49 protein-coding genes and 3 tRNA genes (2 of these 52 only partly in view) are annotated in these 57,671 nt (G+C 66.7%); 11 read left to right on the forward strand and 41 right to left on the reverse strand.

What is annotated here, in order from left to right:
* The 4 genes from ACVCL9_RS08555 to rapA all read left to right on the forward strand — a co-directional run.
* Positions 1-1,649: the 3' portion of a M13 family metallopeptidase gene (locus tag ACVCL9_RS08555; RefSeq protein ID WP_447098420.1), read on the forward strand. 478 nt of this gene lie to the left of the window's left edge; 1,649 of the gene's 2,127 nt are visible here — the last part of the coding sequence; the start codon falls outside the window, past its left edge; the stop codon is at positions 1,647-1,649.
* A gap of 281 nt (positions 1,650-1,930) precedes the next feature.
* Complete coding sequence (locus ACVCL9_RS08560) at positions 1,931-4,267, forward strand: catecholate siderophore receptor Fiu (RefSeq protein ID WP_447098419.1); 2,337 nt, start codon at positions 1,931-1,933, stop codon at positions 4,265-4,267.
* A gap of 37 nt (positions 4,268-4,304) precedes the next feature.
* Complete coding sequence (locus ACVCL9_RS08565) at positions 4,305-4,985, forward strand: Fe2+-dependent dioxygenase (RefSeq protein ID WP_447098418.1); 681 nt, start codon at positions 4,305-4,307, stop codon at positions 4,983-4,985.
* 70 nt (positions 4,986-5,055) lie between these two features.
* A complete protein-coding gene (gene rapA / locus ACVCL9_RS08570; protein WP_447098417.1) occupies positions 5,056-7,896 on the forward strand; it encodes an RNA polymerase-associated protein RapA in 2,841 nt (946 codons plus the stop codon).
* Positions 7,897-7,965: 69 nt separating this feature from the next.
* Here rapA and ACVCL9_RS08575 read toward each other — a convergent pair whose 3' ends face one another.
* The 4 genes from ACVCL9_RS08575 to ACVCL9_RS08590 form a co-directional block, all read right to left on the reverse strand.
* Positions 7,966-8,616 carry a rhomboid family intramembrane serine protease gene (locus ACVCL9_RS08575; protein WP_447098416.1) on the reverse strand — a complete coding sequence of 217 codons (651 nt, stop codon included), beginning with the start codon at positions 8,614-8,616 and terminating at the stop codon, positions 7,966-7,968.
* Between the two features lie 153 nt (positions 8,617-8,769).
* Positions 8,770-9,477, reverse strand: coding sequence for a C40 family peptidase (locus ACVCL9_RS08580; protein ID WP_395119614.1), 708 nt, complete (start codon positions 9,475-9,477; stop codon positions 8,770-8,772).
* A 182-nt stretch (positions 9,478-9,659) separates the two neighbouring features.
* The gene (locus ACVCL9_RS08585; protein ID WP_447098415.1) at positions 9,660-10,394 is read right to left on the reverse strand and encodes a YggS family pyridoxal phosphate-dependent enzyme; all 735 of its coding nucleotides are present in this window, start codon (positions 10,392-10,394) and stop codon (positions 9,660-9,662) included.
* A 112-nt stretch (positions 10,395-10,506) separates the two neighbouring features.
* Entirely contained in the window at positions 10,507-11,922 is a 1,416-nt protein-coding gene (locus tag ACVCL9_RS08590; RefSeq protein ID WP_447098414.1) for a M20 family metallopeptidase, read from the reverse strand.
* A 219-nt stretch (positions 11,923-12,141) separates the two neighbouring features.
* Here ACVCL9_RS08590 and ACVCL9_RS08595 point away from each other — a divergent pair, with 219 nt between their 5' ends.
* The 3 genes from ACVCL9_RS08595 to ACVCL9_RS08605 all read left to right on the forward strand — a co-directional run bounded on the left by ACVCL9_RS08595 (position 12,142) and on the right by ACVCL9_RS08605 (position 13,594).
* Positions 12,142-12,480, forward strand: a complete 339-nt coding sequence (locus tag ACVCL9_RS08595) for a ComEA family DNA-binding protein (protein WP_447098413.1) — start codon at positions 12,142-12,144, stop codon at positions 12,478-12,480.
* Positions 12,481-12,562: 82 nt separating this feature from the next.
* On the forward strand, positions 12,563-13,042 hold the full coding sequence (locus ACVCL9_RS08600) for an SET domain-containing protein-lysine N-methyltransferase (protein ID WP_447098412.1): 480 nt from the start codon (positions 12,563-12,565) through the stop codon (positions 13,040-13,042).
* Positions 13,043-13,054: 12 nt separating this feature from the next.
* Complete coding sequence (locus ACVCL9_RS08605; RefSeq protein WP_447098411.1) at positions 13,055-13,594, forward strand: GNAT family N-acetyltransferase; 540 nt, start codon at positions 13,055-13,057, stop codon at positions 13,592-13,594.
* A 7-nt stretch (positions 13,595-13,601) separates the two neighbouring features.
* On the opposite strand, the gene ACVCL9_RS08610 is transcribed toward ACVCL9_RS08605, so the two are convergent.
* From ACVCL9_RS08610 to uvrB, 13 genes are all read right to left on the reverse strand, one after another.
* Complete coding sequence (locus ACVCL9_RS08610) at positions 13,602-15,224, reverse strand: sulfite reductase subunit alpha (RefSeq protein WP_447098410.1); 1,623 nt, start codon at positions 15,222-15,224, stop codon at positions 13,602-13,604.
* 291 nt (positions 15,225-15,515) lie between these two features.
* A complete protein-coding gene (locus ACVCL9_RS08615) occupies positions 15,516-16,529 on the reverse strand; it encodes a hypothetical protein (protein WP_395119621.1) in 1,014 nt (337 codons plus the stop codon).
* A gap of 170 nt (positions 16,530-16,699) precedes the next feature.
* On the reverse strand, positions 16,700-17,692 hold the full coding sequence (locus ACVCL9_RS08620) for a hypothetical protein (protein ID WP_395119622.1): 993 nt from the start codon (positions 17,690-17,692) through the stop codon (positions 16,700-16,702).
* Between the two features lie 120 nt (positions 17,693-17,812).
* The gene (tssH, locus tag ACVCL9_RS08625; RefSeq protein ID WP_447098409.1) at positions 17,813-20,557 is read right to left on the reverse strand and encodes a type VI secretion system ATPase TssH; all 2,745 of its coding nucleotides are present in this window, start codon (positions 20,555-20,557) and stop codon (positions 17,813-17,815) included.
* A 69-nt stretch (positions 20,558-20,626) separates the two neighbouring features.
* Positions 20,627-21,649, reverse strand: a complete 1,023-nt coding sequence (tssG, locus tag ACVCL9_RS08630; protein WP_324899059.1) for a type VI secretion system baseplate subunit TssG — start codon at positions 21,647-21,649, stop codon at positions 20,627-20,629.
* A complete protein-coding gene (tssF, locus tag ACVCL9_RS08635; protein WP_324899057.1) occupies positions 21,613-23,496 on the reverse strand; it encodes a type VI secretion system baseplate subunit TssF in 1,884 nt (627 codons plus the stop codon). The genes tssG and tssF overlap by 37 nt, the downstream gene beginning before the upstream one ends.
* A gap of 6 nt (positions 23,497-23,502) precedes the next feature.
* Entirely contained in the window at positions 23,503-24,006 is a 504-nt protein-coding gene (gene tssE / locus ACVCL9_RS08640; protein WP_324899055.1) for a type VI secretion system baseplate subunit TssE, read from the reverse strand.
* A 19-nt stretch (positions 24,007-24,025) separates the two neighbouring features.
* The gene (locus ACVCL9_RS08645) at positions 24,026-24,814 is read right to left on the reverse strand and encodes a type VI secretion system accessory protein TagJ (RefSeq protein WP_324899053.1); all 789 of its coding nucleotides are present in this window, start codon (positions 24,812-24,814) and stop codon (positions 24,026-24,028) included.
* 206 nt (positions 24,815-25,020) lie between these two features.
* A complete protein-coding gene (locus ACVCL9_RS08650) occupies positions 25,021-25,515 on the reverse strand; it encodes an Hcp family type VI secretion system effector (protein ID WP_324899050.1) in 495 nt (164 codons plus the stop codon).
* 123 nt (positions 25,516-25,638) lie between these two features.
* A complete protein-coding gene (tssC, locus tag ACVCL9_RS08655; protein WP_324899048.1) occupies positions 25,639-27,132 on the reverse strand; it encodes a type VI secretion system contractile sheath large subunit in 1,494 nt (497 codons plus the stop codon).
* A gap of 6 nt (positions 27,133-27,138) precedes the next feature.
* On the reverse strand, positions 27,139-27,660 hold the full coding sequence (gene tssB, locus ACVCL9_RS08660; protein ID WP_324899045.1) for a type VI secretion system contractile sheath small subunit: 522 nt from the start codon (positions 27,658-27,660) through the stop codon (positions 27,139-27,141).
* A gap of 762 nt (positions 27,661-28,422) precedes the next feature.
* A tRNA-Val gene (locus ACVCL9_RS08665) sits at positions 28,423-28,497 on the reverse strand.
* Positions 28,498-28,572: 75 nt separating this feature from the next.
* A complete protein-coding gene (uvrB, locus tag ACVCL9_RS08670) occupies positions 28,573-30,594 on the reverse strand; it encodes an excinuclease ABC subunit UvrB (RefSeq protein WP_447098408.1) in 2,022 nt (673 codons plus the stop codon).
* 151 nt (positions 30,595-30,745) lie between these two features.
* Here uvrB and ACVCL9_RS08675 point away from each other — a divergent pair, with 151 nt between their 5' ends.
* Entirely contained in the window at positions 30,746-31,294 is a 549-nt protein-coding gene (locus tag ACVCL9_RS08675; protein ID WP_447098407.1) for a GspH/FimT family pseudopilin, read from the forward strand.
* Between the two features lie 9 nt (positions 31,295-31,303).
* On the opposite strand, the gene ACVCL9_RS08680 is transcribed toward ACVCL9_RS08675, so the two are convergent.
* From ACVCL9_RS08680 to ACVCL9_RS08720, 9 genes are all read right to left on the reverse strand, one after another.
* Positions 31,304-31,618, reverse strand: coding sequence for a non-heme iron oxygenase ferredoxin subunit (locus tag ACVCL9_RS08680; protein ID WP_395119690.1), 315 nt, complete (start codon positions 31,616-31,618; stop codon positions 31,304-31,306).
* Positions 31,615-32,166, reverse strand: a complete 552-nt coding sequence (locus ACVCL9_RS08685; protein ID WP_395119691.1) for a GNAT family N-acetyltransferase — start codon at positions 32,164-32,166, stop codon at positions 31,615-31,617. Before ACVCL9_RS08685 ends, ACVCL9_RS08680 begins: the two co-directional genes overlap by 4 nt.
* A 67-nt stretch (positions 32,167-32,233) precedes the next feature.
* On the reverse strand, positions 32,234-33,169 hold the full coding sequence (panE, locus tag ACVCL9_RS08690) for a 2-dehydropantoate 2-reductase (protein ID WP_447098406.1): 936 nt from the start codon (positions 33,167-33,169) through the stop codon (positions 32,234-32,236).
* Between the two features lies 1 nt (position 33,170).
* On the reverse strand, positions 33,171-34,085 hold the full coding sequence (locus ACVCL9_RS08695; RefSeq protein WP_447098405.1) for an acyltransferase: 915 nt from the start codon (positions 34,083-34,085) through the stop codon (positions 33,171-33,173).
* A gap of 71 nt (positions 34,086-34,156) precedes the next feature.
* The gene (locus ACVCL9_RS08700; RefSeq protein WP_395119694.1) at positions 34,157-35,401 is read right to left on the reverse strand and encodes an aminotransferase class V-fold PLP-dependent enzyme; all 1,245 of its coding nucleotides are present in this window, start codon (positions 35,399-35,401) and stop codon (positions 34,157-34,159) included.
* Positions 35,402-35,532: 131 nt separating this feature from the next.
* A complete protein-coding gene (gene sufD, locus ACVCL9_RS08705) occupies positions 35,533-36,831 on the reverse strand; it encodes a Fe-S cluster assembly protein SufD (protein ID WP_447098404.1) in 1,299 nt (432 codons plus the stop codon).
* Positions 36,828-37,607, reverse strand: coding sequence for a Fe-S cluster assembly ATPase SufC (gene sufC / locus ACVCL9_RS08710; RefSeq protein WP_395119696.1), 780 nt, complete (start codon positions 37,605-37,607; stop codon positions 36,828-36,830). Before sufC ends, sufD begins: the two co-directional genes overlap by 4 nt.
* Before the next feature lie 139 nt (positions 37,608-37,746).
* Positions 37,747-39,213: a Fe-S cluster assembly protein SufB gene (gene sufB / locus ACVCL9_RS08715; RefSeq protein ID WP_447098403.1), complete on the reverse strand. Its 1,467-nt coding sequence runs from the start codon at positions 39,211-39,213 to the stop codon at positions 37,747-37,749.
* A 5-nt stretch (positions 39,214-39,218) separates the two neighbouring features.
* Positions 39,219-39,677: an SUF system Fe-S cluster assembly regulator gene (locus ACVCL9_RS08720; protein WP_395119698.1), complete on the reverse strand. Its 459-nt coding sequence runs from the start codon at positions 39,675-39,677 to the stop codon at positions 39,219-39,221.
* A 232-nt stretch (positions 39,678-39,909) separates the two neighbouring features.
* On the opposite strand from ACVCL9_RS08720, the gene ACVCL9_RS08725 reads away from it, so the two are divergent.
* Complete coding sequence (locus tag ACVCL9_RS08725) at positions 39,910-40,917, forward strand: aminoglycoside phosphotransferase family protein (RefSeq protein ID WP_447098402.1); 1,008 nt, start codon at positions 39,910-39,912, stop codon at positions 40,915-40,917.
* The gene (murU, locus tag ACVCL9_RS08730) at positions 40,914-41,663 is read left to right on the forward strand and encodes an N-acetylmuramate alpha-1-phosphate uridylyltransferase MurU (protein WP_447098401.1); all 750 of its coding nucleotides are present in this window, start codon (positions 40,914-40,916) and stop codon (positions 41,661-41,663) included. The genes ACVCL9_RS08725 and murU overlap by 4 nt, the downstream gene beginning before the upstream one ends.
* On the opposite strand, the gene motB is transcribed toward murU, so the two are convergent.
* The 15 genes from motB to ACVCL9_RS08805 form a co-directional block, all read right to left on the reverse strand.
* Positions 41,633-42,700 carry a flagellar motor protein MotB gene (motB, locus tag ACVCL9_RS08735; protein ID WP_447098400.1) on the reverse strand — a complete coding sequence of 356 codons (1,068 nt, stop codon included), beginning with the start codon at positions 42,698-42,700 and terminating at the stop codon, positions 41,633-41,635. The genes murU and motB overlap by 31 nt on opposite strands.
* Entirely contained in the window at positions 42,697-43,566 is an 870-nt protein-coding gene (motA, locus tag ACVCL9_RS08740) for a flagellar motor stator protein MotA (protein WP_447098399.1), read from the reverse strand. The genes motB and motA overlap by 4 nt, the downstream gene beginning before the upstream one ends.
* Positions 43,567-43,729: 163 nt before the next feature.
* Positions 43,730-44,692 (reverse strand): protein translocase subunit SecF, encoded by a 963-nt coding sequence (gene secF, locus ACVCL9_RS08745; RefSeq protein ID WP_395119703.1) that lies wholly within the window; start codon positions 44,690-44,692, stop codon positions 43,730-43,732.
* Positions 44,693-44,812: 120 nt separating this feature from the next.
* Positions 44,813-46,696 carry a protein translocase subunit SecD gene (gene secD, locus ACVCL9_RS08750; RefSeq protein ID WP_395119704.1) on the reverse strand — a complete coding sequence of 628 codons (1,884 nt, stop codon included), beginning with the start codon at positions 46,694-46,696 and terminating at the stop codon, positions 44,813-44,815.
* 158 nt (positions 46,697-46,854) lie between these two features.
* Positions 46,855-47,181: a preprotein translocase subunit YajC gene (gene yajC, locus ACVCL9_RS08755; protein WP_395119705.1), complete on the reverse strand. Its 327-nt coding sequence runs from the start codon at positions 47,179-47,181 to the stop codon at positions 46,855-46,857.
* A gap of 200 nt (positions 47,182-47,381) precedes the next feature.
* The gene (gene tgt, locus ACVCL9_RS08760) at positions 47,382-48,509 is read right to left on the reverse strand and encodes a tRNA guanosine(34) transglycosylase Tgt (RefSeq protein WP_447098398.1); all 1,128 of its coding nucleotides are present in this window, start codon (positions 48,507-48,509) and stop codon (positions 47,382-47,384) included.
* Positions 48,510-48,604: 95 nt separating this feature from the next.
* Entirely contained in the window at positions 48,605-49,636 is a 1,032-nt protein-coding gene (gene queA / locus ACVCL9_RS08765) for a tRNA preQ1(34) S-adenosylmethionine ribosyltransferase-isomerase QueA (protein ID WP_395121219.1), read from the reverse strand.
* A 96-nt stretch (positions 49,637-49,732) separates the two neighbouring features.
* Positions 49,733-50,953 (reverse strand): RtcB family protein, encoded by a 1,221-nt coding sequence (locus ACVCL9_RS08770; RefSeq protein WP_447098397.1) that lies wholly within the window; start codon positions 50,951-50,953, stop codon positions 49,733-49,735.
* Between the two features lie 54 nt (positions 50,954-51,007).
* Complete coding sequence (locus tag ACVCL9_RS08775; RefSeq protein WP_447098396.1) at positions 51,008-52,132, reverse strand: slipin family protein; 1,125 nt, start codon at positions 52,130-52,132, stop codon at positions 51,008-51,010.
* A gap of 396 nt (positions 52,133-52,528) precedes the next feature.
* A tRNA-Thr gene (locus ACVCL9_RS08780) sits at positions 52,529-52,601 on the reverse strand.
* A tRNA-OTHER gene (locus tag ACVCL9_RS08785) sits at positions 52,602-52,672 on the reverse strand. It abuts the tRNA gene before it with no gap.
* Positions 52,673-53,298: 626 nt separating this feature from the next.
* The gene (locus ACVCL9_RS08790; RefSeq protein WP_395119709.1) at positions 53,299-53,904 is read right to left on the reverse strand and encodes a response regulator transcription factor; all 606 of its coding nucleotides are present in this window, start codon (positions 53,902-53,904) and stop codon (positions 53,299-53,301) included.
* Positions 53,905-53,967: 63 nt separating this feature from the next.
* Positions 53,968-55,200: a sensor histidine kinase gene (locus ACVCL9_RS08795; protein WP_447098395.1), complete on the reverse strand. Its 1,233-nt coding sequence runs from the start codon at positions 55,198-55,200 to the stop codon at positions 53,968-53,970.
* 15 nt (positions 55,201-55,215) lie between these two features.
* Positions 55,216-55,995: an ABC transporter permease gene (locus ACVCL9_RS08800; RefSeq protein ID WP_447098394.1), complete on the reverse strand. Its 780-nt coding sequence runs from the start codon at positions 55,993-55,995 to the stop codon at positions 55,216-55,218.
* Position 55,996: 1 nt separating this feature from the next.
* The gene (locus tag ACVCL9_RS08805; protein WP_447098393.1) at positions 55,997-56,926 is read right to left on the reverse strand and encodes an ABC transporter ATP-binding protein; all 930 of its coding nucleotides are present in this window, start codon (positions 56,924-56,926) and stop codon (positions 55,997-55,999) included.
* Between the two features lie 293 nt (positions 56,927-57,219).
* Here ACVCL9_RS08805 and ACVCL9_RS08810 point away from each other — a divergent pair, with 293 nt between their 5' ends.
* Positions 57,220-57,671, forward strand: the beginning of a protein-coding gene (locus tag ACVCL9_RS08810) for an aminotransferase class III-fold pyridoxal phosphate-dependent enzyme (RefSeq protein WP_447098392.1). Its footprint extends 1,045 nt past the window's final position; only the first 452 of its 1,497 coding nucleotides appear in the window; its start codon is at positions 57,220-57,222; its stop codon lies off the right edge, out of view.

Raw genomic sequence — 57,671 nt, forward strand, 5'->3', positions numbered from 1 at the left:
TGAAGTCGAACAAGGACATCCCTGCCTGGCTCAACCAGTCCTTCGCCAAGGGCGACAGCGCGGTGTTCCGCTTCGGCGCGCGCGCCGACTACAAGAACGCCAGCATGCAGATCGCCTATGCGGTGCAGGGCGGCCTGGGCCTGCCCACGCCGGACTACTACACCGATGCCAAGTACAAGGACGTGCGCGCCGAGTACGTGAAATACCTGGCCAAGCTGTTCGAGCTCACCGGCACGCCGGCCAAGGACGCGGCCAACCAGGCCGACCTGGCCATGAAGTTCGAGACCGAGCTGGCCAGGCACTCCATCCCGCGGGTGGAGATGCGCAAGCCGGAGAACCAGTACCACTTCGTCACCGTGGCCGAGGCGAACAAGGTCACTCCGCATTTCGACTGGAACGATTTCTTCAAGGCGCAGGGCGTCACCATCGACAAGGGCTTCTCGCTTTCGCAGCCGAAGTTCTTCGCCGAAATGGACAAGCTGCTGGCCAGCGCGCCATTGGCCCAGTGGAAGGCCTATCTGACCGCCCACACGATCTCCGGCGCGGCCGACGTGTTGTCCGAGCCGTTCGTCGACGCCCGTTTCGATTTCTACGACAAGACCCTGCGCGGCCAGCCCGAGCAGAAACCGCAGTGGAAGCGCTCGCTGAGCGCGGTCAACGACGCCATGGGGCAGGCGCTGGGCCAGTTGTACGTGGCCAAGTATTTCCCGCCGGAAGCCAAGCAGCGCGCCGAGGAACTGGTCACCAACATCCGCAACGCGCTGAAGGCGCGCATCCAGAACCTCGACTGGATGAGCGACGAAACCAAGGCCAAGGCGATCGCCAAGTGGGAAACCTTCCTGCCCAAGATCGGCTACCCCGAAAAGTGGCGCAGCTGGGACGGCCTGAAGATCACCGCGGACAACTACTTCGCCAACATGGAGGCGGCGCAGCAGTTCGACCATGACTACGACATCGCCAAGATCGGCCAGCCGACCGACCGCCAGGAATGGTTCATGACGCCGCAGACGGTCAACGCGTACTACAACCCCACCGACAACACGATCAACTTCCCGGCCGCGATCCTGCAGCCGCCGTTCTTCTATGCCAAGGGCGACGACGCGATCAACTACGGCGGCATCGGCGCGGTGATCGGCCACGAGGCCAGCCACGGCTTCGACGACCAGGGCAGCCAGTTCGACGGCAGCGGCAACCTGGACAACTGGTGGACGGACGCCGACAAGAAGCAGTTCGACGAGCGCGCGCAGAAGCTGGTCGACCAGTTCGACAACTACGCGCCGCTGCCCGACCACCCGGACCTGCACGTCAACGGCAAGCTGACCCTGGGGGAGAACATCGCCGACCTGGGTGGCCTCAACATCGCCTACGACGCGCTGCAGACCGCGCTGAAGAATCAGCCGGCCGAGGCCACGCAGAAGATCGACGGCTACACCGAGGATCAGCGCTTCTTCCTCAACTGGGCGCGCGTGTGGCGTGGCAGCATCCGCGACAAGGCGCAGATGGTCTACCTCAACGCCGATCCGCATTCGCCGATGAAGTTCCGCGCGATCGGCGCGCCGTCCAACATGCCGGCGTTCGCCCAGGCGTTCCAGTGCAAGACCGGCGACGCGATGGTTCGCCCGGCCGACAAGCAGGTGAAGATCTGGTAACCGCCGCCGCGGCGGCAGGCGCAACGCCTCGCCGCCGCAGCCGAACATCGACAAGCAGGAAACACGAGGCCCCGCACGCTGCTGCGGGGCCTCTTGCTGTGTGATGCCTGTCGTTGGCGAATGGGCCTTGTTGCCTCGGTGAGTTATTGCAAATCATTCTCATTGGCAATATCGTGTGCGCCTTCACGGCCACCGCCGTCACTCCATTCGATCGACGGCGATGGCTGTCGCGCGTGCGGGACGGGGACCGGCCTGATTCCACACGACGCACAGGACCCCGCATGAGCCCGATCAAGAGCAGGAAACACCCCACCCGCCGCGCCCTCCCCGCGATGGCGCCCGGGTTGCTGACCACCGCCCTCCTCGGCAGCCTGGCCCTCGCCCCCGCGCATGCCGCCACGCCCGCCGACGCGGCTGCCGCGGACGCCCCGCTGGTCGCGCAGGCGCGCAACCTGCCGCGCGTGCAGGTGCGAGGCAGCGCCGGCGTCGACTACCGCATCGACGAGCTCTCATCGCACAAGTTCACCCAGCCGCTGCTGGACACCACGCAGACCATCAGCGTCATCGGCCGCGACCTGATCCAGCAGCAAGGCGCCACCACGCTTTCCGAGGCGTTGCGCAACAGCCCCGGCGTGGGCACCTTCTACGCTGGCGAAAACGGCGCCACCAGCACCGGCGACACGATGTACATGCGCGGCTTCGACAGCTCAGGCAGCATCTTCGTCGACGGCGTGCGTGACCTCGGCTCGGTCTCGCGCGACGTGTTCAACATCGAGCAGATCGAAGTCACCAAGGGCCCGGACGGCACCGAATACGGCCGCACCGCGCCGACCGGCGCGATCAACATGGTCAGCAAGCGCCCGCAGCTGGACAACGCCATCTCCGGCTCGCTGGGTTACGGCAGCGCCAGCCAGCAACGTGCCACCGCGGACTGGAACCAGGCGATCGGCGAAGACGCTGCCTTCCGCCTCAACGTGATGGGCCAGGACAGCGGCGTGCCGGGGCGCGACCGGGTGCAGAACAACCGCTGGGGCGTGGCGCCGTCGCTGGGCCTCGGCCTGGGCAGCGCCACCCGGATCTATCTCGACTACCTGCACGTGAAGCACGACAACGTGCCCGATGGCGGCGTCTCCACCATCGGCCTGCCCGGCTACGCCAGTCCCGATCCGACGCGGCCGTTCCTGTCCGACGCCGCTGCGGTTGACCCGCACAACTTCTACGGCACCCGGCAGGACCACGACGACGTGCAGGTCGACATGTTCACCGCGATCGTCGAACACGATTTCTCCGACCACCTCGCCGTGCACGACACCTTGCGCTGGGGCCGCACGCACCAGGATTACTTGCTCACCTCGTTCACGGCCACCGCGGCGCACCTGTCGACGCCGGACCCGGATGACCCCTCGACCTGGACGGTGGCGCGCAGCAACCCGACCTTCAAGCACCAGACCAACCGCATCCTCACCAACCAGACCAACCTCACCGCCAGCTTCGACACCGGCGCGGTCGGCCACGACCTCAGCGCCGGCATCGAGCTCAGCCGCGAGCAAGCCGCGACGCAGGGCATTGCCCCGCTCTCCGGCAGCACCTGGCCCCCGGCGAACCTGTACCGGCCCGACCCCGACCAGGGCGGCCTGGCCTACGCCCGCAACGGCGCCCACGGCAACGGCAAGACCGATACCGTCGCGGCCTACCTGTTCGACACGCTCAAATTCGGCGAGCGCTGGCAACTCAACGCCGGCGCGCGGCTGGACCATTACCGCACGCGGTTTGTCAGCACCGACGTCTGCGGCGGCCGGCGCGGCCCGGCCTGCGGCAGTCACCCGGCCGGCACGGTGCTGCCCAGCGTGGACGCGCGCCTCTCCGACAACCTGCCCAATTACAAACTCGGCGTGCTGTTCAAGCCCGTCGCCGCCGGCAGCATCTACGCCAACTTCGCCATGTCGCAGGAGCCACCGGGCGGCAACACGCTTACCCTCAGCAACGCGTCGAACAGTGCCGACAATCCCGACCTCGACCCCCAGCGCGCGCGCACCGTCGAGCTGGGCACGAAGTGGAGCGTGCTGGGCGACAGGCTGCTGCTGACCGGTGCGCTGTACCGCACCACGGTCAGCAACGACCTGGTGCAGGACCCGACCGATGGCCTGTACTACCAGGTCGGCAGGAAGCGCGTGCAAGGCGTGGAGATCGGCGCGGTCGGCAGGATCACCGACCGCTGGGCGGTGAGCACCGGCTATACCCGCATGGACGCCAAGGTCATCCGCGGCAGCGCGGTGACCAGCGACGGCTCCGCCGACCTGCCGTACACGCCGACCAGCGCGTTCACCGCGTGGACCACATACCGGCTGCCGTTCAACCTCACCCTCGGCGGCGGCGCACGCCATGCCGGCGGGATGAAGCGCGGCAGCGACGGCGCGGTCGGCACGCCGACCTTCACCCGCGGCTACTGGGTATTCGACGCGATGGCCAGCTTCGAGGTGAACACGCACCTCGACCTGCAGCTCAATGTCTACAATGTCTTCGACAAGCACTACATCGCGGCGATCAACAAGAGCGGCTACCGCTACACGCCGGCCATGCCGCGCTCGGCGATGCTCACCGCGCAGTTGCGCTTTTGACCCGCCGACCCACGCCATCACTTCCCGCGGGTGACCCATGCTGCTGCACATTCCCGGTGTACTGAGCGCCGAACAGATCAGGCGGATGCGCGAGTCGCTCGACGCGGCGCCGTGGGTCGACGGCCGCGAAACGGTGGGTGCGCAGGGCGCGCGGGTCAAGCACAACCAGCAACTGCCTGACGCCTCGCCGCTGCGTCGGCAACTGGGCGAAACGGTGCTGGCGGCGCTGGCCGCGCAACCGCTGTTCCACGCCGCCACGCTGCCGCTGCGCATCCTGCCGCCACGCTTCAACCGCTATGCCGACGGCGGCCAGTACGGCTTCCACGTCGACGGCGCGGTGATGGCCCTCCCCGATGGCGGCGGGCAAATGCGCAGCGACGTCTCGTGCACGCTGTTCCTCGGCGAACCGGACGAGTACGAGGGCGGCGAACTGATCGTCAGCGACACCTACGGCGAGCACGAGGTGAAACTGCCGGCCGGCGACCTGATCGTCTACCCGTCCAGCAGCCTGCACCGGGTGGCCCCGGTGACTCGCGGCGCGCGGGTGGCCTCGTTCTTCTGGGTGCAAAGCCTGGTGCGTGACGACAGCCAGCGCCGGCTGCTGTTCGAGCTGGACACCTCGATCCAGGCATTGACCCGCACCGGCGCCGACCACGCTGCCGTGCTGCAACTCACCGGCGTCTACCACAACCTGCTGCGGCAGTGGTCCGCCACCTGATCGTCGCAGCGGTTCCCTCGGCGCGGCGCACGGCGGATAATCGTCGACCCCCGACGCCGATGGCTGCACGATGTTCGTACCCGGTCAACGCTGGATCTCCTCCGCCGAACCCGAGCTTGGCCTCGGCACCGTGCTGCGCGTCGAAGGACGCGGCGTGCAGGTGCTGTTCGCCAAGGCCGGCGTGCTGCGCCCTTACGCGATCGACTCGGCGCCGCTGCTGCGCGCCGAGTTCCGCGCCGGCCAGCGCGTCGCCGGCAAGGGCATCGCGTTCCTGGTCGAGCGCGTCGAGATCAAGGACGAGCTGCTGATCTACCGCGGCGAAGGCCGCGAACTGCACGAAGGCCAGCTCGACGACGAACAGAGCGTGAGCCAGGCCGACGACCGCCTGATCGGTGGGCGCACCGACAGCGTGGCGCAGTTCGAGCTGCGCCTGGAGGGTCTGAAGCGGCGCGCCGAGGCGCGCCGTTCGCCGATGTGGGGTCTGGGTGCCGCGCGCATCGGACTGGTGCCGCACCAACTGCGCGTGGCCGGCATCGCCTCGGCACGCCGCCCGCCGCGCGTGCTGCTGGCCGACGAAGTGGGACTGGGCAAGACCATCGAGGCGGGCATGATCGTCGCGCGCCAGCTCGCCACCGGCCGCGCCTCGCGCGTGCTGCTGCTGTTGCCCGACACGCTGGTTTACCAGTGGTTCGTCGAGATGCTGCGCCGCTTCAACCTCAGCTTCGCGATCTACGACGAGGAACGCTGCGAGGCCCTGGAGCAATCCGGCGACGCCGGCAACCCGTTCGAGGACGAGCAACTGGTGATCGCCGACTTCGGCTTCCTGGAAAGCTCGCCGAAATACACGCAGCAACTGCTGGACGCGCCGTGGGACCTGCTGGTGGTGGACGAAGCGCATCACCTGGCCTGGTCGCCGGAAGCCGCCAGTCCGCGCTACACGATGGTGGAGCAACTGGCCGCGGCGATCCCCGGCGTCATCCTTCTCACCGCCACCCCGGAACAGCTCGGACGCAGCGGCCACTTCGCCCGCCTGCGCCTGCTCGATCCGCAGCGCTACCACGATCTGGACGGCTATCTGGCCGAGGCCGACACCTATCAGGCGCTATCGAAGATCGCCGACCGCCTGCTCGACGGCCAGCCGTTGGATGCCGGCCAGCACGCCGCGCTCACCGAGGCCTTCCACGGCGATGCGACGCTCACCGCACTGCTGGCCGATTCCACCAGGCCGGCCCATGCGCGCGAACTGCTGGCCGCGCTGATCGACCGCCATGGCACCGGTCGCGTGATGTTCCGCAACAACCGCGCCGGCGTCGGCGGCTTTCCCAAACGCCTGCCCGAATGGCACCTGCTGGACGCCGACACGGTCGACGACAGCACACGGCAGGCGCTGCTGGCCGAGTTCCACGCCGACATCCAGCAGCCGCCGGCGCTGATCGAGGTCGACTACGCCACCGACCCGCGCATCGATACCCTGATCGCCCTGCTGGAGAAACATCCGCAGGACAAGTTCCTGCTGATCTGCCGCAGCCAGGCCAAGGTGCTGGCGCTGGAAGAAGCGCTGCGCACGAAGAGCGGCGTCGGCGTGGCGCGTTTCCACGAAGGTCTCAGCATCGTGCAGCGCGACCGCAACGCCGCCTATTTCGCCCAGCCCGACGGCGCGCGTTTGCTGCTGTGCTCGGAGATCGGTTCGGAAGGCCGCAACTTCCAGTTTGCGCACCGGCTGGTGCTGTGGGATCTGCCGCTGGATCCGGACCTGCTCGAACAGCGCATCGGTCGGCTCGACCGCATCGGCCAGAAGCACGACATCGCCATCCACATCCTCGCCGTGGCCGACAGCGCCCAGCACGTGCTGGCGCGCTGGTACGACGAAGGCGTCGACGCGTTCCGCCTCAGCCCGGCCGACGGCCGCGAACTGCTGCGCCGCTACGGCGAGCCGCTGACCCGCCTGGCGGACGAGCACGCCCGCGACGACGACAACCGCGATCAGGAACTCGACGCCCTGCTCGCCGAAACCCGCGCCAGCCACGAGCAGATGGCGGCACTCATCCGCGGCGGCCGCGACCACCTGCTGGAACTCGCTTCCAGCCGCGACCCGCACGCCGACGAATTGCAGCAGGCCTTCCGCCGCGACGATCATGATCCGGGCCGCGACGCCTTCGTGCAGCGCCTGCTGGAGGCATTCGGCATCCACGCCGAGGAGCTCGGCGCGCAAGTGCTGCTGCTCGACCCGCAATACCTGTCCACCGACGCCCTGCCCGGCTTCGCCGAAGGCCCGCAGTCGGTCACGTTCTCGCGCGAAGTGGCGCTGTCGCGCGAGGAGCTGCCGCTGCTGCGGCTGGACCTCCCGCTGGTAGCCGGTGCGCTGGATCTGGCGCTGTCCGGCGAACAGGGCAATGCCGCCTTCATGGTCGACGACGTGCTGGCTCCGCGGACCGCACTGCTGCAGGCGGTTTACGTGCTCGAATGCGTGGCCGATCGCCGGCTCGACGCCGAGCGTTTCCTGCCGCCCTCGCCGCTGGTGGTGACCGTGGACACCCGCCTGGTCGAACGCGCCGACTTCACGCCCAGCGACACGGCGCTGCGCAAGGCCAACGACCGCCACATCGAAGTGGCACGCTACCGCAAGTTCCTCGGCAAGCTGGTGCCGCCGATGCTGGAACGCGCCGAAGCGCTGGCCAGTACGCGCGCGCAAGCGCACATCGACGACGCCGTGACCGCCGCCACCGAATCGCTGGACAACGAACTCTCGCGGCTGCTCGCCCTGCGCACAGTGAACCCATCGATCAGCGACACCGAAATCGCCGCCGTCACCGACGAGCGCCACGCCCTGCTCGGTGCACTGCCGCAAGCGCGGCTGCGACTGGACGCCGTGCGTTTCGTCGTCAGCGCCGACTTCCTCGCCCTGCGCTGACCCGCCTGCGACGCCGGGCGGGCACCGCCAGCCCGGCGCGTCCGCCTTTGCGATCCCCGATTCCCGGATCTACAGCATCAGCCGCCGCTTCGGCTTGATCGGCAGCTTGCCTCGCCAGTACTGGATCAGCACGATGCCGCCGACCATGCCGCCGAGATGGGCGAAATGGGCCACGCCGGCTTGGGTGCCGGTCACGCCCAGCACCAGCTCCACCGCCGCATAGCCGATCACGAAGATCCATGCGGGGATCGGCACCGGCAGGAAGATCAGCATCATCTTCTCGTGCGGATACAGCATGCCGAAGGCCAGCAACAGGCCGAAAATCGCGCCCGACGCGCCCAGCGTGGGATAGAAGCCATGGGTGAACCAGTGCACCACGATCAGCTGGGCCACCGCCGCCACGACTGCGCAGACAAAGTAGTAGATGATGAAATTGCGCGCGCCGAAGGTGCGCTCGATGGTGCCGCCGAACATGAACAGCGCGAACATGTTGAACGCGATGTGGGTCAGGCCGCCGTGCATGAAGGCGTAGGTCACCAGCTGCCACGGGCGAAAGCCGATCGAGGCCAGGCCCTGCGTGGTCTGGAACACCTGGTCGGCCCCCCACGGCCACAGCGCGAAATACTGCAGGAAGACCTCGCCGAAGAACTGTTGCAGCAGGTAGACGACGATGTTGGCGATCAGCAGGTTGCGCGTGACCGGCGGCAGATCAAGAGGCATCAGGCGGTTCCGGGGAAAGGGGCTCGACCCCAAGCGTAACGGCGCGCGCGCCCGGCCGCCATGCAGGTGATGTCGCGGGGGTCCGATCGGCCCATGGCGCCGGCCATAAAAAAGCCGCCTTGCGGCGGCTGCAGAACGCACCTGTGCAGGTACTCAACCCTTGTTGTTGGCAGCCAGCGCCATCGCCTCCGGCCGCTTGGCACCGGCGAAACGCTTGGCCCAGTAACCGTCGTCCAGGCTGGAGATTTCCACCGACTTGCCGGCGCTCGGCGAATGGATGAAACGTCCGCCGGAAATGTAGATGCCCACATGCGAGATGCGGTGACGGCCATGGGTGCGGAAGAACACCAGGTCGCCCGGCTTGATGTCGGCGCGATTGATCTTGACCCCGGCCAGGAACTGGCTGGCGGAGGTGCTCGGCAACTGCAGGCCGATCGCGTGCGAGAACACGTAGCGCACGAAGCCGCTGCAATCGAAACCGGTGGCCGGATTGCGGCCGCCGCGCACGTAGCGGATGTCGCGCAGACCCATCGCCGCGGCCAGCAATGCCTTGCGCAGGTCGGTGATGTTCTGCGTGGCGACGCGGGCTTCCGGAGTCCGGGCAGTCGTGATCGCCGGCTCGGCCGCAGCCGCCTGCGTGTCCGCCGCCTGGGGCAGCAGGTCGCTGGCGTTGTCGGGCAGTACCGACTGGCTCAGGCGAACGGCCGGGCTGAAGCTGGGGAGCGGCTGCAGCAGCGGCGCGGCCACGCTAACGGAAGCCGATGCGCTGAAGGCAGTGTCGAGATTAGCGGCGCGAAGGGTTCCGGAAAACAGCAGCGCAGGCACAAGCGCAGCAAGCACGATCAATCGCTGGGTTGGCATGCAGGAAAATCCCGGATATTCACGGAGTTGGCCATCACCGCAAAGCGGCAACGACGTGACTGAGCCGTGAAAATACCAAGCCAGGGCCCCTCGTATGTTGGATTGAGGTTAAGTGAACCCTGCCGTTTCGGTATTTCGGGACGCACCGCACATTTGACACAAGTTACTGATAATAAAATGGTTTACTTGCCATCTGACGACTCGGGCCAGTAGTGCGAGTCCGGATAGGGTCGCCGGCCGAAGATCGCGGTGCCGATCCGCACCTCGGTCGCTCCCTCGGCGATGGCGAGCGGAAAATCACCGCTCATGCCCATGGAAAGTTTTGGCAAATCATGCCCTTGCAAAACCGCCTGGTCGCGCAGCTCGCGCAACCGACGAAAGCAGCCGCGCACCTCGACCGGATCGGTGGAGTGGATCGCCAGGGTCATCAGCCCGCCTACGCGCAAGGTGGCGTAGCCGCGCAGGGTGTCGAGGAAGCCGGGCAGCTGTTCAGGCGTCAGTCCGTATTTGCTGGGCTCGGTGGAGGTCTTCACCTGCACCAGCACGTCGATCGCCCGACCCTCGTGCTGCAGGCGGCGATCCAGCGCCTCGGCCAGTTCCAGGCGATCCAGCGACTGCACTTCGCTGGCCAGCCGCGCCACGTCTTTTGCCTTGTTGGTCTGCAGGTGGCCGATCATCACCCAAGCGATGCCGCAGTCGACCAGCAGCGGTGCCTTGTCGCGGATCTCCTGCACCTTGTTCTCGCCGAAGCGGCGCATGCCCAGCGCCACGCCCTCGCGGATCAGCTCCGGACCGAAGGTCTTGCTGACCGGCAGGATGGATACCTCGGCCGGGTCGCGGCCGGCGGCCCGGCAGGCCTCGTCCACCCGGCGCCGGATATCGGACCAGTTGGCGGCGAGGTGGGAATGGGTGGTCATCTTGCAGACTCCGCGGGAGAAAAAGGAGTGAGAAATGAGGAGTGAGAGATGAGCGGACGCGTGCGATGCGGCTATCTCTCACTCCTCACTACTCACTACTCACTCCTCGCCCTCAGCCTTGCGCGAAGTGCTTCGCCACCACCTCGGCCACCACCATGCTGACCTTCTTGCCGGTGGGGATGTGCAGGAACTCGTTCGGGCCGTGCGCGTTGGAATGCGGACCGAGCACGCCGGTGATCAGGAACTGCGCCTTGGGGAATTTCTCGCCCAGCATGCCCATGAACGGGATGCTGCCGCCTTCGCCCATGTAGGTGGCCGGCGCGCCGAAGTAGTGCTGCGAGGCATCGCTGACCGCCTGCTCCAGCCACGGCGACAGTGCGGGCGCGTTCCAGCCCGAGCCGTCCTTTTCCAGGGTGAACGTGACCTTGGCGCCGTACGGCGGGTCCTTCTCCAGCAACTGCTTGACGAACTCGCCGGCCTTGGCGCCGTTGAGCGTGGGCGGCACGCGCAGGCTCAGCTTCACCGCGGTGAACGGGCGCAGCACGTTGCCGGCGCTTTCCAGCGGCGGAATGCCGCCGATGCCGGTCACCGCCAGCTGCGGGCGCCAGGTGCGGTTGAGCACCAGCTCGGCAAGGTTCTTGGTGACCGGCTGCATGCCCTCGGCCCACGGGAACTTGCTGTAGATGTCCTCGCCCAGCACCTCGGCCGACAGTTTGGCCTGGTCGATGCGCTGCTGCGGAATGTCGACGTACAGCTCCTTCGGCTTGATCGTGCCGGTGGCCGGGTCCTCCAGCCGCGACAGCAGCTCGCGCAGGATGCGGAAGCTCGACGGCACCACGCCGGACGCATCGCCCGAATGCACGCCCTCTTCCAGCACCTGCACGGTGAGGTTGCCGCCGGTCATGCCGCGCAGGGACGTGGTCAGCCACAGCTGGTCGTAGTTGCCGCAGCCCGAATCCAGGCACACCACCAGCGACGGGCTGCCGATGCGCTCGGCGAGGTGATCGACGTAAAACGGCAGGTCGTAGCTGCCCGATTCCTCGCAGGCCTCGATCATCACCACGCAGCGCGCATGCGGAATGCCCTGCTCGTGCAGCGCCAGCAGCGCGGCCAGCGAGCCGAAAATCGCATAGCCGTCGTCGGCGCCGCCACGGCCGTACAGCTTGTCGCCCTTGAGCACCGGCGTCCACGGACCGAGACCATCAGCCCAGCCGGTCATCTCCGGCTGCTTGTCCAGGTGGCCGTACAGCATGACGGTGTCGTCGCCCTGGCCGGGAACTTCGATGTAGATGAGCGGCGTGCGCCCTTCCAGCCGCACCACTTCCAGCGAGGCACCCGGCAACTGGCTGAGCTTGGAGCGCGCCCAGGTTTCCATCAGCTTCACGGCCGCATCCATGTAGCCGTGCGCCACCCAGTCCTTGTCGAACATCGGCGACTTGTTGGGAATGCGGATGTATTCGACCAGTTGCGGCACGATCTCCGCATCCCACAAATCGCTGACGAAACGGGACAGGCGGCTGGTATCCATGGGCAACTCCAACGTGGCGAACAATCGCTCATTGTAGCAGCGCACCCGCAGCGGCACCGACGTCGCGGGCGGCCGTCGCCCACACGAGCGGGGGCGCAAGCCGCACGTCGGGGCAACCCGGGGTCCGGCTGCGCGGCCATGCGGTGGCGCGCATGGTGAGGGCGCGGCGTCGACCGCCGCGATCCACCCGCCAACCCGCCATTTCACGGAGGAAAGACCATGTTCCACAAGCTCGCCGCCATCACCCTCGCGCTGGGCCTCGCCGCCCCGGGGCTGCTGTTCGCCGCCACGCCGGTCAACATCAACAAGGCCGATGCCAAGGTCATCGCCAAATCGCTCGACGGGATCGGCGCGACCCGCGCCGAGGCCATCGTGGCCTGGCGCGAGGCGCACGGCCCGTTCAAGAAGGCCGACGACCTGAAACATGTCAAGGGCATCGGCAAGGCCACGATCGAGCGCAACCGCAGCGCGATCCTGTTCGCCGACGACGGCGCCGCCGGCAGCGACACCGCCGCCGTACCCAAGCCGCGACGCGGCAAGGCGGCCGCCAGCGAGTAATCCCGGCGGCGACGGGCGCAAGCGGTGCGCGCCCTGCACCGCTTGCGCTACACTCGCGCGCCGCATCCGCCGCCGCGCCGACATGATCCTCCCGCGTTACCACATTGCCGCCTCCGCCATCGCCGGTGCCGGCAAGGGTCTGTTCCTCGACGAGGCGGTGGCCGCGGGCCGCATCCTTACAGCACCTGACGGCATCGAACAGACCTACCGGCAGGCCGACATCGAGGCCTCCGACGCGCTGCGCAGCTTGTGGCACGCCAGCGCACGCTGGTTCGAGGACCGCTACACGCTGTCGCCGGAATGGCCCGACGAGTGCTTCATCAACCACAGCTTCACGCCGAACGGACTGTGGCACCTGGGTTTCGTGTTCGCCCTGGCGGACCTGCCCGCCGGCAGCGAAATCACCGTGGATTACCGCCACCTGCTGCCTCCCGGCCAGGCCGAGGACTTTGTCGATGCGGCCACGGGTGAGACAATAACGGGGTTGTCCTGGCAAGAGAGCCTCGTCAGCAGTACCCGCGCCCTGGCCGAACTGCTGGCTCCCGCTCGATCCGGGTCGTGATGGTTGATGGTGATGGTTGAGATTCCTACCCTTGAGACGCCGCGGTTGCGCCTGACCGCGTTGAGCGAACGACACTTCAACGACTACGCCGCGATGCTGGCCGATCCGGACAGCACCCGCTGGGTGGGCGACGGCCAACCGTTGGACCGCACCAACGCCTGGCGCTCGCTGGCGATGCTGTTGGGCCACTGGCAGTTGCGGGGTTTCGGCATGTGGGCGCTGGAGCTGAAGGAGACCGGCGAGTTCGTCGGCCGCGCCGGCCTGATGTATCCGGACGGCTGGCCGGACCTGGAGCTTGGCTGGATGCTCAAGCCGACGCATCGCCACCAGGGCTATGCCACCGAGGCGGGCAATGCGACGCTGGATTTCGCCTGGACCCAGTTGCGCGCGCCGCGCGTGATCAGCCTGGTGCGCATCGGCAACGAGGCCTCCGACCGGCTGGCCGAGCGGCTCGGCGGCGAACACATCGAGAACATCGACTTCTACGGCAGCAACAGCCACGTGTTCGCCTACTACCCGCCGCATCGCGAACGCCACCGCGCCTACGCCTGAGCGGACGTCAGTAGACGTCGCGGCGATAACGCCCCTGCTCACGCAACTGCGCGACCTGTCCCGCCCCCAGCACGTCGCACAACGCCGCATCGACGCCGGGGGCCAGCCCGTCGAGGCTGCCGCAGACGTAGATCGCCGCCCCCTCGTCGACCCAGCGCCGCAGCTCGTCGCCGGCTTCGCGCAGACGCTGCTGCACATGGATGCGCTCGCCCTGGTCGCGCGACCAGGCAAAATCGGCGCGCTCGATGGCGCCTTCGCCGATCCAGCGCTCGATGTCTTCCCGGTGGAGGAAGTCGTGCGCACGATGACGCTCGCCGAACAGCAGCCAGTTGCGCGTCCGGCCGACGGCGATGCGCTGCTTGAGCAGGGCGCGCAAGGCGGCCAGGCCCGTGCCATTGCCGATCAGCACCAACGGGCGCGCATCGCGAGGCGCATGGAAGTTGACGTTGCTGCGCACGCGCAGCGCGATCTCCGCGCCGATCGGCGCGTGCTCGGTAAGCCAGCCCGAGCCCAACCCGGGATAGCCGCCACGCGCACGCATCCGGCGCACGATCAACTGCAGCGTGCCGTCCCGCGGCAGCGAGGCGATCGAGTACGCGCGATGCGGCAGCTGTTGCAATATCGCGGCGACGCCTTCCTCGTCCAGGCCGTCGACCTCGCCCGGCTCGGGCAGGCGACAGCGCGCCAGCAAGGTCGCCAATGGCAGCCGCTCCTGGTGCCCGAACGGCACCACGACGCGGCCATCCAGCCCCCGCGCCGCCAGCCATGCCGCCACCGCTTCGGCGGCATGGCAAGGACCGATCTCGGCCAGGTCGCCGGCCTGCCAATCGGCACGACCTTCCAGCGGCTTCATCGCCAGATGGAAGCAGGGTTCACCCACGCTGCCCGGATTGAGCAGGCGGCGCTCGACCAGTTGCCAGCGCTGGTATTTCGGCGCCTGCCAGTCCGGCAGATCAGGCGCGCCGCCGAGCATGGCCAGGTGATGCTGCCAGTGGCGCAGGCTGGCGTCGTCCTCGCTGTCCACCTCCACCGGATCGAACAGCGCCTGCGCGCCGCTGGCCTGCAGCCAGCGCTGGAGCTGGCGGCCGAAGCCGCAGAAGTCCTCGTAGTCGCTGTCGCCCAGGGCCAGCAGGCCGTAATGCAGGCCGGCCAGTGACGCCGGCTGTTGCATCAGCTTTCGGCTGAACCTCTGTGCCATGTCCGGTGGCTCGCCATCGCCGGTGGTGCTGACCACGAACAGCACGCGGCCGGCCTGGCGCAGGTCGTCCAGCGCCAGATCGCCGATGCCGATCATGCGAGTGGGCAGACCGGCCAGTTGCAGGCTCTGCGCGGTCTGCCGCGCCAGTTGTTCGGCGAAACCGGTCTGGCTGGCGTACACCACGCGCAACATCGCGTCCGCGGGCCGAGCCTCGATGCTGCGGATGTCGCCCGCATCGCGCGTGGCGGGCGACTCTGAGGCCGCCATGTCCTTCACGGCGACCGGCCGGCGTGGCGCGGCATGGCGCCGAAAGCGCAACAGGCCGAACAGATCCAGCGCCGAAATGATCCAGTGCCACGGGTACAACTGGCGCGTGCAGAAGGTACCGCGCTGCAGCTGTGCGTTACCGACGGAGGAGGTGGGTTGATTCATGGCGATCCGTGTTCCGCGCGCCAGCCCTTCCCGCGGCAACTTGCGTGGGCGCGAAAGACGGAACCGGCGCGGTGCCGGGCAAATGATCCGGTCGCATCATTAGACAGTAAACAAGAATCAATCGCAATACGGAACGTCAGGGAACGCAGCATTCCCCATGGGCGAAATGGCTGCCCCGACCGATGAGCAATGCACCACGGACGCGGCGCCACACACGCCGGCGCTATCGTCCGGCGAGGTACAAACGGGTAACGCGCGCGCCCCTCGCAACCGCCGTGCCCGCGCCGGCAGTCAGCTCAACCCGATCTGCTTCATCGCCTTGCTCTTGATGCCTGCGAAGAAACCCTTCTTCGCATGCGTCCCCTTGTTGCTGCTCAGCCCCTCCAGCTGCAGGCGGGAACCCATGATGTTCTTGTTGGCGATCTTCAGCAGCGGGTCCATCTGCTTCTTCTTCATCAGCTCGACCTTGTCCATCCAGCCCGGCAGGCCGATGTCGGCGACGAACATGTTGGCGACCGCCGAGGTGTCGGCGCAGGTGAGCAGGTAGCAGCCGAGGATCGGGCACTCGCCGAACACCGTGAGATCCAGCGTGTTGGGCGCCGCCAACCGCTTGTTGCCGGCACGCATGTCCTTGATGTCCAGGCCCAGCGAGAACAGCTGGAGGCCCAGGCTGGCCAGCGTGTTGGCCACGCCGATCGCCGCGGTAGTGGCCGTGCCGAAGTCGGCGAACAGACCGCCGATCTTCGCTCCCGTCGCCACCGTCTGCTGGCCCAGTTTCACCGAGTGCTGGGCCAGGTCGCGCTTGATGATCGCCTGGATCGCTTCGGCCGCCGCACTCGGATCACCCATGCGGAAGCCATTCTTGTATTCGTCGCTCTTGTAGAGGTTGTAGCCGTCCTGCGCCACCGCCTTGCCCGCCTTGGCCAGCTTCACCGTGCTGGTGACCACGCCGAGGTAGGGCGTCACCTCCGACACCAGTTCGTGCAGCACCTCGCCGCCGATCGCCTCGATCACGTCGTGGATGTTCTCCACGTCGGCGCATTCCACCATGAAGTTCTCGAACGCCTCCTTCATGCCCGGCACGCTGGCGACCTTGCTTGCCGTGCTGCCGCCCTTGGCAAGCTTGTCGACGCCCGACTTCAGCTTCTTGCCGGACGACAGCAGCGACTTGCCCGACGACAGCATGCTGGCACTGCCGAACTTGAGCTTGGTGCCCCCGAACATGTTGACGACGAGCTGGCGGCGCGCCTTGGCGAGCTCGCCCATGGCGATGAATTCGGCGCGGCTCAAAGGTGTGGAAGGCATGATCGCTGTCCCCTCAAGTAATGTCTCATGACTCGTGGCGCCCCGTGCTTCTCCGTGCCCATCGAACAGGCGGAGATGCCACCGGCATCAAAAAAAAAAGCGCGAACCCGGCCCCGCGATTGCTTATTCAACAAGCCGAACCTGATCCCGTTACTGACCACAGAACCAAACTAGATCAACCCTCCACGATAGAGCTCCGTATTCACCGCCACGCCACCCGTAGCCCCATACCGATTCGTGATGACCAGTTGAGACCCGCTGAAGTCGTAAATGAGCTTTCCATAATTGGAGGTCTGATTTCTGTCGGGAAACAGATTCATCATCCATTGCGCGCGTACCGGTGAATATGGAATATAACGAAGCGCAAAACGCTCCACCTCGTTGGTGGGAGCGGCATTAGGATTGTTTGCAAACTTCATCATTACGTTGTTTCCAAAGTCCGCGTTGCTCATTTTCAGTCTCTGGAGCAGCGCCGCCTTTTCAATCTCAATCTGCTGCTTTTGCGGGCTGTTCTGCAACGCTGCCACCTCCTGCTTCTTGTCGACGTACAGCACTTGATCCTCGTTTTCGCATGTGTGCTTGAGGTCGCCATCGTTGGAAACCGCCCCGGTCCAAGCCACCATCCGAATGTTTCTTGCGCCACACAATTCGCGGAAGAACTTGTAAGCAAAGCTGCTGGCCAACTCGCCGGAGGGAATCATGCCTTCATGATTCAGACGGACGTTCCTACAACGCGCGCCGTAGCACATCACGAGGCTGATTCTGTATTTCTCGTCTCGTATTGGCATGAGAAGCTTGGCCAGGCGCCCGAGTTGCTTGAACGTACAGACAGAACCCCCGCTTGTGGAAAACCCTTCATCGGTGTCATCCGGCTTGCCGTGCAACACGAAAACGACCGTCCGCGACTTCTCGATATGCTTGCGGATGTCCTTGACGTCATCCTTGGATAAGGTGCCAGCCGCGTCCCTTGCAATGAGTTCCTGGCATGGATAGAAGACCATCCTTGCTCGCCCTTTTGTAACCTCTCGCTTGGCATAGACCTGCGCCGTGCCCGCGGCAGCCGCACCTGCACCAAACTTGGAAGGATCTCGCCCCCCTTTCACCTTGCCAGTCGTCACTTGCGGACTGCTGTCTTCGAAATTGAGAATCGTGTAGTAATTCATGATGGCTGAATCCCTCTAAACATTGGCTGCCTTCCGCAAGTCGAGAGGTGGGGCGCAGGTCGGTCCCATGCAGATATTCGATCAGTGCGAGCGAGATGAGTTCTGGCCAGTCGGGCACTTTTACCCAAACCCGTAAGAGAACTCCCCATCCGTCACACCGACCTGCACTTTCGCCACTTCCTCGCCCGCAATCATCCTGGTGAGAAACGCCCGCGAGATATCCGGCAACATGGAGTTGGTCAAGATCGCATCGATCATGCGGCCGCCCGACTCGGTCTCGGTGCAGCGCTCGACCACCAGCTTCACCACGTCCTCGCTGTACTCGAACGGGATCTTGTAGCGGGCCTCGACGCGCTTCTTGATGCGGTTGATCTGCAGCTTGACGATCTTGCCCAGCATCTCCGGGCTCAGCGGGTAGTACGGGATCGTCACCAGGCGGCCCAGCAGCGCTGGCGGGAAGATCTTCAGCAGCGGCTCGCGCAGTGCCTTGGCCATGCCCTCGTGATCGGGCATCAGCTCCGGGTCCTTGCACAGGCCGGCGATCATGTCGGTGCCGGCGTTGGTGGTGAGCAGGATCAGGGTGTTCTTGAAGTCGATCTGGCGGCCCTCGCCGTCTTCCATCACGCCCTTGTCGAACACCTGGAAGAAGATTTCATGGACGTCCGGATGGGCCTTTTCCACCTCGTCCAGCAACACTACCGAATACGGCTTTCGACGCACCGCTTCGGTAAGCACGCCACCCTCGCCATAACCGACATAGCCCGGAGGCGCGCCCTTGAGCGTGGAGACGGTGTGCGCCTCCTGGAACTCGCTCATGTTGATGGTGATGATGTTCTGCTCGCCGCCGTACAGCGCCTCGGCCAGCGCGAGCGCGGTTTCGGTCTTGCCCACGCCGGAGGTGCCGGCGAGCATGAACACGCCGATCGGCTTGTTCGGGTCGACCAGGCCGGCACGCGAGGTCTGGATGCGCTTGGCGATCATCTCCATCGCGTGGTCCTGGCCGATGACGCGCTGGCCCATCAGCTTGGCCAGGTTCATCACGGTCTCGACTTCGCTCTTGACCATGCGACCGACCGGGATGCCGGTCCAGTCCGAGACCACCGAACCCACCGCCTGCTGGTCGACCGAGGCCAGGATCAGCGGATGCTCGCCCTGTAGCTCGGCCAGCTGGCCCTGCAACTCCTGCAGTTCCTTCAATGCAGCAGCGCGATCATCCCCCGCAAGGGCAGCCTCTCCCGCCGATGCCTCCTTTGCTTCGGCAACCTGGTTGGCCGACTCTTCCAGCGCACTGCCGGTGCCTTCTACCGGCGCCGAAGAACCGCGCAACTTCGAGCGGATGTCGAGGATCTTCTCGACCAGATCCTTCTCCTTGATCCAGTTCGCCTCCAGCGTTTCCAGTCGTGCCTTCTGCGTGGCCAGCTTCTCGTTGGCGGCGTCTTCGCGGGCAGTGACGTTCACGCCGACGTTCTTTTCGCGCGCGATGATGCCCAGCTCGGTCTCCAGCGCCTGGATGCGCTTGCGGGTGTCGTCCACCTCGGCCGGCACGGCGTGCTGGCTGATCGCCACGCGGGCGCAGGCGGTATCGAGCAGGCTGACCGACTTGTCCGGCAACTGGCGCGCGGGAATGTAGCGGTGCGACAACTTCACTGCCGCCTCCAGCGCCTCGTCGAGGATCTGCACCTTGTGGTGCTTCTCCATCACGCTGGCGACGCCGCGCATCATCAGGATCGCCTTCTCCTCGCTGGGCTCGTCGATCTGCACGGTCTGGAAGCGGCGGGTCAGCGCGGGGTCTTTCTCGATGTGCTTCTTGTACTCCGCCCAGGTGGTGGCGCCGATCGTGCGCAGGTTGCCGCGCGCCAGTGCGGGCTTGAGCAGGTTCGCCGCGTCGCCGGTGCCGGCCGCGCCGCCGGCGCCGACCAGGGTGTGCGCCTCGTCGATGAACAGGATGATCGGCTTGGTGGACGACTGCACCTCCTCGATCACCTGCTTCAGGCGGTTCTCGAACTCGCCCTTCATGCTGGCGCCGGCCTGCAGCAGACCCACGTCGAGCACGCGCAGTTGCACGTCCTTCAGCGGCGGCGGCACGTCGCCGATGGCGATGCGCATGGCAAAGCCCTCGATCACCGCGGTCTTGCCCACGCCGGCTTCGCCGACCAGCATCGGGTTGTTCTGGCGACGGCGCATGAGGATGTCGACCAGCTGGCGGATCTCGTCGTCGCGACCGACGATCGGGTCCATCTTGCCGTCGCGCGCCTGCGCGGTGAGGTCGATGGTGAACTGCGCCAGCGCTTCCTGCTTGCCCATCTGTGCCGGCGACATCGCGCCGCTTGCCTCGCCCGGCGCGCTGCCACCGCCCATGCGGAAACCGTCGTTCGCATGCTGCCCGTCCTCGGGCGAGCCGCCGACCACCTCGGCGAACTTCTCCACCAATGCTTCGGGCTTGATCTTGTCGAACTCGGCCGAGATGTTGACCAGCGCGCTGCGCAGATTGCGCGTGCGCAGGCAGCCGACGATCAGGTAACCGGTGCGCACCTGCGCCTCGCCGAACATCAGCGTGGCGAACACCCAGCCGCGCTCGACCGCTTCCTCGACGTTGCTGGACAGATCGGAGATGGACGAGGAGCCACGCGGCAGCCGGTCCAGCGCATCGGTGATGTCGCGCGCCAGGTTCGACGGGTTGAGGTTGAACTGCTTGACGATGCGGTGCAGGTCCGAATCCTGCAATTGCAGGATCTGGTGGATCCAGTGCACCAGTTCCACGTACGGATTGCCGCGCAGCTTGCAGAACACCGTCGCGCTTTCGATGCACCGGAAAGCGAGCTTGTTGAGTTTTCCGAACAGCGCGCCGCGACTGATCTCGGCCATGTCATTGATCCTCTGAGTTGATTGCCAATCCCATCATGTCTGTTGCCACGTCGACCCGGCCGCCAGCGGCTATCCCACCGGTTGCAGCACGACCTCGTCGACGTCGTCGTCGTGCCGGGGCGAGCCCATCCACGTCGTCAGGCCCATCCGTCCTTCGCGCCCCAGGCGCGTCACCGGGACATCGGCCTTCTTCAGTACCAACTGCACATCCCAGGCTTTTTCCTCGCCGACGTAGGTTTTCACCGCGGCCACCAGTTGCCGCAGCGCTTCGCCGCCGGGCAGGAAGTTGTTGAACTGGGCGCGGGTGAGCGGCCCCAGGCGCAGGCGGAAACGCTGCTGGCTGCCGCGCACGTATTCGCCGGTGACCGTGGTCAGGCCCAGTGCTGCAACCTCGCGCGAGGCGCCCAAGCGCAGCTGCGAGGCGGACGGCAGGCGCATCCATTCGGCGATGAACTCGACGACGCCCACCGGCACGCGGAAGAAGCGCTCCAGCATGCCCTGCAGGCCTTCGGCATTGCGCGCCTGCTGCAGCAGGCGTGCGGCGAAGAACCGCTTGAACTGGTCCGGCAAGGCGTCGCGATCGCCCAGATCCGGCGTGGCCAGGCCGACCAGCGCGCCCATGTACAGCTGGAAACGATCCTCCTCGGGGCGATCCAGCTGCACCGTGGGCTGGGCGTCGGCCCAGCTGCGGTAGAACAGGCTCATCATGCGATGGTGGAAGATGTCGGCGAACGCGCGGAAGGTGGAATCCCGCGCGTTGATCTCGCGGTCCATCGCGTATTCGGTCAGGTGCAGCGGCAACGGCCCGTTCGGGCCGAACAGGCCGAAGAACAGGCCTCGCATGCGCGCCGGCCGGCCGCCGCCACCGGGCTGGTAGCTGTCCACGGTGCGTGGCGCAAAGGCCAGCGAAGGGGTCTGGCCCAGGCGCACGAAGTCATCGCTGACCTTGGTCGACTGGCCCAGCCGCGGACGCTCCGGGAATGCGCACTCCAACCGCCGGAGCGCTTCGAAGAACTCGAAGGACTCGGGATGGTCGCGCAGCGCGTTCTCCAGCGCTACAGCGTCTGCCGTGTTCCCAGCCGGGCGGGCCATCGGGCGACCTCGTTGCGTTCCAGCGTGCGCAGAACGGTTTCAGTGAAGGAGTTGATCGATACGTAACGGGTAAAGAACTGCTGCATCACCGCGCCCAGCAGGAACGCTCCGGTGCCCTCGAAGGCGCCGTCGTCGCAGGTCAGGGTGATCTCCAGGCCGCGGCCGAAGGTGATCGGCCCGGGCAACGGGATGCGTCGCACGATGGATTGCGAACTCACCGCCTTGAGCCCCTCGATCTGGCGCAGTGCGCTGGAGTCGAACTCGTCGCAGTACAGGGTCAGCATCTCGCGCAGTGCCGCGGCGCCTTCGCCCGCGTTGTTTTCCAGCAGCGACACGTAGTTGAGCTGCAGGTGGCTGAGCAGGCGCCACGCGGTCTCGCCGGTGGCGACCGAGGCACGCGGCTTGGTCGGACCGGCGACGCAGCGGATCGATTCCACCGGCGCGCCCGTCTCCAGGGTGAAGTCGGTGTGGGACTTGCCGACCGGCATCTGCAGCGGCAGGTCGCGGTTGGTGCACATCAGCTGCATGCCGATCTGGCGCAGCTCGGTGGAGTACGGCGCCTCGCTGGAGTCGACCAGCGAGATGAACATCTCGTTGCCGATGTAGCTGGAGCGCGCACCCTGGCGCTTCTGCCGGGAGGACAACAGCCGCGGCTCGCGGCGGATCGTGTAGTAGGCCGAGTGCCGCGCGTGCCAGGTGCGCTCGTCGCAGCCGTAGAACGGCAGGAAGCGCTGCTCCGGCTCCTGCCGGTCGCCGAACCCCTCGACGTTGCCGATGCTGTGGATTTCGAAATCCATCGGCCGGGTGCGATCGGCGAGGATGTGGTATTCGCTGGTGCCCTGCGTCAGGTGGATGCGATCGGCACGCCGCGGGAACAGGTTGATCGCCGGCGTGCAGAACAGCCGGAAGTTGCTGACGTCGACGGCGTTGTGCAAGCTGGCCACGCTGCGGTCGAACAACACCACGATCTCGAACTCGTTGCCCTTGGCCCGCGCCAGCAGCGACCGCAGGCCGGTGAACTCGGCGAACAGGAAGCGCTCGGGGCAGGCGAAATACTCCTGCAGCAGCCGGTAGCCGCTGAACGAGCGCCCGGAGTAAGGGATCAGCGCCTCGTCGTCGTCGTAGCCGCGACGCTCGATGTGGCTGGCGTCGTGGTTCTCGTTGATCGCCCCCGACGCGCCCTGCGCGCGGACCTGGTAGCCGACCGCATTGCCGAGCAATTGCTCGTACAGGCGTTTGGGCAGTTCATCGGCGCCGGCAAGGAATATCGGCAGCCGGTCCAGCGCCAGCATGTTGGCCTGGGCACCGGCGGTGACGCGGAACTTCAGGCGCAGGCCGGCGCGTACGATCTTGCCGGCCGGCAGCACCACCCCGGCGGCGGCGATCGCGGCGGGGGTCTCGAAATACTTCGCCTCGGCCAGCTCCAGCGGCCACAGGGTGACCTCGTGGGCGGTGCGGTATTCGCAGGCGGTGCGGTCGTCCTTGCCGATCATGCTGCGCAATGCCGTGTGCCGGGCCACCTTGTGGCCGGCCAGCAGGCCGCTTTCCTTGAGGTCCGGGTGCATCTGCACCACGGCCATCGAGGGCACCGGCGCCAGGTAATGCGGATAGATCATCTCCAGCAGGTGCTGGGTGAACACCGGATACTGCGCGTCGAGTTTGAGCTGCACGCGCGCGGCCATGAAGGCAAAGCCTTCCAGCAGGCGTTCCACGTAGGGGTCGGCGCACTCGAAGCCTTCCAGGCCGAGGCGGCCGGCGATCTTCGGATACTCGCGGGCAAACTCGCCGCCCATTTCGCGTACGTGTTGCAGTTCCCGGTTGTAGTAGCGCAGCAGTCTCGGGTCCATGGGCGATCAGCCGAAGCCCTCCGACACCTTGAAGTTGCCGGTCTCCAGGTCGACTTCGGTCTTCAGGTACAGGTTCAACGGAATCGGTTGCGCCCACATTTCCGATTCGATGTTGAAAATCAGCGCCTGGCGATCCATGCGCTTGGTCAACGCGTTGACGTTGACGCGCAGGGTGTTGGCGGTCAGCCGTGGCTCGTAGGCCACGATGGCATCGCGTACACGGCGCTGCAGCGCTTCGGCGTTGATTCCCGACAGGGCCGCACCGGTAAGGTCGGGGATGCCGAAGTTGAGCACCGAGCGGGAAACCTCGGGATATTCCTCGAGCTCGACATTCGCCTCCAGGCTCACGCAATTCAGCAGCCAGGAGATATCGCGGGTGACGCATTCGCGCAGTCGGGACACCGAGATCACGCGCTTCTCGCGGCTTTCCTCCAGCTTGCCCGGCTCGTCGTCGGTCAGGCGATCGAGCAGCGAAGGCTGAAGTCGTTCCTGGGTGGTGAGCTCAGCCATGGAAAGTCGGCACTCCGGCTCAGGCGACGTCGAAGGTGATCAGTCGCGCGTCGAGCAGCGGATAGTCGGCCACGTCGGTGGCCAGCATGCGCTGTCCCAGACCGATCTGGTCGCTGCCCTGCTCCACCCAGTCGGTCTTGCGCCCGAGCACGATGTCCTGGTCCTCGGACCGTTCGCTGCCGGCGTAACGCCCCGGAATGAAGCCGATGGCCTGGCCGCCATTGCTCCATGTCACCTGGGTGGGCACCCAGATCTTGTCGCGCAGATCACTCGGGGCCTCGAATTTCAGCTCGCGCAGGCGCGAGAACGGTACCCAGGAGTAGCCGCCGTTGACGATGATCTCCAGGCACGGCCCGATGCGGGGGTCGGCATCGGCGATCCACTCGAACGCGGCGCCGTCGATGTTGCCCGCCACCGCGGGAGCCTGTTCCAGTGCCTGCTCGCGCAGCGTCGCGGCCTGCTCGTGCCTGCCTTCGGCGCCGAGCTTGAGCGATTGCAGCAGCCACGCCAGCCAGGGTTCCGGCTCGCCGATGATCACCGGCATGCGTTTGCCGGCGAAGACGTCGGCGCGCACCAGTTCGCCTTTCAGCGCCTCCGAATAGGCACCGACCATCATGGCGTTGAGCGGGTCGAGTTCGCCGCAGACGCTGAGCTGGTTCTGTGCCCGCTCCCATTGTCCGAGCAGCGCCAGCAACTGGAATAAAAAAACCCGGCGCTTGGCATCTGCCGGGTTGTTGCGTACTTCCGCCGTGAGCAGTTGCAACGCTTCGTCCGGCCGGCCTTCTTTGAGCTTGCTTTCGGGTGTCATGTCGTCTCTCGATGCCGGCGCCCCGTCGGCAGCGGGGCCGCGGGCGCGGGAAGGTCGCCGTCACCCCGACCGGACGATCCCGGGTGCAGGCGGACAAACGCCGCTGGTCGCACCCGGAAGTCCGGGGTGCGACAAGCCGTTGCATTCGTCCCCTGCACCTGGACCGCCGGACAGCAGGTGCCGGCGAAGCCTGGTCAGGCGCCAGCTCAGCTCGCCGCGACTTCCTCGACGCTGTACCCGACCGTGCCGGCCGAAGCCACCACGCCCTTGTCGTTCTGGGCGAAGTACTCGACGTCGAACTTGGCGAAGCTGATCGAGATGTTCTCCGTCAGCATGTCCTCACCGCCCGAGCCGCCGGTGGAATAGCTGGTCACCATCGCGCTGGTCAGCTTGATGGTGAAGTAGTCCTCCTGCTTGCCGCCGGCCTTGGACACGAACAAGGTCGCGGTGCCGATGTGCGCGCCGGTGACCAGCGCCTTGATGAAGGACGTGGTGCTCTTGTCGAGGTACTTGGTGAAGCTGATGTCCTGCACGTTGGCCTTGCCCGCGCCGCCGCCGGTGCCATGGCCGAAGGAACCGCTCTGCGACATCCCCCAGGACCAGGCCAGCAGCTGGATCTGGTCCTTGTGCTTGGTGTGCTTGGATTCGCCGGTGAAGGTGACGTCGCCGCCCTCCAGCTTCAGGTGCATGTCTAGTGCCATGAGAATTCTCCTTGTCTGTTGAAATCAGGTGAACCGGACAGTTCTCGCTCGGAGGAAGCTGCTCGGCGATTGACTGGTACTGCCAGTTGAAACCGTGGAACGAACCTGCGAGAAACTTCCGGGTCAGCTCTTGGCCGCCGAAGGAAGACGGGACACCAGCCTCAGGGAAACGGTCAGGCCCTCCAACTGATAATGCGGCTTGAGGAAAAACTTCGACGTGTAATACCCAGGTGCTCCTTCCACCTCTTCCACCACCACCTCCGCGGCCGACAAGGGTTTGCGGGCCTTGGTCTCTTCGCTGGAGTTGGCCGGGTCGCCGTCGACGTACTGGTTGATCCAGGACGCCAGCCAGCGCTCCATCGCCGTACGATCCTTGAAGGAGCCGATCTTGTCGCGCACGATGCACTTCAGGTAATGCGCGAAGCGGCAGCAGGCGAACATGTACGGCAAGCGCGCGCCCAGCGCCGCGTTGGCGGTGGCGTCCGGATCGTCGTACTCCTCCGGCTTGCTCAGCGACTGGGCACTGATGAACGCGGCCATGTCCGAGTTCTTGCGATGCACCAGCGGCATCATGCCCATCTTGTCCAGCTCGGCCGAGCGGCGATCGGTGATCGCGATCTCGGTCGGGCACTTCATGTCCACGCCGCCGTCGTCGGTCGGGAAGGTGTGTGCGGGCAGGCCTTCCACCGCGCCGCCGGACTCGATGCCGCGGATGCGCGAGCACCAGCCATATTCCTTGAACGAGCGGTTGATATTCACCGCCATCGCGTAAGCCGCGTTCTGCCAGGTGTACTTGGACGAGTCCGCGCCGGCAGTGTCCTCCTCGAAGTTGAACTCCTCCACCGGATCGGTGTTGGCGCCATACGGCAGGCGGGCCAGCGTGCGCGGCATGGTCAGGCCGATGTACTTGGCATCGTCCGACTCGCGCAGCGAGCGCCACGCGGCGTAGTCCGGCGTGGAGAACACCTTGGCCAGGTCGCGCGGGTTGGCAAGCTCGTTCCAGCTGTCCATGCCCATCAGGGTGGAAGCCGCGGCCGAGATGAACGGCGCGTGTGCCGCCGCAGCAACCTGCGCGATGCCCGAGAGCAGCTCGACGTCGGGCGGGCTGTGGTCGAAGTAGTAGTCGCCGACCAGGCAGCCATAGGGCTCGCCGCCCAGTTGGCCGTACTCTTCCTCATACAGCTTCTTGAAGATCGGGCTCTGGTCCCAGGCCGTGCCCTTGTAGCGTTTCAGGGTCTTGCCCAGCTCCTTCTTGGAGATGTTCATCACGCGGATCTTCAGCAGCTGATCCGTCTCCGTGTTGTTGACCAGGTGATGCAGGCCGCGCCACGCGCTTTCCAGCTTCTGGAAATCGGGGTGGTGCATGATCAGGTTGATCTGCTCGCTGAGCTTGCGGTCGATCTCGGCGATGTAGGCGTTGATGGTCTGGGCGACGTCGTCGGAAACGATGTCGGCCTTGTTCAGCACCTGCTCGGCCAGGGTGCGCACGGCCGATTCGACCTCTTCCTTGGCGCGGTCGCTCTTGGGTTTGAACTCCTTGCTCAGCAACGCAGCGAAGTCGCCGGCGTCGAGAGTCTGTACGGCGCCTTCCTGTTCGGCTAGCTTTTCGGTGGCCATGCGTGCTTACTCCCCGTCTTTGTTGGTGTCGTCGGCGGGCTTGGGCGCCGAAACCAGCGACTGCAGCAGCGCCGGGTCCTTGAGTGCCTGGGCAATCAGGTTTTCAGCGCCTGCCTTGCCGTCCATGTAGGTATCCAGGTTGGCAAGCTGCGTGCGCGCCTCGAGCAGTTTCGCCACGGCGCCCACCTTGCGGGCGACCGCCGCCGGCGAGAAGTCGTCCATGCTCTCGAAGGTGATGTCCACCGCCAGGCTGCCTTCGCCGGTGAGCGTGTTCGGCACCGCGAAGGTCACCCGCGGCTTCATCGAATTCAGGCGGCTGTCGAAATTGTCGACGTCGATCTCCAGCGCCTTGCGATCCTCGATAGGCGGCAGCTCGCCCGCATTGGCACCGGACAGGTCCGACATCACGCCCATCACGAAGGGTACCTGCACCTTCTTCTGTGCGCCGTAGACCTCGACGTCGTACTCGATCTGCACGCGGGGCGCACGATTGCGCGCGATGAATTTCTGACTACTTTGCTTGGCCATGCGACTCTCCCGGTGGGCATGCTTGGGTTTTCAAGATGCAGCATTCATCCGCCCCGGCGCGGCCGGGACCAGCCCGGCGGCAACGGAACGAAAAGTCATTGAAGGCAGGTGCGCAGACGCGGCGGCGACCTTGCACGGTCGTGACCGAGACATCGTGCGCGCGGCATTGGCGATCGGCAGAAAGATCGGGCGACACGGCAACGCGCCCGCGCGAACCGCGTCGACGTACGGGAGCAAGGCACGATTCCGATGGCGACTGTGCACGCAAGTCCATACGTCCCCTTCGTTCCCCCCGGCGGTTCGGCAGTGGCGGCATGACATGCGCCGCGACGCATGCAACGTCTCGGCACACCATCCGACTTTACTGAAGCACCACATCCCGCCGTCGCACGTCGAAACCGATGACCACCCCACCTCGGCGTTGGACTTGGCGTAGCTGCGTGCCCGATCTCCTCGTCGCCTCACGGCGCGCCCGGACCCGAAGATCGCTGGCAGCCGGAGTACGATCGACCGTCCGGGCAATCTACATCCGTGAAGAGATTGCTGCAAGCTGAATCGACGGAATTCCGCCGATCCGCGAGGGAGCGGCGAGAGGGCATCGAATCGCGCGGCTGGCGAGGGCACGCGCAGCGGACGCGAACGTGTTCGGCGAACGAATCAGATGGCCGCGCAGCCAGCGACGAGCGCGCCGTCGCCCCACGAAAAAGGGGAACCCTGGCCGGATTCCCCTCTCGGTTCCACTCGATCGGTGGATCATGGAATTGGTGGGCGGTACAAGGATCGAACTTGTGACCCCTACCATGTCAAGGTAGTGCTCTACCGCTGAGCTAACCGCCCGTCGCCACGGCCAGGCCGTGCGAGCCGCGCAGTATACGGGAGCCGGCGGCGCCCGACAATATCCCGCCGCCCGGCTCAGCGCAGGGCCTGCTCGCGCAACTGGTGGATCTGGTCGCGCAGCCGGGCGGCGTCCTCGAACTCCAGGTTCTGGGCGTGCTTGTACATCTGCGCCTCCAGCTTCTTCAGCAGGGCAGCCGCCTGCGCCGCGCCGAGACCGGCGTAATCGGCGCCCTGCTCGGCCACCGCGCGGTCGCGGGTGCGCGTCTTGCCGCCACGCCGGTTGCCGACCTCGCTGCGCGCGCCCTCCATGATGTCGGCGATGCGCCGCACCACGGTTTTCGGGGTGATGCCGTGCACCTCGTTGAAGACGATCTGCTTCTCGCGGCGGCGGGCGGTCTCGTCCATCGCCGCCTGCATCGAGCGGGTGACGTTGTCGGCGTACAGGATCGCCTTGCCGCGCACGTTGCGGGCAGCGCGGCCGATGGTCTGGATCAGCGAGCCGGTGGAACGCAGGAAGCCCTCCTTGTCCGCGTCGAGGATCGCCACCAGTGATACCTCGGGCATGTCCAGGCCCTCGCGCAGCAGGTTGATGCCGACCAGCACATCGAACTCGCCCAGGCGCAGGTCGCGGATGATCTCGCTGCGCTCGACCGTCTCGATGTCCGAGTGCAGGTAACGCACCTTCACGTCGTGCTCGGACAGGTATTCGGTGAGGTTCTCGGCCATGCGCTTGGTCAGCGTGGTGACCAGTACGCGGTCGCCCATCGCCACGCGCTTGTGCACCTCGCTGAGCAGGTCGTCGACCTGGGTGCGTACCGGGCGCACCTCGACTTCCGGGTCGACCAGGCCGGTCGGGCGCACCACCAGCTCGGTCACCGCATCGCCGGATTTGTGCAGTTCGTAATCGCGCGGCGTGGCGGAGACGTAGATCGCCCGCGGCACGCGCTCCTCCCATTCCTCGAAACGCAGCGGCCGGTTGTCCATCGCCGAGGGCAGGCGGAAACCGAACTCCACCAGGGTCTCCTTGCGTGAGCGATCGCCCTTGTACATCGCGCCCAGCTGCGGCACGGTGACGTGCGACTCGTCCACCACCAGCAGGCCGTCGGCCGGCAGGTAGTCGAACAGGGTCGGCGGCGGCTCGCCCGGCGCGCGGCGGGTCAGGTGGCGCGAGTAGTTCTCGATGCCCTGGCAGTAGCCGACCTCGGCCATCATCTCCAGGTCGAAGCGGGTGCGCTGCTCCAGTCGCTGCGCCTCGACCAGCTTGTTCTCCCTGTACAGATATTCCAGCCGGTCCTTCAGTTCGACCTTGATCGTCTCGATCGCGTTGAGCACGCTCTCGCGCGTGCTGGCGTAGTGCGTGCGCGGGTAGACGGTATAGCGCTGCACCCTGCGGATCGTCTCGCCGGTGAGCGGATCGAACAGCGCCATCTTCTCCACTTCGCCATCGAACAGCTCGATGCGCAGCGCCTCGGTCTCCGACTCGGCCGGAAACACGTCGACGATCTCGCCGCGCACGCGATAGGTGCCGCGGCGCAGCTCCGTTTCGTTGCGGGTGTACTGCAGCTCGGTCAGCTGGTGGATCAGCTTGCGCTGGTCGATGCGCTCGCCGGTGGCCAGGATCAGGCGCAGTGACAGGTAGTCCTCCGGATTGCCCAGGCCGTAGATCGCCGACACGGTGGCCACGATGATCGAGTCGCGGCGCGACAGCAGCGCCTTGGTCGCCGACAGCCGCATCTGCTCGATGTGCTCGTTGATCGAGGCATCCTTCTCGATGAAGGTGTCCGACGCCACCACATAGGCTTCCGGCTGGTAGTAGTCGTAGTAGCTGACGAAGTACTCCACCGCATTCTGCGGGAAAAACTCGCGGAACTCGCCGTACAGCTGCGCGGCCAGCGTCTTGTTCGGCGCCATCACGATGGTCGGGCGCTGGATGCGCTCGATGACGTTCGCGATGGTGTAGGTCTTGCCCGAGCCGGTCACGCCGAGCAGGGTCTGCGCGGCCAGGCCGGCCTCGAAACCCTCGGCCAGGCGCTGGATCGCCTGCGGCTGGTCGCCGGCGGGCTGGTAGGGGGCGGCGAGTTGGAAGCGGTCGGTCATCAGCTGCAGATGTGGGCGGGACGGCACATTTTAAATCCGGCCTGCTGACATGCCGCGTCAGCAGAGTCCGACGCCGCGGGCGGCATCGGGCTGCTGGCTGGCACGGGCCATCGTCCTAGCATGCCGGTTCCGGCACAGCGCAGGATGCGAGATGACGACGACGCCATGGAAAGCGAACCGCGGTTTCAGCCTGATCGAACAAGTCATGGTACTGGCCATCGCCGGCATTCTGACCGGCATCGCGTTGCCGCCGCTGCACCATGTGTTGAGCCGCAATCGACTGCAGGCGGCGCAAAGCGACTTCATCGCCGCCTTGCGACACACGCGCAGCACCGCGGCGATCACCGGCAAACGCACGCTGTTCTGCCCCAGTGCGGATGGCAGCCGATGCAGCGAAGACAACCGCTGGGAACATGGCTGGCTGCTCGGACAGGACCTCGACGGCGATCACCAGCCCGATGGCCAACCCGCCCGCACCGGGGCAGCCTACGACCTGGGTCTGCGCATCACCAGCAGCAATGGCCGCCACGAGGTGCGCTTCCAGCCTGACGGCAGTGCCGGCGGCAGCAACCTGACCTTGCTGTTCTGCGAGCCGGGGCGGGACAGCCAGGCGCTCAGCGTGGTGGTGTCCAATGCCGGCCGGGTGCGCGGCGCCCCGGCCACAGCCGCACAGGCCGCGCGCTGCCAACAAGGCGGCTGACGCGCGAAGTCAGCGGTCGTCGCGCGTCCAGATCGCGCCGTCTTCCTCGCGCACCGGAAAGCTGGCGATCGGGACATACGCCGGCGGCCTGGTCACCGCACCGGTGCGCAGGTCGAAGCGCGCGCCGTGGCGCGGGCATTCCACCTCGAATCCGAACACTTCGCCGCCAGCCAGTTCGCCGCCATCGTGGGTGCAGGTGTCCTCGACCGCATACAGCGCGCCGTCGATGTTGTACACGGCGATCGAGGTGTCGCCGTCCCACACCACCTTGTATTCGCCGGGCAGGAAATCGCTGCGCGTGCCGACCCTGATCCATCCGTTCATGCAAGCACCTCGGTGAACTCCTTGACCAGCACCTCGAAACACAGGTCGGCGCGACGCGGAATGCCGAAACGCTCGTTGCCGTACGGGAACGGCTGCCGTTCGCCGGTGCGCCGGTAGCCGCGCCGGCCATACCAGGCGATCAGCTCCTCGCGCTGCACGATCACCGTCATGCGCATCGCGCTGCAATGCCACTGTTCGCGCGCGATGCGTTCGGCCTGGGCCAGCACCTGCTTGCCCAGGCCGTGGCCCTGCTCCGCCGGGTCAACCGCGAACATGCCGAAATAGCCGGCCGCAGCTTGTCGCTCGACGTGGCAGCTCGCCACCAGCGCACCGTCGCGGAGCGCCAGCAGCACGCAGCTGTCCGGCCGCGCGATCAACGCCTCGACATCGGCCGCGTCGGTGCGCTGGCCGTCGAGCAGGTGGGATTCGGTGGTCCAGCCGCGCAAGCCCGATTCGCCGCGATAAGCCGATTCGACCAGCGCGACGATGGCAGGGACGTCCGCCGCGCGGGCGGTGCGAAATGCGACGGGGGCGCGTGGCTCTGTCATCCGCGCATGGTAATGCGCGACGTGCCGGCCGGCCATGATCTGCAGCAAGCGCGCACGCCGGATCGACTCATGCCGACGGAGTGGCCAGCCGACGGACCTCGTAGACCTTGAGGTGCGCATGGACGAGTTCCAGCATCGTGGCCGGCAACTGCGCCTGCCGCGCGCGCGCAAGCATGTCACCCACCACGTGGTCGGCCTCGATCGGATGGCCCTGGCGCAGGTCGCGCAGCATGGAAGCTTCGAGGCGCGACCCCGGTTCCGTCAGCATGCCGCGCGCCCGTTCCAGCACGCGCTCGTGGGGAGCATGGCCGGCCGCTGCCGCCGTCGCGCGGCATTCCTCCAGCAGCGCGAGCGCCGCCGCGCGACCGCCGGGTGCGGCCTCGATCTCGCCGATCGCCCCGCGCATCAGGCAGGTGATGCCGGCCAGCGAGGTCAGGAAAAACCATTTGTCCCACATCTCCTGCACGATCGCGTCGCTGGGTCGCGCGTCGAAACCGGCCTGGCCCAGCATTCCGGTGATCGCCTGCATGCGCGCGGACGCGCTGCCGTCGCGCTCGCCGAAGGTGAGGCTGTGAAGCCGGTTGAGATGCTGCACGGCTCCTTGCGCGTCGAGCGTGGCGGAAATGGCGCATTGGCCGCCGAAGACGCGCTCGGCACCGAAGCGGTGATCCAGCAGGTCGAGATGGCGCATGCCGTTGAGCAATGGCAGCACGGTGGTGCGCTCGCCCACGGCCGGAGCGATGTCGGCCATCGCCTGCTCCAGGCCGTAGGCCTTGCAGCTGAGCAGAATCAGGTCGAACGGCTCGCACAGTGCACTTGCCAGCACGGTCGGCGGTGCGGGCAGGTCGACGTCGCCGGCCGCGCTGCGGATGACCAGGCCGTGCTGCGCCAGCTGCCGCGCGCGGCCCTCACGCACCAGGAAGGTCACATCGCGCCCGTGCTGCAGCAGGCGGCCGCCAAAATAGCCGCCGGTAGCCCCGGCGCCCACGACCAGCACACGCATTTCAGTCTCCTCTCGATCCGGCATCGGGCGACAGCTGCATGCGCGCCGCCTGGGCGTCCTTCTCGTGCCACAAGTCGTTCATCCATGCCTTGACCCGGCCGCGGAATGCCGCGTCCTCGTCGTAGCTGCCGATCAGCTCGCGACCTATCGGGCGTTCACGCACATGCACGCGAATTTCGCGCACGCGTCCGGCGATCAGGTCGGCAATGGTGCATGGGCCATGCGGATAGACGATGGTGACGTCGAGGATCGCGTGCAGCGCCTCGCCCATCGCATCGAGCACGAAGGCCACGCCGCCGGCTTTCGGCCGCAGCAGGTAGCGAAACGGCGAATGCTGCGCGTCGTGCTTGGCCGGCGTGAAGCGCGTGCCTTCGGCGAAGTTCATCACCGACACCGGCATGTGGCGGAACTTCTCGCAGGCGCGGCGGGTCGCCTCGCGGTCCTTGCCCTGCAGCTCGGGGTGGCGCAGCAGGGCCTGCCGCGAATAGCGCTTCATGAAGGGGAAATCCAGCGCCCACCATGCCAGGCCGAGCAAGGGCACCCAGATCAGTTCCTGCTTGAGGAAAAAGCGCAGGAACGGGATGCGCCGGTTGAACACCTTCTGCAGCACCGGGATATCCACCCAGCTCTGGTGGTTGCACAGCACCAGGTAGTTGCCGTCGCGACGCAGCCCGGCCAGCCCCTCGACCTGCCAGCGCACGCGGGCGAACACGCCGAACAGGACATTGTTGACGCCGATCCAGCTTTCCGCGATGGCGACCAGGGCGCGTGAGCAGGCCTGCCGAATCGCGTGTACCGGCAGCAGCAGCTTGAGCAGGGTGAACGCGAAAATGAAAGCCACGTGCAACAGGATGTTGAGTGCAAGCGCAAGCAGCGCCAGCGGCACGCGGATGAACGATGGCAACGAGGCAAGCATGGGGATGATCGATGGGGACTCCGCCGCACATGATGCCCGACCGTGGCGGCGGCAGGAAAGCCGCCGCCGTTTCAGCGCAGCAGGCGGCGCACCTTGAGCAGGGCGACGACGAAACTGTCGATCTCCTCGCGCGTGTTGTAGAACGCCAGCGACGCACGCAGCGTGGCGGGCACGCCGAAGAACTGCATCAACGGATGCGCGCAGTGGTGGCCGGAGCGCACGGCGACGCCTTCGAGGTCGAGCAGGGTCGCCAGATCGGTGGCCTGCGCACCTTCCAGCAGGAACGAGACCACCGGCTCCTTCTCGGCCGCCTCGCCGATGATGCGCAGGCCGGGAATCTCGCGCAGGCGTTCCGTGGCGTAATGCAGCAGTTGCTGCTCCCATGCCTCGATCGCCGCGAAGCCGACCGACTCGTAGTAGTCGATCGCCGCCGCCAGGCCGACGAAGCCGGCGATGTTCGGCGTGCCGGCCTCGAACTTGTGCGGAGGCGCAGCGAAGGTGGTGCCGGAGAACTTCACCTCGCGGATCATCTCGCCGCCGCCGAAAAACGGCGGCATCGCTTCCAGGTGTTCGCGCTTCGCCCACAGCGCGCCGGTACCGGTGGGGCCAAGCATCTTGTGCCCGGTCAGCGCGTAGAAATCGCAGCCCAGCGCCTGCACGTCCACCCGCCGGTGCGGCACCGCCTGCGAGCCGTCGACCAGCAGCGGGATGCCGCGCTTGCGGCATTCGCGCGCGATCTCGCGCACCGGGTTGACCGTGCCCAGCACATTGGAAACGTGGGTGACGCAGGCCAGCTTCACCTCCGGCGTCAGCATCTCGACGTACTTCTCCACGATCAGCTCGCCGCGCTCGTCGATCGGCGCGGCCTTCACCGTGGCGCCGCGGCGCGCGGCAACCAGCTGCCACGGCACGATGTTGGCGTGGTGCTCCATCACCGTGGTGAGGATGCTGTCGCCCGCCTTCAGTTGCGGCAGCACATGGCTGTAGGCGACCAGGTTGGTGGCCTGGGTGGTGCCGGAGGTGAGGATGACCTCATCGCGCGAACCGGCATGGATGAACCGCGCGAGCTTGTCGCGCGCGCCTTCATACGCCGCCGTGGCCTCCTCGCCCAGCTGATGCACCGCGCGCGACACGTTGGCGTTGTGTTCGCGATAGTGGGTGTTCACCGCCTCGATCACCGACACCGGCTTCTGGCTGGTGTTGGCGCTGTCGAAGTACACCAGCGGCTTGCCGTGCACCGTGCGCGACAGCAACGGGAAGTCCGCGCGGATGCGCTGGACGTCGAAGACGGTCGGTGTGCTGGCTTGTGCGTTCATTCGGAGAATCCGGTTGGGGCTCCCTCCCCCGCTCGCAGGGGAGGGTTGGGCTGGGGTGCGCTCTTGATCTTCAGGCCAGGAGCCTCGCCCCTCCCGGCCTGCCCCTGCGGGCAGGCCCAGGAGCTGGAGCGTCAAGCGGGAAGCTGTGCGACCAGCAAGGTGGATAGATGCTCGCGCAGGGCCACGTTCGGCAGGTCGTCCAGCACCGCGCGGCAGAATGCGGCAGTCAGCAGTGCGCGTGCCTCGGCGAGCGGAATGCCGCGCGAGCGCAGGTAGAACAGCGAACGCTCGTCGAGCTGGCCGACCGTGGCGCCGTGCGCGGCCTGCACTTCGTCGGCATAGATTTCCAGCTCCGGCTTGGTGTCGATCTCGGCGCTCGGCGACAGCAGCAGGTTCTTGTTGGTGAGGTTGGCGTCGCTGCCGTCGGCACCGGGCGCCACCACGATCGCGCCGCGGAACACGCCGCGTGCGCGGTCGTTGGCGACGCCGCGCCAGTGCGAGGTGGAGGTGGTGTCCAGCGCCTGGTGGCGGATCGCCAGCTGGGTGTCGATGTGCTGGCGACCATGCGGCATGAACACGCCGCGGGTGTGCACCCGTGCGCCGTCGCCGATCAGCTCGGCACGCAGGTCGTGGCGTACCAACGCGCCACCCAGTTCCAGCACGTGCAGGGCAGCCTGCGCGCGCGCATGCAGGCGCAGGCTGCTGCGTCGAATCAGATTGGTGCCGGCCGCCGCATCCTGCAGCATGACGTGATGCAGCTGCGCACCGTCGCGTAGTTCGATGTCGCTGACCACGGTGGCCAACTGCGCGGCGTCGCCACGGCTTGCGTGCTGTTCGACCAGGCTCAGCTCGGCGCCCTCGCCCAGTTCGATCACATTGCGCACATGCCAGGCCAGTTCGGCCTCGGCGCCGACGAACACCAGCTGCACCGGCTGGTCGATCCTGGCGTGGGCGGCTACGCGCAGTACCACGCCATCACCGGCACTGGCGGCATTGATCTGTGCGAAGGCGTCGCCGATGTCGCGGTAGTGGCGCGACAGCGCGAAGCGCAGCGGTTCGACGTCGCCCCGCAAGGCCTGCGACAGCGGTTGCAGCGAAAGTCCGGCGGGCAGCGAATCCACCGCCGACAGATCGGCGCGGAACGCCCCGTTGACGAAGACCAGGCGAACGCCCGAGACACCGGGCAATGTCAGAGTCGATGCCTCCACCGCGCGCGTCTGCGCCGCGGCGTCGCCCTGGGTAAAGCGGCGCTGGCCGAGCCCGCGCAGTGCGGTGTACTTCCATGCCTCCACCCGCGTGTCGGGCAGACCGCCGATGGCGAACGCCGCGCGGTTTTCCTGCCGCGCCGCATCCAGCCAGGCGATGCCGCTGGGCGGCAGCGGGGCATCCAGCAGCGAGGCGACCAACGGCAGCGATGCCGGCTGGTTCATGCCTGCGCTCCCGCCTGGTGCGGGACTGCCGGATGGCTGGCGCCGATCCCGGCGTAGCCATGCGCTTCCAGCTTCAACGCCAGCGACCTGTCGCCGCTCTCGACGATGCGGCCACCGGCGAGCACGTGCACGAAGTCCGGCACCACGTAGTCGAGCAGGCGCTGGTAGTGGGTGATCATCAGGAACGCGCGCTCGGGCGAACGCAGCGTGTTGACGCCCTGCGCCACCTGCTTCAGCGCGTCGATGTCGAGGCCCGAGTCGGTCTCGTCGAGGATCGCCAGCTGCGGCTCCAGTACCGCCATCTGGAAGATCTCGTTGCGCTTCTTCTCGCCGCCGGAAAAGCCCTCGTTGACGGCCCGGTGCAGCAGCTCGTCGGAGATCTGCATCACCTTGAGTTTCTCGCGCACCAGCTTGAGGAACTGCATCGAGTCGAGTTCCTTCTCGCCACGCACCTTGCGCTGCGCATTCAGCGCCGCGCGCAGGAAATAGGTGTTGTTGACGCCGGGGATCTCCACCGGGTACTGGAACGCCAGGAACACCCCGGCCGCCGCGCGCGCCTCCGGCGCCAGCGCCAGCAGATCGATGCCGTTGTAGGTCACGCTGCCGGCGGTCACCTCGTAGCCGTCACGGCCGGACAACACGTTGCCCAGCGTCGACTTGCCGGCGCCGTTGGGCCCCATGATCGCGTGCACCTCGCCCGCGTTCACTTCGAGGCTGAGCCCCTTGAGGATTTCCTTGCCCTCGACGCGGGCATGCAGGTTTTCGATTTTGAGCATGAGGATTCCTGATCTTGAGCCCCTCTCCCACCGGGAGAGGGGTTGGGGTGAGGGTTCGGGGCTTGCGGAAAAATCCGTGCAGGCCCGCACCCTCATCCGCCCTTCGGGCACCTTCTCCCGGAAGGAGAAGGAAAAAGCATCAACCCACCGCACCTTCGAGGCTCACCTCAAGCAGCTTCTTCGCCTCCACCGCGAACTCCATCGGCAGTTCGCGGAACACCTGCTTGCAGAAGCCGTCGACGATCATCGACACGGCATCCTCTTCCGGGATGCCGCGCGCGCGGCAGTAGAACATCTGGTCGTCGGAGATCTTGGACGTGGTCGCCTCGTGCTCGACGATCGCAGTGGGGTTCTTCACTTCCATGTACGGGAAGGTGTGCGCGCCGCACTGCTTGCCGATCAGCAGGCTGTCGCACTGGGTGTAGTTGCGCGCGCCCTCGGCGCCCTTCTCCATCTTCACCAGGCCGCGGTAGCTGTTGGAGCTGCGCCCGGCGCTGATGCCCTTGGAGACGATCTTCGACTTGGTGTGCTTGCCGATGTGGATCATCTTGGTGCCGGTGTCGGCCTGCTGGAAATGGTGGGTCAGCGCCACCGAGTAGAACTCGCCCACCGAGCGGTCGCCGCGCAGCACCACGGACGGGTACTTCCAGGTGATCGCCGAGCCGGTCTCGACCTGGGTCCAGCAGATCTTCGAGTCGTCGCCGCGGCAGTCGCCGCGCTTGGTGACGAAGTTGTAGATGCCGCCCACGCCGTTCTCGTCGCCGGGATACCAGTTCTGCACGGTGGAGTACTTGATCTGCGCGCCTTCCAGCGCCACCAGCTCGACCACCGCCGCATGCAGCTGGTTCTCGTCGCGCTTCGGCGCGGTGCAACCTTCGAGGTAGGAGACGTGGGCGCGCTCCTCGGCCACGATCAGGGTGCGCTCGAACTGGCCGGTGTTCTGCGCGTTGATGCGGAAGTACGTGCTCAGCTCCATCGGGCAGCGCACGCCTTTCGGGATGAACACGAAGCTGCCGTCGGAGAACACCGCCGAGTTCAGCGCGGCGAAGAAATTGTCGCCGGTGGGCACCACGCTGCCCAGGTATTTCTGCACGATCTCGGGGTATTCGCGGATCGCCTCGCTCATCGAGCAGAACAGCACGCCGGCGTCGGCCAGCTGCTTGCGGAAGGTGGTGCCGACCGAGACCGAGTCGAATACCGCATCCACCGCCACGCCGGCCAGCGCAGCGCGCTCGTGCAGCGGTACACCGAGCTTCTCGTAGGTTTCCAGCAGGGCCGGATCGACTTCGTCCAGCGACTTGGGCTGCTTCTTCGGCGCGGCGTAATAGCTGATCGCCTGGTAGTCGATCGGGTCGATGTTGAGCTTGGCCCAGTCCGGTTTGGGCATGGTCAACCAGTGGCGATAGGCCTGCAGCCGCCACTCGGTCATCCATTCCGGCTCGTGCTTGACGGCGGAGATGGCGCGGATGGTGCCCTCGTCCAGGCCCGGCGGCAGGCCGGTCATCTCGATCTCGGTGATGAAACCGGCCGAGTAGCTGCGACCGAGCGCCTCGGCGACGTCGGCGTTGTCGCGCAGTGCGGTGGCGCTGCTGCTGTCGTTGATCATGCTGTTCATTCGGTGATGGCCTCGCCGGTTTTCACGGTGACGGCGATTTTTCGTTTCGCGGGCGGCGGCTTGAGCATGTCGGCCAGGCTGACCGCGCGCAGGGTCTGGTCCAGCACGCTGTTGATGCGTTGCCAGCTGCCGCGCACGCCGCACTGCGCCTCGCGTTCGCACTGGCCTTCGCCCACGCCGCACTCGGTCATGCCGATCGGGCCTTCCAGCGCCTCGACGATTTCCGCCAGCGATATCTCGCTGGCCGGGCGGGCCAGCCGGTAGCCGCCGTTGACGCCGCGGAAGGACTCGACCAGTTCGGCGTGGCCCAGCGCCTTGAGCAGCTTGCTGACCGTGGGCAGCTCGAGCCGCGTCTCGTCGGCGATCTGCGCGGTGCTCAGCACGTCAGCCGGGTGCGCGGCGATGCAGGTCATCACCACGGTGGCGTAATCGGTGAGGCGGCTGACGCGAAGCATGGCAGGCGGAATCGGCCGGGCTTGAATCGGGACCAAAATGGTACTGATTAAGCCGGCCGCGGTCAACGTGACCGCCGCCACCGGCGCAAGGCGGCCATACCCACCCCTTTCACCTCGTCGTGTGCGCAGGCCAGCCTGTGTCTGCCGCGCCCACGCACGCACGGGGTCCGGGCTGAAGCGATCCAGCGAGGCCGTGTCGCCATGCCGTGGCGGCCTCGCTAAGCTGGCGGCCATGACTTCGCACGATCGCGCCGCTGCCCGTCTCGCCTGGGCCCGCAAAGCCCTGAACGCCCCCACGCTGACGCTGGACAGCGCCTCGGCCGATGCCAGCTTTCGCAGCTACTGGCGCACCACGCAAGGCGGGCAAAGCTGGATCGTGATGGATTCGCCGCCCGATCGCGAAGATCCGCGCCCGTGGCTGGCCATTGGCGAGCGCCTGGCCGCCGCCGGCCTGCACGTGCCGCAAGTGCATGCACGCGACCTCGACCAGGGCTTCCTGCTGATCGAGGACCTGGGCTCGCGGCTGTACCTCGATGCATTGAACGACACCAGCGCCGACCGCCTGTACGGCGATGCGATGGACGCCCTGCTGAAGATACAGACGCGGGTGGCCGCCGACGACCTGCCGCCGTTCGGCCGTCAGGTGCTGGTGAGCGGACTGGAGGTGATGCCCGAATGGTTCCTGCAGCGCCACCTCGGCCACACGCCGGCCTGCGGCGAATGGGACGTGCTGGAGGCGGCGTTTGACCTCATCGTGCACAACGCGCTGGAGCAACCGCGCTGCTTCGTGCACCGCGACTTCCACAGCCGCAACCTGCTGCTGACGGAGGCGAACAACCCGGGCATCGTCGATTTCCAGGGCGCGCTGCACGGGCCGGTCACCTATGACCTCGCCTCGCTGCTGCGCGATGCCTACATCGCCTGGCCGGGCGATCGCGTGGAAGCGTGGGTGGAGTCGTACCGGCAGCGACTGCTGCGCGCAGGCGTGATCGACGCGGCAGTGGACGCCGCGCGTTTCCTGCGCTGGTTCGATCTCACCGGCCTGCATCGCCACGTGCGCGTGCTGGGCCAGTTTTATCGGCTGTGGTACCGCGACGGCAAGAGCGGCTATCTCAAGGACGTGCCGCAGGTGTACCGCTACGTGATCGAGGTGGCGCGCCGCTATCCCGAGCTGGCCGATTTCGCCGACCTGCTGGAGCGCCACGCGCAGGGCCGCGACCTGACCCGGGCGGCGGCATGAGGCACGCACTGATCTTCGCCGCCGGCCGCGGCGAGCGCATGCGCCCGCTGACCGACCGCACGCCCAAGCCACTGCTTTGCGTCGGCGGCAAGCCGCTGATCGTCTGGCACCTCGAACGTCTCGCCGCCGCCGGCGTGCACTACGTGGTGATCAACACCTCGCACCTGGCCGAGCAGTTTCCGGCGGTGCTGGGCGACGGTTCCCGCTGGGGCCTGCGCATCCGCTACGCCTACGAAGGCCCCGTGCCGCTGGAAACCGGCGGTGGCATGCTGAACGCGCTGCCGTTGCTGGGCACCGGGCCGTTCCTCGCCATCAGCGGGGATGTCTGGTGCGATGCCGATTTCGGCACGCTGCCCGCCGAGCCGGCGGGGCTGGCGCACCTGCTGCTGGTCGACAACCCGCCGCACCACCCCGAAGGCGATTTCGCGCTGGACGGGCAAGGTCTGGTGCAGGCAAGCGGCGAACCGCGGCTCACCTTCAGCGGCATTGGCGTGTTCCGCCGGGAGCTGCTGGACGGCTGGCGGGAACTTGCCGGCACGGCCGCCCACGAAGCCGCGGCGCCCACCTTCAAGTTGCGCCAGTTGCTGCTGGGCGCGATGGCTCGGCAAGCCGTCAGCGGCACCCATCACCACGGCGTGTGGACGGACGTGGGCACGCCCGAGCGCCTCGCACAGCTCGACGCCGAACGCGGCGACGCAGCGATGTCGCACGGCGATCAGCGCGACGCAGGTTTCGCCGAGAACTGAGTCGCGCCCGTTCCCGGCGTCGCCGCGCTCTCGGGGTGGACGATCACCGACGGCACCGGCAGACGCGCCAGTGCGGGCGTCGTGGCGACAATCGAAGCGGCCAGTGGTGCCGGTTTTGGAGTCGGCATCGGCGAAGGCTGCGTCGCACCGCCATCGGCCACTTCCATCGAACGCGCCGCCTTGGCGGCCTGGTCGGTCATCACGATGATGCTGATGCGGCGATTGACCGGATCGGCGGGGTTCTGCTTGTCGAACGGCACGGATGCGGCCAGGCCCACCACGCGCGAGATCTTGTCCGCCTCCAGCCCGCCGGCGATCAGCGCACGACGGGCGGCGTTGCCGCGATCGGCCGACAACTCCCAATTGCTGTAGTCGTGCCCGCTGTTGTACGGCGCATCGTCGGTGTGGCCGGAGATGCTGATCTGGTTCGGCACGTCGTCGATCGAGCGGCCCAGTTCGCGCAGGATCTGCACCGTGTACGGCTTGAGCCGCGCGCTGCCGGTGTCGAACATCGGCCGGTTGAGCTTGTCGACGATCTGGATGCGCAGGCCTTCGGAGGTGATGTCCAGCAGCAGCTGATCCTTGAATGGCGCCAGCGCCTGGCTGCTCTGGATCGAGGCATTAAGTCGCTTCATCAGCTCCTCCAGACGCGACTTGTCGGCCTGGCGCGCCAGTTTGATCGCGTCCTCGACGTTGTGCTTGACCTGCGGCGCACCGCGCTTTTCCGCGCCCGGGCCGCGCGGCAGGTCCATCGTCCCGCCAAGCTTGATCATGCTGTCGCTGGCGCCGCCGGGGCCGGCCTGGCCAGGCGGCGCGATCGTGGCGGCGCCCGGAGTCATGCTCGGGTTCTTGAAGTACTCGGAGATCGCGGCCTTCTGCTCGCGGGTGCCCACGCCGATCAGCCACATCACCAGGAAGAACGCCATCATCGCGGTGACGAAATCCGCATAGGCCACCTTCCACGCACCGCCGTGATGGCCGTGCTTCCGGCGCTGCACGCGCCGGATGATGATCGGCTGGTCGAACTCCTCGCTCACGCCCCGGCTCCGGCGCGCGCGCCCTTGAGATGCCCCTCCAGCTCCATGAAGCTGGGCCGCACCTGCGCGACCAGCGATTTGCGCGCGAACTCCACCGACACCATCGGGTTGTAGCCGCGCAGGTTGGCCATCAGCGCGACTTTCACGCATTCAAACGCCTTGCCGTCCTCCTGCGCGCGGTTCTCCATCGCCGAGGCCAGCGGCCCGGCGAAGCCATAGCACAGCAGGATGCCGAGAAAGGTGCCGACCAGCGCGCCGGCGATGTGCTCGCCGATGCGCGAGGTATCTCCGCTCAGCTGCGACATCGTGGTGACGATGCCGAGCACCGCCGCCACGATGCCGAAACCGGGCAGCGCGTCGGCGGATTTCATCAGGGCCATCGCCGGCGCCTCGGCTTCCTGGTGGTGGACTTCCAGCTCCATCTCCAGGAGCTGTTCCAGCTCGTGCGGGTTCATGCTGCCGCCCACGATCAGGCGCAGGCAGTCGGTGATGAACTCGATCAGGTGGTGCTCGGCGAGCAGGCGCGGATAGGCCGAGAACTCGCTGCTGGTGGCCGGCTCCTCGATGTGCGATTCGAGGCTGAGCAGGCCGTTCTTGCGCATCAGGCTGAAGATGTCGTAGAGCAGCGAAAGCAGGTCGAGATAATCCTGCGTCCGGTACTTCGGGCCTTTCAGCAGCCCCATGATGTCGCGGAAGGTGGCCTTGACGATCTTGGTCGGATTGGCTGTCAGGTAGGCCCCCGCAGCGCCGCCGCCGATGATCAGCAGTTCGTAGGGCTGCCACAACGCCAGCAGCTGCCCGTGGGACAGCAGGTAGCCGCCCACGACGCTGACGAGCACAACCAGGGTTCCGACCAGGACAAGCATGCAGGTTCCAGCGCGCGGTTCGACAACGAGTTATCGGCCCGCCGCGGGAAAGATGTAGCCCGGATTTGCCGCAAGGCCGCCGGCGTCGCGAACGGCGGGTATCCCGAAAAGGAAAGGCCCGGGCATGGCCGGGCCTCTCGTCTGGCTCGTGCCGCGCGGTCGGTCAGGGGCGGCGCGCCAGCTCCGGGTTGTCGCGGGTGACCGGCATCAGGTCCTTCTTCGAGACGCCCAGCCACAGCAGGATCGGGCTGGCCACGAAGATCGAGGACAGCGTGCCGACCACGATGCCGATCAGCATGGTGATGGCGAAGCCGTGCACGGCCGGGCCGCCCAGCAGCCACATCGCGCCCATGGTGATGCCGGTGAACAGCGAGGTGATGATGGTTCGCGACAGGGTGTTGTTGATCGAGCGGTTGAGGATCTCCTCCGGCTCGGCCTTGCGCGCGAGGCGGAACAGCTCGCGGATGCGGTCGAACACCACGACCTTGTCGTTGATCGAGTAGCCGATCACCGCCAGCACCGAGGCCAGCACGGTCATGTCGAATTCGCGCTGCACCAGCGCGATGACGCCGAGCGTGACCAGCGTGTCGTGGATTTCGGTCGCCACCGCGGCGATCGCGAAGCGGCGCTCGAAGCGGATCCACAGGTAGGCCATGATGCCCAGGATCACCAGCAAGGCCGCCCAGGTACCGTCCGATTTCAGCTCCGCGCCGACCTGCGCGCTGACGAAGTCGCGGCTCTTCAGCTTGGCGTCCGGTCGCGCCGCGTGGAGCTTCGCCATCACGTCGGCGGAGACACGGTCGAGGTTGACCGTGCCGTTGGCCAGGATCGCCTCCGGATCATCCTTGGCCTGGAACCGGATCGACACCTCGCGGGTGCCGCCCAGGCTCTGCACCACAGCGTCCTCGAAGCCGCCCTTGGCCAGCGCGCCGCGCACGTCGGCGATCTCCACCGGCTGGTCGTAGTTGACCAGCATCGACACGCCGCCGGTGAAATCCAGCCCGTAGTTGAGCCCGCGGGTGGCGATCAGCACGATCGAGCCGATCATCAGCAGGATCGCCAGGCCGACCGTGTACTTGCGCATCCCCAGGAAGTGGATGTTGCTGTCGTGATTGAAGATTTCCATGGCAATTCTCTGTGTGGACGTTCCGTTCCGGTCAAGCGGCCCTCATGGCCGCACGATCAATTCAGGGAGTCCCTTTCCGGCGAAAGCGGCCGTCCGGGGCCGCACTGTTCGACGCGACGCCTAGACCGACAGGGTCTTGAGCTTGCGGTGGCCGTGGATCGCCGCAGTGAACGCATGGGTCAGCGTCACCGAGGTGAACAGCGAGGTCAGGATGCCGATCATCAGCGTGACGCCGAAGCCCTTGATCGCGCCGGTGCCCATCGTGGTCAGCGCCAGCGCCGCGATCAGGTGGGTGACGTTGGCGTCCAGAATGGTCGACCAGGCCTTCTCGTAGCCGGCGTAGATCGCCGCGTGCGGCGTGGAGCCGTTGCGCAGCTCCTCGCGCACGCGTTCGCAGATCAGCACGTTGGCGTCGATCGCCATGCCCAGGGTGAGCACGATGCCGGCGATGCCGGGCATGGTCAGGGTCACCCCGATCAGCGACATCACCGCCACCAGGATCACCAGGTTGAAGAACAGCGCGATGTCCGCGACCAGGCCGAACAGCTTGTAGTAGACCGCGGCGGCCAGCAGCACCAGGGCCAGGCCCAGCATCACCGACTTGAAGCCCTTGTCGATGTTGTCCGCACCCATGCTGGAACCGATCACGCCTTCCTCGATGATGTCCACCGGAGCAGCGAACGCGCCACCCTTGAGCAGCAGCGCCAGGTCGGATGCTTCCTTCGGGCTGCCCAGGCCGGTGGTCTGGAATTGCCGGCCGAACGGGCTGGCGATGTTGGCGTCGTTGATCACCGACTCGGTGACCTTCGGAACGCGCACTTCCTTGCCGTCGATCATCTTGGTCTCGGTCACGCGCTCGACGTAGACCACCGCCATCGGCTTGCCGACGTTCGCGTTGGTGAAATCGCTCATCTTGCGCGCGCCGGCGGCATTGAGCGTGACGTCGACCTTGGGCGTGCCGCTCTGCTGGTCGATGCCCGAGGAGGCGTCGACCAGCTCCTTGCCGGTCACGATCACCTTCTTGCTGACCAGCACCGGCAGGCCGGTGCCGCGCATGTGGTAGAGGTTGGCGTCCGGCGGGATGTTGCCGGTCTTCTCCGCCTCGCGCGCCTGCGGATCGCCGGGGTGGCCGATGCCGGGGCGGTATTCCAGGGTGGCCACGGTGCCGATCAGCTTCTTCGCCTCGGCCGGGTCCTGCACGCCGGCGAGGTCGACCACGATGTGATTCTCGCCCTGCTGCTGGATCAGCGGCTCGGACACGCCCAGCGCGTTGATGCGGTTGCGCAGCGTCTGCAGGTTCTGGGTGATCGCGCCGCGGCCGATGTCGCGCAGCTTGTCGGGCTTGATCACCGCATTGAGCACGAAACGGTCGCCGGTGCTGGGACCGTTGGACACCAGCAAGTCGGTGTACTCGTTGGCGATCGCGTCTGCGGCCTTGGCGCGGTCGTCCTCCGAGCGCAGCACCACGGCGACGCCCTTGCCACGCACGGAATTGCGCGCCACCGATTCATAGCGGATCTTCTTGTCGCGCAGCAGGCTGCGGATGTCGTCGGCGTAGCTGCTCTCCTGCTTGTCGATGACGTCGTTCTGGTCGACCTGCATCAGGAAGTGCACGCCGCCCTGCAGGTCCAGGCCCAGCGGCATGGAACGGGCACCGATCATGCCCAGCCACTCCGGCACGGTGGACTGCAGCTTGAACGCCACCGTGTACTTGTCGCCGAGCAGCGCCTTGATCGCGTCCGAGCCGCTCTTCTGCACGTCGGTGTCGGCGAAGGTGGCAAGCAGGCTGTCGCCTTCCACCACGACCTCGCCGAAGGCGATGCGCTTCTGGGTCAGCGTGTCGATGACCTTCTGGCGTACGGCCTGGTCGATTGCCGGCGCACCGCGATTGGCGCTCACCTGAACGGCGGGCACGGGAACAAAGGCGTTCGGCAGCGCGTAGATCACGCCGAACACCATCACCAGCGCGACCAGCGCGTATTTCCAGCGGGGAAAATCAGTCATGATCCGGTCCTTTGCGATCATCCATGATCGCGAACGTCAAGAAGCGGCCATCCATGGCCGAAGCATGTTTTTGCGATCGTCCCTGATCGCGAACGTCAAGAAGCGGCCATCCATGGCCGCGCTATTCGAAAAGGCCCCGCCCCTGGACATCCCATGGCTCAAGCTGACTTCAGCGAGCCCTTGGGCAGCACCTGCTGCACGGCACCCTTCTGCAGCTTCACCTTCACGTTCGGCGCGATCTCGACCGTGACGAAGGTGTCGCCCACTTCTTCCACGCGCCCGGCCAGGCCGCCGTTGGTGACCACTTCGTCGCCCTTGGCCAGCGCGGCGATCAGGGCGCGGTGCTCCTTCTGCCGCTTCATCTGCGGCCGGATCATCATGAAATACATCAGGCCGAACAGCACCACCATCATGATGATCATGGACATGCCGCCGCCCTGCTGCGGCGTGGCTTGGGCAATCACGGGGGAAAGCGGAAAACTCATCTTCGCGTCTCGCAAGTTGTGGCGCCATCAGCGATTTCCGCCGAACGCCCGATAAAAGATTCTCGATTATGCCTTGCGGGAGGTGTCGGAGTCACCTTTCGCGAGCGAAAGGCGACTCCGCCCCCCGGTGGCGGTAGGAGTCCACCCTGCGGGCGATGGTTCCCGATCCGGGGAAAAGGCATCGCCCACAGGGCGGGCTGCTACGGGATCGCTGCGCCCTGGCGGCAGGCGTAGAACCGTGCGACGAATGCTTCCAGCGCCCGATCGGCGATCGCCGCGCGCAAATCCGCCATCAGCCGCTGGTAGTAGCGCAGGTTGTGCATGGTGGCCAGCTGGCTGCCGAGGATCTCGTTGCAGCGGTCGAGGTGGCGCAGGTAGGCGCGGCTGAACCCGTGGCTGCAGGCGTAGCAGTCGCAGCCTTCCTCGATCACCGCGGTGTCGCTGGCGTACTTCGCATTGCGGATGCGCAGCGTGCCCGCGGCGGTGAACAGGAAGCCGTTGCGCGCGTTGCGGGTAGGCATCACGCAGTCGAACATGTCGATGCCGCGGCGCACTGCTTCCACGATGTCCTCCGGCCGGCCCACGCCCATCAGGTAGCGCGGCTTTTCCGCCGGCAGCAGGGGTACGGTGAAGTCCAGCGCGTGGTTGCGCTCGGCCTCCGGTTCGCCCACCGCCAGGCCGCCGATCGCGTAGCCGTCGAAGCCGAGCTTCACCAGCCCTTCCGCGGAGCGTCGGCGCAGGGTTTCGTAGACGCTGCCCTGCACGATGCCGAACAGCGAGTTCGGATTCTGCAAATCGTCGAACGCGCGGCGCGAGCGCTCGGCCCAGCGCAGGCTGAGCTCCATCGAATCGGCCGCCACCTTCTCCGTCGCCGGGTACGGCGTGCACTCGTCGAAGATCATCGCGATGTCCGAATCCAGCGTCTTCTGGATCTGCATCGACACTTCCGGCGACAGGAACACCTTCGAGCCGTCCACCGGCGAGGCGAAGGTCACGCCTTCCTCCGTGATCTTGCGCTTGTGCGCCAGCGAGAACACCTGGAAGCCGCCCGAATCGGTGAGGATGGGCTTGTCCCAGCCGATGAAGCGGTGCAGCCCGCCGAACTTCTCCACGATCTCCAGCCCGGGTCGCAGGAACAGGTGGAACGTGTTGCCCAGGATGATCTCGGCACCGGTATCGGCAACGTCGCGCGGCGTCATCGCCTTGACCGAGCCATAGGTGCCCACCGGCATGAACGCCGGCGTCTCCACCGTGCCACGGGCAAACGTGAGGCGGCCGCGGCGGGCGGCGCCGTCGGTGGCGTGAAGGTCGAACTGGAGGGAGGTCATCCAGCCATTATCGCGGGTTTGCCCCGTTCCGCCCATCGCCACACCGTGTGTGCAGGAGCCCGCTGGCGGGCTCCTGCAACCATGCAACGTATCGCTCAGGCGCCGTGCGGCAGGATCAGCATGGCGTCGCCGTAGGAGAAGAAGCGGTAGCGCTGCTCGACCGCGTGGCGATACGCGTCCAGCATGAACTCGCGCCCGGCCAGTGCCGACACCAGCATCAGCAGGGTCGACTGCGGCAGGTGGAAGTTGGTGAGCAGGCCGTCGATGCTGCTGAAGCGGTAGCCGGGGAAGATGAAGATCTGCGTCTCGCCGGCGAACGGATGCACCTGGCCATCCTTGCTGGCGCTTTCCAGCGCGCGCACCACCGTGGTGCCGACCGCGATCACCCGCCCTCCGCTGGCGCGCGTGCGTCGGATTTGCTCGACCAGGTGCGCGCCGACATTGAGCCACTCGGTGTGCATGTGGTGATCTTCGAGATTGACCGCGCGCACGGGCTGGAAGGTGCCGGCGCCCACATGCAGGGTGATGTAGCCGAACTCGACGCCGCGCTCGCGCAGCTGGTCCAGGATCGCCTCGTCGAAATGCAGGCCGGCGGTGGGCGCAGCGACCGCGCCGGGCTCGCGCGCGAACACGGTCTGATAGCGCTCCATGTCGCTGGCGTCGGCGTGCCGCTCGATGTACGGCGGCAACGGCATCTCGCCCAGCTTCAGCAGCAGCTTCTCCAGCGGCTCCGGCGCCTCGAAGCGCAGCCGGAAGAAACCTTCGTCGCGGCCCAACACCACGGCATGGCTGCCGTCGGCCAGTTCGATCCGTGCGCCCTCCTTGGGCTTCTTGCTGACGCCCAATTGCACGGTGGCCTCATGCGCGCCGGTAACCCGCTCGATCAGGATCTCCACCGCACCGCCGGTGTCCTTGCGCCCGTACAGCCGCGCCGGCAGCACGCGGGTGTCGTTGAACACCAGCAGGTCGCCCGGACGCAGGAAGTCGGGCAGCTCGCGAAACATGCGGTCCTGCCGCGACTGCGCGGCCACGTCGAGCAGCAACAGGCGACTGGCCGAACGCTCGGGCAACGGGGCCTGCGCGATCAGCTCATGCGGCAGGTCAAAATCGAAATCGGACTTCTTCAAGGCTGCGGCCGGCATCGGAAAACGGGACATTATCCCGCAGCCGGCGCGCCGGGGCACGCGCGAAAAGACGCCGCCCCTCGCGGAGCGGCGCCGGCTTCATCCCTTCACGCACAGCACCTGGCGCAGCGTGTGCACCACGTCGACCAGGTCGGACTGCGCCGCCATAACCGCGTCGATCGACTTGTACGCCGCCGGCGATTCGTCGATCACCGCCGCGTCCTTGCGGCATTCGACATGGGCGGTGGCCTCCCGATGCTGCGCCAGCGTGATCCGCTGGCGCGCCGCGGTACGGCTCATCACCCGGCCCGCGCCGTGGCTGCAGCTGTGGAAACTTTCCGGATTGCCCTTGCCACGCACGATGTAGCTGCACGTACCCATGCTGCCCGGGATGATGCCCAGCTCGCCGGCCCGCGCGCTCACCGCACCCTTGCGGGTCACCAGCAAGTCCTCGCCACCGTGCGTTTCCTTCCGCACGTAGTTGTGGTGACAGTTCACCGCCAGCTTTTCCAACTGGAACTTCGGCAGCCGGTGGCGCATCTCGGCCAACACCCGCGCCATCATCGCCTCGCGGTTGGCCTGGGCGTAGTCCTGCGCCCAAGACACCGCTTCCACGTAGTCGTCGAACAATGCTTCGCCTTCCATGAAGAAGGCCAGGTCTCTGTCCAGCAGGTCGAAACCCAGCACGCGCTGCGCCAGCTCCTCGCGCGCCCGCTCGATGAAGTAGCTGCCAATCAGGTTGCCGGTGCCGCGCGAACCCGAGTGCAACATCACCCACACGGCGTCCGATTCGTCGAGGCAGACCTCGATGAAGTGGTTACCACCGCCCAGCGTGCCGATCTGCCGGCCCAGCTTGTCGGTGCGGATCTTGCGATGCTTCGCCTTGATTGCTTCCAGCCGCGCGACCAGCCCGGATTGCGCCAGTTGCGTCTCAATGCTGTCCGGCAGCTTGTGATGGTCGCCACCACGGCCGTTGCCGACCGGCACGCCGCGCTCGATGCTGGAACGCAGCTGGGCCAGGTTGTCCGGCAGGTCGCTGGCGCGCAGCGTGGTGCGCACCGCGGCCATGCCGCAGCCGATGTCCACGCCGACCGCAGCCGGGATGATCGCGCCCCGCGTGGGCACGACTGAACCGACCGTCGCGCCCTTGCCCAGGTGCACGTCGGGCATCACCGCGACCCACGGACCGACAAACGGCAGCATGGCGATGTTGCGCAGCTGCTGCCTCGCGGCATCTTCCAGCGGCACGCCATGCACCCAGCCCTTGATCGGCGTGGCGCTGCCTTCGGCATGCAGAAACTCGTACTGTTGGTTGCTCATCTCTTCTTTCCTTGAATGGATCGCGGCGAGCGCTTCCGTGCGATCGCCGCGAGGTTACTGCTTGAGGCTCACCAGCTGGTTCAGCACGCCGTCCAGGCCGCCGAACACGGTGAGCTTGTCGATCTTCTCGGTGACCTTCTCCAGAGCCTCCATCTCCTTCAGACGCATCAGCACCGGGCTCTCCTCGATCAGCCGCGCGGTGTTGAGCAGCGAACGGGTGGCGTTCGACTCCTCGCGCCGGCGGATCACGTTGGCCTGGGCCGCCTTCTCCGCCTGCACCACGCTGTTCAGGATGTCCTTCATCTCACCCGGCAGGATCACGTCCTTGACGCCCACGCCGAGCACTTCCACGCCCAGCTCGACGACACGGCCGCGCACGTAGGCAAAGATGTCCGCGTCCAGCGAAGCCTTGTCGCCCAGCAGCTCGTCCAGCGTCTTGCCGGACACCGCCTTGCGCAAGCCGTATTGCAGCTCGCGATAGACGTAGTCGCCGTACTTGACCACCTTGGTGCGCGCGGCGACCGGATCGGTCACGCGCAGGCTGGCGGCCAGGTTCACCCGCAGGCTCACCTTGTCGCGGGTCAGCAGTTCCTGGCCCGACACCTCCAGCGATTGCACGCGCAGCTCGACCACCTCGGCCGCCACGTTCTTCTGGAAATTCCAGAACGCCCAGGCCCCCGGAGCCAGCGTACGCACCAGCTTGCCGTCGATGAACAGCAGGCCTGCCGACTCCGTCGGCACGTCCACCGTCACCGCGACCTTGCCGAGCACGCCCAGCTGGCGCAGTCGGCTGGCCACGCGCACATCGACTTCCAGCGTTTCCGCCAGCGACACCGCCTGCACCTCGACTGGCACCAGGCCCTTCCAGTAGAGCTTGCGCGTACCCGGTGCCAGCACGTCCTCCAGCTTGCCGTTCTTGAGCACCAGGCCAACCTGCTGCGTGCCGATGTCGGCCCCGTCGAAGCATTCGGCCAGCGCGCCGTCCATCAGCGCCATCAGCACGTCGGTGTCGGCGCCGGTGTACTCCAGCTTGGCCAGGTTGTGCACGCTGGCCGCGATACGCTTGCGCGGGTCGACAAAGTGGTAGACGCCCGGCGGCAGTACGCGCTGGAAACGACGGTTGCGATACAGCAAGCCGCGCTCGCCGTCGCCGATCACGATTTGCTTGATCCAGAACATGTTGATACTCCTTCGTCAATCCTTGTTTCGATCCGTGGGATAAGCCGACTGCGTCGCCGGATCGGTACGACGCATTAACATTGCGGATAATCGGGCCGCAAAAGCCCCTCCCTCGCGGGATAATCGACGTCATGCGCCGATGAAAGCGAATAAGGCGGAAACGCCTCCTGACGATAATGGGGCGAAGCCGACGTGCCTTGGCGGGGAACCGGATATTCCGGCGAATGCCTGCAAGACAATCGCTTCGATATCCGCTTGCCCGCTGTCGGGACGTGGGCCCGGCCCCGCCACCGCCGCCTTGCCTGATCCGCAAACCCTCCGTGGCTTGCAGGCCAGGCGCCGCACGAGGCGTTTCCTGGTCGGAACTTTCGTTCCTGGTCATGACGTGACAGGTCATGGTTTGGAGCGGGAGTCGAACCCGCGACACTCGGTTTACAAGACCGATGCTCTACCCCTCTGAGCTATCCAGTGGCCGACGTGCCGGAATCGAACCGGCGTTTGCAGGAACGAACCTGCCGCTCTACCGCTGAGCCAACGTCGTCGTTGTGGAACACCGCCCGGCAGACCCCGGCATACGCCGCCGGCAAAGCCGCGCGCACCGGATGGGGCTTGAGCCCATGCCGCTGGAGCCGGTCGGTTCGATGTTCCCGATTGCCGGCTGTCACCAACCGGCAATAGGTGCGGGCATGGTTGCCCGATACGTGGTGATCCGTTTCTCGCACAGCCCGCGCCGAAGCACCGGGACGCAGCGCGCAAGCGCCTTCGCAGCTGCGCCCCTGCCTCGGCCATGGCTGACCGGATGCCTCAGGGCGAAACGGATTCCGCAAACCTTGTTCGATGCATGCGCATCCCCTGCGAACGGCAAAAACAAGACGCCCCCGGGGTTGGCGACCCGAGGGCGTTCGCGTTGCCTCGGGAGATCGGGGTGACCGATCTCCGCAAAGGGATCAGTCGATTATCGGCAGACGATTGCCAAGTCGAGCCATTCGCCGCGCATGAACAGGCCTGCATCGCGGCAATACTGCGACGTGCATGGTGTGCTCATCTGGGTTATGCGGAACGACATGAAAACTCTTTTATCTGATGGTCGCCAAAAGGCGAGGGCTGCGGACGTTACACCTATTAACAACCACGCGCAAGCATTTTTTATCGAATATCGGAAAAACTTACAACCAGCCTTTTTGCCGCGCCAGCCGATACGCCTCGATGCGGTTGCCGACGCCGAGTTTGCCGATCGCTTCGGACAGATAATTGCGCACGGTGCCGTGCGAGAGGTTGAGTTTTGCGGCGATGTCGCCGGCGGATTGGCCCTCGCCGGCGAGGCGCAGCACCTGGCGTTCGCGATCGTTCAGCGGGTCGGCTTCGGACCAGGCTTCCAGCGCCAGCTGCGGGTCGATCGCGCGACCACCGCGGTGTACGGTGCGCAACGCCTCGGCGAGGTTCTCGGCGGGAGCGTCCTTCAGCAGGTAGCCCGACACGCCGGCATCCAGCGCGCGACGAAGGAAGCCCGGGCGGGCGAAGGTGGTGACGATGATGACCTTCACCGGCAGCTCGTCGTGACGCTGGATGCGCTGGGCCAGTTCCAGTCCGGTGAGGCCGGGCATCTCGATATCGGTGACCAGCACATCGGGCTTCAGGCGCTGCATCTCACGCCACGCCGCCTCGCCGTCGGGTGCGGAGCCGAGCACCTCCATGTCCGGCTCCAGGCTCAGCAGCGCCGACAGTGCGCCGCGCACCATCGCCTGGTCCTCGGCCAGCAGCACGCGGATCATGCGGCGCCTCGTGGCGATTGCTTCAGCGGCATTGGAAAAGCTCCATCGTGATGGCTTCGATCGTCAGGCGGCCGAATGCCCACCCTGCGCCGCGGGCGCCACGCCGCCGGCAGCGGTCGCTGGCATGGCGACCAGTCGCAGCACCGGCAGCGGCGCGCTGACCAGCATGGTCGTGCCGCCGCGCAACGGCGAGCTGATCTCCAGCGTGCCGCCCAGCGAGCGCACGCGCTCGCGCATGCCGCGCAGGCCGTTGCCGGCGCCGTCGATGCCGCCGCGGCCGTTGTCACGGATACTCATGCGCACGCTGGCAGGCTCGCGCACGAAATCGACGTTCGCGCAACTTGCCGCCGCGTGGCGCGCGATATTGGTCGCCGCCTCGCGCAGGATCAGCGAGAGGCTGCGTTCGGTGTCTTGCGGCAAGTCGGTCGGCGGTGCCGCGTATTCCATGCACACCCCGGAGGATTCCAGCAGCAGCCGCGCCGAGGCCAGCTCGGCCGCCAGGTCGGTGGCGTGGATGCCGCTGACCGCACTGCGCACTTCGGCAAGGGCGTGACGCGCCACCTTCTCCGCCTCTTCCACTTCGCGCCTGGCCGCCGCATGGTCCCGGTCGAACAGCTTGCGCGACAACTCCAGCTTCAGCGTGATCAGCGACAGGGTATGACCCAGCAGATCGTGCAGGTCGCGGCCGATGCGCTCGCGCTCGGCAGTGGCCGCCAGCCGACGCACTTCTTCGTGCGAGAGCCGCAGCTGCGCGTCCTTCTCCTCGCTGCCATGCTCGGCCTTGATGATGATGCCGATGATGAACGAGGTCAGCGGGATGGAGAACACGGCCTGCCATGGGTAACCGAGCAGCGAGGTCTCGGCCAGCAACACCACATTGAGCCCGGCCAGCCAGCCGAGATAGGCGCGGAAACGACCCACGCTGGTGCAGAGCATCACGCAGCCATAGATGAAATAGGTCAGCCCGCTGGGATACCAGGGCAGCAACGACATGCTCAGCAGCACCAACGCGAGGGCGCCGGCGCGGACCTGCGCACGCGGCCCCGCGATGCACCGGTAATACAGCAGCAGGAACAGCGGATAGCTAACCAGAGTGGTGACGACCCAGCGCGTGCTCCAGCCGTCGTTGTTCCACACCGGCACGACGAAGATCCACGCCGACCACAACAGGTGCACAGCATCCACCCACGGCGATTTGCCGCGATGCATGCTGCGCGCCGCCGCGGAGTCCGGCGCCGGGGTCAGAAACTGGACGATGCGCTGGTGCATGACGCCAGGCTCCCGCAGATTGGCCATGAGGGTGATCCTACTTCAACCGTTCCGGTGCAAACGCCGCGCCGCCAGCCACAGGAAAACCTCAGCGAAACCGGCCAGCGCCAGCACGTGGCCCAGCACAGGGCCATGGTTCAGACCCACCGCCGCCTGGGTCAGCTGGTTGAGGTGATAGCTGGGCCAGACGGGCGCGATCTGTTGCAGCATCCGCGGCAACATCGACAGCGGCAGCCACAGGCCGGACAGGAACGCCATCGGCAGATAGACCAGGTTGAGCAGCCCCGGCGCGCCCTGCCCCTTGAGCAAGGTGCCGACGAACATGCCCAGCGCGCAGAACGGCAGCACGCCGAAAGCACCGGTGGCGACCAGCGCCAGCATCTGGCCCCACGACAGACTGACGTGCGCCAGGAAGATGCCGATCAGCAGCAGCAGCGCGATCACCACGGTGGCCGCGATCATGGCCATCACCATCTTGCCCAGCAGGTAGGCGCCAGGCGGCATCGGCAAGGCACGCTTGAGCGTGAGCAGGCCGCCATCGCGCTCGATCGCCAGCGAGACGCCGAAGCCGAACAGGCCCGGTCCGATGATGCCGAACGCACCATAGCTGGCCAGCAGGTAGCGCGACGCCTCGCCCTGGTTCAGCAACACGCCGAACATCACGTAGAACACCGTCGAGAACAGCGTCATCGGCAGAATGAAACCCGGCGCGCGCAGGTAGCGCAGGCATTCGCTGCGCATCTCGGCCAGGTAGGCGCTCAGCACGCGCCGGCGCGACATCGGCATCGCGGCGGCAAGCGGAATCGACATGGCTTGATCCATCTCAGGCAACCTCGCGGCGTGTTTCGGGCAAGCCCTGTTCGGCCTCGCGGGTGAGTTCGGTGAATGCCTCGGCCAGGCCGGCGCGCTGCACTTCCAGCTCGCTCAGTTGCGGGTCGGCGTCGAGCAGGCGGCGTACCACCGCTTCGGCCGCGTCGGTGGTCACGTGCAGGCGGTCCTGGCGCCGTTCCGCCGCGGTGACCGCAGGCCAGCCGCCGACCACGCCGGCATCCACCGTGCTGACGCAGCGGATGCGCCGGGTCGCGATCCGTGCGCGCAGCGCCTCGACCGTCCCTTCGTGGATCACCCGCCCGCGCGCCATCACGCAGACCCGGTCGGCCAGCGCCTCGGCTTCCTCCAGGTAATGCGTGGTCAGCAGCACCGCGCAGCCTTCGGCCCGCAATTGGCTGATCGCCGCCCACAGCCTCTGCCGCGCCTCGATGTCCATGCCCACGGTCGGCTCGTCCAGGAACAGCAGCTCGGGCCGGCCGCACAGCGCCAGCGCGAACTGCACGCGCCGCTGCTGGCCGCCGGACAGCTTCGCGTAGGGGCGAGCCAGCAGGTCGTCGACACCGGCCATGCGGGCGCTCTCCGCCATGCTGCGGGGGGCCGGGTAATAGCTCGCAATCAGACGCAACAGTTCGCCCACCCGCAGCGTGCCGGGCAGTTCGGCGTGCTGCAGCATCACGCCGATGCGCCGGCGTGCGCGGACACCCCGGGGATCGCGCCCGAACAGCTCGACCGTGCCGGCATCGGCGCGCAGCAAGCCCAGCAGCAGGCTGATCGCGGTGGTCTTGCCGGCGCCGTTGGGGCCCAGCAGGGCCAGCAACTCGCCACGGCGCAGTTGCAAACCGGCATTGTCCAGCGCGACCAGGCGGCCGTAGCGCTTCTCCACGCCGGCCAGCCGGGCCACCACCTGCTCGGAAACAGTCATCGACATGATCCTCCTCGATGCCCGCAGCTTGGGCATTTCGCGGCCGATTGCCCATGCGCCGGCGTCAGTCATCGGGGGTGACAGCCGTCATGCCGGGGGTACCGGAGACCTGCCCGGGCGCGTTATGCTGGGCCAATGATCTTGCGCGACCGGCACGTCCGGGCGCCCCGACGCGGGCTCGCCACGCTGGAATTTGCGCTACGCAAGGATTTCCGGCCCACGACGCCCACGCGCGGATCGAGCGGCCTGCTTCGCGCTGGGTGCGAGGCGCCGACGTCTACGAGGAGAATGTCATGGGTGTGATCAACCAGCTGCGCGAACTGCGCGAATTCGGCGGCAAGCCCCGCACCACCGGCCTGGACGACGCCAGCATCGAGCGCATGGCGGCGAACGATCCGCTGCTGGGCCAGGCAGTCGCCGAGGCCGTCGCGCGCCACCGCGAGCTGCGCGACGAGCTGGGGGATTTCCTCAAGCTCGACGAAGCCGAGCAACTGGCCAAGGCACAGGCGGGTTTCGTCAATTTCTACCCGGACGACGCGATCAACCCGTACCTGCCGGCCGCCGCGCGCGGGCCGTGGATCGTCACGCTGAAGGGCGCCGTGGTGCACGACAACGGCGGCTACGGCATGCTGGGTTTCGGCCACAACGATGCGGCCATCCTGGCGGCGCTGTCGCGCCCGCAGGTGATGGCCAACGTGATGTCGCCCAGCGTGGCGCAGATGCGTTTCACCGCCGCACTGAACAA

It is taken from the genome of Rhodanobacter sp. UC4438_H5, assembly GCF_052978405.1.

Bases quoted from the DNA above. Each gene is read 5' to 3' on its own strand.
- ACVCL9_RS08565 (WP_447098418.1), top strand. From the start codon at position 4,305: ATGCTGCTGCACATTCCCGGTGTACTGAGCGCCGAACAGATCAGGCGG.
- tssC (WP_324899048.1), bottom strand. From the start codon at position 27,132: ATGGCCACCGAAAAGCTAGCCGAACAGGAAGGCGCCGTACAGACTCTC.
- ACVCL9_RS08680 (WP_395119690.1), bottom strand. From the start codon at position 31,618: ATGAACGGATGGATCAGGGTCGGCACGCGCAGCGATTTCCTGCCCGGC.
- ACVCL9_RS08595 (WP_447098413.1), top strand. From the start codon at position 12,142: ATGTTCCACAAGCTCGCCGCCATCACCCTCGCGCTGGGCCTCGCCGCC.
- ACVCL9_RS08675 (WP_447098407.1), top strand. From the start codon at position 30,746: ATGACGACGACGCCATGGAAAGCGAACCGCGGTTTCAGCCTGATCGAA.
- ACVCL9_RS08805 (WP_447098393.1), bottom strand. From the start codon at position 56,926: ATGACTGTTTCCGAGCAGGTGGTGGCCCGGCTGGCCGGCGTGGAGAAG.
- ACVCL9_RS08600 (WP_447098412.1), top strand. From the start codon at position 12,563: ATGATCCTCCCGCGTTACCACATTGCCGCCTCCGCCATCGCCGGTGCC.
- ACVCL9_RS08790 (WP_395119709.1), bottom strand. From the start codon at position 53,904: ATGATCCGCGTGCTGCTGGCCGAGGACCAGGCGATGGTGCGCGGCGCA.
- ACVCL9_RS08645 (WP_324899053.1), bottom strand. From the start codon at position 24,814: ATGACACCCGAAAGCAAGCTCAAAGAAGGCCGGCCGGACGAAGCGTTG.
- tgt (WP_447098398.1), bottom strand. From the start codon at position 48,509: ATGACCTCCCTCCAGTTCGACCTTCACGCCACCGACGGCGCCGCCCGC.
- sufC (WP_395119696.1), bottom strand. From the start codon at position 37,607: ATGCTCAAAATCGAAAACCTGCATGCCCGCGTCGAGGGCAAGGAAATC.
- tssE (WP_324899055.1), bottom strand. From the start codon at position 24,006: ATGGCTGAGCTCACCACCCAGGAACGACTTCAGCCTTCGCTGCTCGAT.
- sufD (WP_447098404.1), bottom strand. From the start codon at position 36,831: ATGAACCAGCCGGCATCGCTGCCGTTGGTCGCCTCGCTGCTGGATGCC.
- ACVCL9_RS08775 (WP_447098396.1), bottom strand. From the start codon at position 52,132: ATGTTCTGGATCAAGCAAATCGTGATCGGCGACGGCGAGCGCGGCTTG.
- murU (WP_447098401.1), top strand. From the start codon at position 40,914: ATGAGGCACGCACTGATCTTCGCCGCCGGCCGCGGCGAGCGCATGCGC.
- ACVCL9_RS08650 (WP_324899050.1), bottom strand. From the start codon at position 25,515: ATGGCACTAGACATGCACCTGAAGCTGGAGGGCGGCGACGTCACCTTC.
- ACVCL9_RS08610 (WP_447098410.1), bottom strand. From the start codon at position 15,224: ATGAATCAACCCACCTCCTCCGTCGGTAACGCACAGCTGCAGCGCGGT.
- ACVCL9_RS08590 (WP_447098414.1), bottom strand. From the start codon at position 11,922: ATGGATACCAGCCGCCTGTCCCGTTTCGTCAGCGATTTGTGGGATGCG.
- ACVCL9_RS08620 (WP_395119622.1), bottom strand. From the start codon at position 17,692: ATGAATTACTACACGATTCTCAATTTCGAAGACAGCAGTCCGCAAGTG.
- ACVCL9_RS08615 (WP_395119621.1), bottom strand. From the start codon at position 16,529: ATGCCTTCCACACCTTTGAGCCGCGCCGAATTCATCGCCATGGGCGAG.
- ACVCL9_RS08800 (WP_447098394.1), bottom strand. From the start codon at position 55,995: ATGGATCAAGCCATGTCGATTCCGCTTGCCGCCGCGATGCCGATGTCG.
- sufB (WP_447098403.1), bottom strand. From the start codon at position 39,213: ATGATCAACGACAGCAGCAGCGCCACCGCACTGCGCGACAACGCCGAC.
- secD (WP_395119704.1), bottom strand. From the start codon at position 46,696: ATGACTGATTTTCCCCGCTGGAAATACGCGCTGGTCGCGCTGGTGATG.
- tssG (WP_324899059.1), bottom strand. From the start codon at position 21,649: ATGGCCCGCCCGGCTGGGAACACGGCAGACGCTGTAGCGCTGGAGAAC.
- ACVCL9_RS08575 (WP_447098416.1), bottom strand. From the start codon at position 8,616: ATGCCTCTTGATCTGCCGCCGGTCACGCGCAACCTGCTGATCGCCAAC.
- panE (WP_447098406.1), bottom strand. From the start codon at position 33,169: ATGCGTGTGCTGGTCGTGGGCGCCGGGGCTACCGGCGGCTATTTTGGC.
- yajC (WP_395119705.1), bottom strand. From the start codon at position 47,181: ATGAGTTTTCCGCTTTCCCCCGTGATTGCCCAAGCCACGCCGCAGCAG.
- ACVCL9_RS08770 (WP_447098397.1), bottom strand. From the start codon at position 50,953: ATGAGCAACCAACAGTACGAGTTTCTGCATGCCGAAGGCAGCGCCACG.
- ACVCL9_RS08585 (WP_447098415.1), bottom strand. From the start codon at position 10,394: ATGACCACCCATTCCCACCTCGCCGCCAACTGGTCCGATATCCGGCGC.
- rapA (WP_447098417.1), top strand. From the start codon at position 5,056: ATGTTCGTACCCGGTCAACGCTGGATCTCCTCCGCCGAACCCGAGCTT.
- ACVCL9_RS08685 (WP_395119691.1), bottom strand. From the start codon at position 32,166: ATGACAGAGCCACGCGCCCCCGTCGCATTTCGCACCGCCCGCGCGGCG.
- tssB (WP_324899045.1), bottom strand. From the start codon at position 27,660: ATGGCCAAGCAAAGTAGTCAGAAATTCATCGCGCGCAATCGTGCGCCC.
- tssH (WP_447098409.1), bottom strand. From the start codon at position 20,557: ATGGCCGAGATCAGTCGCGGCGCGCTGTTCGGAAAACTCAACAAGCTC.
- tssF (WP_324899057.1), bottom strand. From the start codon at position 23,496: ATGGACCCGAGACTGCTGCGCTACTACAACCGGGAACTGCAACACGTA.
- ACVCL9_RS08725 (WP_447098402.1), top strand. From the start codon at position 39,910: ATGACTTCGCACGATCGCGCCGCTGCCCGTCTCGCCTGGGCCCGCAAA.
- ACVCL9_RS08580 (WP_395119614.1), bottom strand. From the start codon at position 9,477: ATGCCAACCCAGCGATTGATCGTGCTTGCTGCGCTTGTGCCTGCGCTG.
- ACVCL9_RS08720 (WP_395119698.1), bottom strand. From the start codon at position 39,677: ATGCTTCGCGTCAGCCGCCTCACCGATTACGCCACCGTGGTGATGACC.
- motA (WP_447098399.1), bottom strand. From the start codon at position 43,566: ATGCTTGTCCTGGTCGGAACCCTGGTTGTGCTCGTCAGCGTCGTGGGC.
- ACVCL9_RS08605 (WP_447098411.1), top strand. From the start codon at position 13,055: ATGGTTGAGATTCCTACCCTTGAGACGCCGCGGTTGCGCCTGACCGCG.
- ACVCL9_RS08560 (WP_447098419.1), top strand. From the start codon at position 1,931: ATGAGCCCGATCAAGAGCAGGAAACACCCCACCCGCCGCGCCCTCCCC.
- uvrB (WP_447098408.1), bottom strand. From the start codon at position 30,594: ATGACCGACCGCTTCCAACTCGCCGCCCCCTACCAGCCCGCCGGCGAC.
- ACVCL9_RS08700 (WP_395119694.1), bottom strand. From the start codon at position 35,401: ATGAACGCACAAGCCAGCACACCGACCGTCTTCGACGTCCAGCGCATC.
- secF (WP_395119703.1), bottom strand. From the start codon at position 44,692: ATGGAAATCTTCAATCACGACAGCAACATCCACTTCCTGGGGATGCGC.
- ACVCL9_RS08695 (WP_447098405.1), bottom strand. From the start codon at position 34,085: ATGCTTGCCTCGTTGCCATCGTTCATCCGCGTGCCGCTGGCGCTGCTT.
- ACVCL9_RS08795 (WP_447098395.1), bottom strand. From the start codon at position 55,200: ATGGCCAATCTGCGGGAGCCTGGCGTCATGCACCAGCGCATCGTCCAG.